Source organism: Photobacterium obscurum, assembly GCF_026191635.1.
Lineage (GTDB): Bacteria > Pseudomonadota > Gammaproteobacteria > Enterobacterales > Vibrionaceae > Photobacterium > Photobacterium obscurum.
Genome location: NZ_JAKRRW010000032.1, coordinates 1 through 50,438, shown reverse-complemented (window position 1 = coordinate 50,438; position 50,438 = coordinate 1). Strand labels below are relative to the sequence as shown.

Genomic DNA, 50,438 nt, shown 5'->3' with positions numbered 1-50,438 from the left:
GTTAAGTGCTCTTGATACACAGCTAAAACGGGTTCAAAAATACTTAGAAAGGCTTCAGACCTCTCAATATCATAACCTCCGCTAAGAAACTCACTTCGAACCGTACTTGAATCAAACTGCCCCTCTTTATATAAGCTTAAGAAACGTTGCAGTAAATCTATAAAGCCTTTCCATTGGCTTTCATTTTGTTCCTTAAGTTGCTGAAATAACACATCGATTGCAACAGGTTCAGCTAGTACTTTATACTCGTCTAATGCCGCTGCTAAAGATGACTGTAAGAGACCCTTTTGGAGTTGGTAAGTATATAGTTCAAGCATATGAGTGCCTTTCGACTCATGTAACTCGCGTTTCCAATCTAAGCTAGCAAGATACTCATCTTTATCTATATATGGCGCAGTATTGTTATTCTCGTCCAACCCAAGGTACTCAATGTAAAGCTCGACATCGGGTAAATAAAAATCAGGTTGGTATTGGCGGCGATCGACACTTCTAGTATTGAATTTGTAATCGGTTTCGTATTCATATTCAATTCCATTCAAAGCTAGATAGTTGGCAATCCTTAGTTCACCTACACTCTTAACCCATTCATTGTTTAACGTAATCAAGCGACAACTTGACAGAAATTCGTTGTATTCCTCTATGGATTCGAAATCTATGTCAGATTTTCCAGGAGTACTTAAACTAGAAAAATAATTGACCAAAGCAGATTTAAACAGTGGATCTTGTTCAGCTAAGTCACTAAGCGTGTCATCAATAAATTTTGTGAATTGATGAGGCTGTTCGGTAAAAGAAGTAATTGAACGCTTAAAACCATGATAGTTAGAAAGAATATCATTACCCAATGCATGGAATGTGCTTACCTTTAGCCGACCAGACATAAGAGGAATACGATCTTCAATTCGCTCATTCATTTCTGCCGCCGCTTTATTACCAAAAGCTAACATAAGTATGTTCTCAGCTTTAGCAATATTTGCTTCAACAAGATAACCAGCCTTCCCCACTAATGTTGCTGTTTTCCCTGTGCCTGCACCTGCAATAACTAGGGTGTGGTCATCATCAGTTACACATGCAATTCTTTGCTTATCTGTAAGCGGTTTTTTTTCAATAAAATCAAAGAACTGCTCATGCTTTCCAACAAGCTTGGGGGTAACTTGTCTATTGTGAAGATTACGACCTAACTCACTAACACTACCTTCAGAAAGATTGAGTGCTAGCTTAAAGACTCTTTTCTGAAGAGGTGTCGTTAGCTGAACTTCTGTAACGCCTAAGTGAGCAAGCTTTTGTATTAATTGAAATGCTGTGGCTATCGGCTGCCACTCATATGAAGACAAAAATTGGCTTTCTTGGTTTAGAGTATTTAATGCAGTTTCGTATGCCTGCCATCGATCGCTTGCCGCAATGAAGATTAATAACTGCTCGATAACTGCTTGAGAAAAACATTGAAGCTCTTTGGACCGGTATCCTTTGAGGACAAATCTTTGCCCACCGTCAACGAGTATCTCTAGATGTTCAGAAAATAGATGGGACTTAATGTTTAACTCAACTATCGTGTCGATTGGTAATTCTTTATTGACAGTACCAATTCCCAACCTTAGAGTTGTTGGAGTTAACTCTACTCTTTGTTGTCTATTGCGAAGACGATTGATCCAGGAATAAAAGGACGTTGTTTTTAACTTCATTATCACTTCTTATTAACACGAGGGCTACCCAAACAATAGTGCGACCTTACTTAAAAATTAGGGCTATACATCGATTTTTTCATTATCAAAAACTGGAAACGGTACTACTGCCACCATCAGCAACAAGAGCTTTGGCAGTACAAACAACTTCTCAACATGCTTGAAGTCTTTCGTATCCAGTTCTACCCCATTAATACTTTTTGCAACATAGCCAGATAGATGCATGAAAACCACACCGAATTAAAAGCCCCCGACAACCATAAGGCTGAGATGTTTACCCAAGCGACGCTATACCATTTTATGCTTCATCTTCATGCCGATGGTGCTGGCTAGGTACCGCCGATAACCCGCGCATAGGTATCAATCAGATCGCCGACGGTATTGATCTCCGACGACTCGGGCACCCCGTTGACTACCCTGCGGCCGGGGCTGTACTCAGACTCTACGCTCAATCCGGCCATGTCCAGCAGATCTTGGTAGAAGGTGTAAATTGATATCGAGATATCATCGATACCGCCCTCGCCTTCTTCGTTGCAAAACAGGCGGCCGATACGCTCGCCGCCGACATACTTTCTGTATGCCGAACTGAAAATCGCCGCTATGGTTTCGTCTTCACTGATGCCGTCACTGTCCAGGCAGCAATAATATGCCAGGCTAGCTCGAATAAACTGCGAGACGAATGCCCTGTTGTGGCTCTGGCTTGGATTGAGTGTGGGGCACTCAAACAGAATCTTGAGCGTTTCTGCCTCGCCGGGTTCATGATCCAGAAAGAGCGGAAGGCAGGGCGTCGGTGCAGAAAACTTGACGATCACGTTATCCATCATTTGTGGTGGCCCTTACCTTGTTGCAATGGTTGACTGGTGTCGTTCATAGCGTGTCCCACAGTGTGCGTTTATCTTCTGGCATCATGTTCCTTGTGAAAAATGCGCGATATCCGGTGACGGTTCCCTTGCCCGTGATCTCTGGAACAGTGAGAAACATCTCGCTGTGTTTTTCTGCCTTGTCCCAGCCAGCCGTGACACCGTAACGACGCGCTTCGCGCTGCCGGCGCCGGTCTTCAGCGCGGCGCCGGAGAAGATCAACAAAGGCAGAGACAGGCATAGCGTTTAACCTGGCGCAATATACCAGTCGGCTTATTCTGGCCTTATGCCTGCGGGTTAGTTCCCTTTTCATGTTTTTTACCTGGCAGTGGGTTCACGGACTTAAGTGAAAGTGTATGCAATAGTAAGCCCTAATGCATTTTAACCGTCACTGACCCCTATTTCCACTATGTATTGCTAAATCAGAAATATTAACCTTCACTTTGCTTTTTCTATCACCTCGCCTATGCTGCTGACTTCATGGCACATTACATTGGCTAAAAGCCATTATTGAATACGAACATAAAAATAAGACCAGCCGCAACTTAATATTTACAAACTAATATTGATTTAGACAAAAGACTTCCATAGAATTCACGCAGCCAGAATTTTTGCCACTGGCTATTGGGCGATATCATTCGCCATTTTTTTTGATCTTATAACGGACAACGCCCATTAAACGTAAGGTGTTAAGATGAAACCATCATTGCTCGCATTCTCGCTTGTTGCTGTATCACTCAATGTCTCGGCGGGGACACAGGTCAAAGACGCGATGTCCTACTTTAAAGCGTCCAATCCGGTTTGTGCGCGCGGTGTCATCAGCTATCAGGACCCGACCTACGTCCAATGTAAAATTGCCAGTACCAACGGCGGCACCTTCGCCCAAGCCAGCTATACCAAGTCGAGCAGTGGCTACGAAGAGATCACCGCGACGATCTATGCAGACAACCGCGCGACCTATGGACTCGGCCAGGTAAAAATGCTTAAGGCTGCACTGTCATCGGCCATTAACAGCTGGGGACAGGACGGTAACGCGGTGGAGAACCTGACAGGGATGCCGTTTGGCAAGGGCTACAACGGTGACAAAAGCAAGATAACTTACAACGGCGTGAAGTTCGACATCATCACCCGGGAAAAAGAGTCGATTTATAACAACTACATGGTCACGGCATACCGCAACTAAGCATACAGCGGCTCTGCCAGCGACCTGTAGCAGCATCCGGAAAAACCAAGATGAAAATAAACAAGTGGGTTCTGCTTCCTGCCGCCTGTGCAGTTGCCGGCGCCTCCGTCATCGGCTTAACAATGGCCTACTACGAGTATCAATCGGCGCAGATCAGAGAAAGCCTCGATGAGAAGATAGCAACGGTTGATTTCATAGGATTTTCGAAAGGCCTCAAAGCACTCGAAACTACCAGGCTATCGGTCGGGGGCAATGACAACAAAGAGAATGCAATGCTCAGCAAGAAGTTTGTCTCGACGGTCGTCACGTCGCTGGCATCCGGAGAGATAGACAGGGCGCAGGCTATCTCGGCCATCAGGCATGTGGGGGTTGATTATTTAACAGTCGACAAATCGGAGCTGGCCTTTGGGCTGCTCGGTGACGATTTGCTCCGCCTTATCTCGATTGAAGGCACCAGATACAGTTTCGAGCCGAACCAGCTTGAGACGTTTTTGGCGTATAACTCAGGAAATGCCAAGCACAGCATGATCAGGCTGATCAGCGAAAAAGCCAGCACCGAGCTCCCTGCCCCAGCGTTTGAGACCATCAGCGGCAAGATACTGGACAGGTTCAACACCGATCGGTACCGCTACGGCAATGCCGGCGCCATCGTGAACTACCAGGACGAGGAGGTCATTATTCTTTACTCCCACCTCGAAAACACCGACTTCCAGGCTGCCGGCCACAAGATTACGGTAAGTCCTGCGGAGCAGGTAAGAATAGCAGCCAACATGGCAAGTGCCTTCAGGGTGTCGCCACAGGCTAATAGTTACTTTTCCGCCCACGTGTTCAAGCTGGACGAAAAGGTTACCGCAAACGGCAGGGAATTCACGGCATACGGATACTGCAATGCGTTCAACCAGGAGAAGTGCGAGAAGTACAGTTTCAACGGAAAGCACTACTACGGCGACAGCTATTATGTCGGGATGGCAAGAGGCAAGGCCAGGGCGTATGCAGAGCTAGCCAGAAAACTAGACGTCATCACGTTTAAAAATCAGTAACAGGGAAACCAGTTCAGACAACAACAATAACCAAAGTTCTCAGACCCATAACGGACGGCGTTTGTTAAGAGCGGACATAAACAACAAGAGAAAGAAATGAAGAAACTAATCTTATCGGCAGTAATCGCAGCCGCTGCATCATCAGCGAATGCGGGAGAAGTCTCACTGGGGCTGACAAGCTCTTACTCGCCGGCAGTATACAAGGGCCTGGACTCCAATGTTGAGCCTTTCCCGTTTATCGGCTATCAGGGCGATCAGTTTTATATCGAGGGGGTTGAGCTCGGCTATCACCTGGTTCACCGTGATGCACCGCTTAACCTTATCTTTCGCGTCGCCTATGACCCACGCACCCTGAAGCCTGAAGATTCTGACGATGCCGATATCAAGCTGCTGGATGAGAGAAAGGCAGGAGCACTCGGCGGCGTAACGCTACAACACAAGGGCGCTGTCGGTACACTCCAGGCAACGGTGGGTACCTCTCTTAACAACACCGAAACGGGCTACTATGGCGAGCTTGTCTGGAAGCACCATATCAACCGCGGCTTCTACGGCCTGATCCCTGAAATCGGCTATGCGTACAACAGCGAAGAGCTTAACGATCACCTTTATGGCGTCTCTGCGGAAGAAGCCAGCAGAACCCGGTTTGATGAATTCCATGCTGGGAACAGCGGAAAAATGTTTGTCGGTCTTGGCTCCTACGCGTACCTGTCAAAGTCACTTCGCCTGACCCTTTCAGCCCGTTATACCAAACTTGACAGCGAGATTGCAGACAGTCCGATTGTTCGCCGTGACGATGCCCTGAGCGGCACATTCGGCGTCTCCTATATTTTCTAAGGCATTATCATGAAAAAATTAGTTACTTCAGCAGCGGTTGCGCTTTGCCTCTTTTCCGGCATGGCGCAGGCGAAGTCTCCCAATCAAATCGGCGTCATCTTCGGCAAGGCCGAGATGTGCAAAATTTCTGAGCGGATCGACAAGCCCACGTTTGGCCTTATCAAACTCGCGGTTGCCAGCAAATACGATCTGGGTAACAAGCCGAAGTGGTACACCAACAAAATCACCAAAAGCCAACTGAAGGAAATGGGCCGGATCGGTAAGAAAGAGCCGGAATGGGGCAAGGATATTATGTGCAAGGCACTGGTTGACAAGTGGCTGGGCTAGCTCCTCGCTAACCCTTCCTCTAGTTGCATCCTCTAGTGGCGGGCACCTGTCGTGCCCGCTGCCATTTACACCGTCAACCAACAACCAACAACCAACAACCAACAACCAACAAATAAGACGTTATTCATCCATCGCATTCAGCACCATAAAAAATAAACGCCCATCAGAAAATAAGTCCCCTGCCTAATGAGCTCCTTATTAACAACAGCGTAGTGGTTTGAGATACTAATCACAATTAATAGTCACTGCAATTTATTTTATGCTTAAGCGCCATATAATTGACGTTAATTCAATGCGGTAACTTAGGCTTATCTATGTACGAATTAAGTAGTAGAATAAAAAAGATACATAAAGAAATAATAAACACAAAATATGAAATAGATAGAACATCAATAGCCTTGCTTGATGACGATGGATACCTCAGAACATATGTTGACTCAACAAATAAATTTCAGCCATTAAAACATCACAGCCAGAAGCTATCGGAAGCCAGATCCCTAAATCAACTCGCAATAAGCAAAGAATGCAGAATAATTGACAATTATTCGACATTATTATCTCCGCCCCTTAATAAGGCAAACTCCTGGCTTCTGGAAAACAAACTCCTTTCATCCTACACCGTTCCCGTCTATTTTTCAGATCGCTTCCTGGGTTTCATTTTCTTTAATTCCAGGCAAGAAGCCTACTTCAGCGCGCAGACAATCAGTAAGCTCCAAACGGCGCTCGCACAGATCAAAGAAGAGATAATCAGCGAAAGGCTGATATTCGACAAGATCACCTCGCTCAACCAATTCGCCGAGAAAACTTCTGAGATCAGAGACATCGAAACATCAAAGCATTGCGTGCGACTGCGCAACCTGGCCCGAATCATATCGACGTATGTGGCCAAAGAGGTAGACATTAGCGACTACCATATTTTCCAGCTGATCAAGTTCGCCCCACTGCATGATATCGGCAAAATCTGCACGCCGGACCGTATTTTGCACAAGAAAGGCAGACTGACAGCCGAAGAGTATCAAGAGATCAAACAGCACGTTGAACATGGGCTGGCCATTTTCGATGCAGCTTGTGATGAGATGATGAGACAGCATACAGTGTACGGGCTTATTCAGGATATTATCGGCTGCCATCACGAAATGCTCGATGGCAGCGGATACCCTAAAGGGCTGTCCGGCAATCAAATCAACATGTTCAGCCGGATCGTAACAGTCGCGGATATTTTTGACGCCCTCACTAGCGAGCGTCCCTATAAAAAAGCCTGGTCATACCGTGATGCTCTCAATGAGCTATCGAGGATGGTCGATGACAATAAACTCGATCCAAGGTGTGTTTCCGCGCTTATCGAACATTTCGAAGGTAGTCTCGATATGAAAAGCGTCGCCTAATAACAATTATAAAAAGTATTGAATATTACCTAAGGTGCCAAGCAATTAAACAAAGCGTCTTTATGCTGTCAATATTAATAACATCATGATATTTGATCAGACCAGCTTAAGCAGATGGTTGTATGCTATCTGCCTAATCTGGGCTGTATTTCCTATTCGGTAACAAACGGCGTCAAAAATAACAGACATCATCATCTAAAAAGCAATACTTATTGTTTGTAAACATTGCACTTAAGATTAAAATCAAAAATTAAACCGGCAAAGAAAATGATCTTAATTATATTTGCTGTATGATGGCTATTAGTAATAAATGTAATTTCAGCAAGCGAGTTCGCCTATCAGCCCTGTTACTCAACGTTTCCGAATTGACTCATCCTACGGCACAGTGATCCATCGGAACTTCAAACCATTGTTTGCCGATGATAGCTATGCCCGTTTTTTCGGCTACGACTCCGGGCAGGCAATGCTTACGTTAAGCGATCTGCGCGAGCTGATTGCTCCCCATGAGCGCGAAGCGGCCCAGCAATCCTACGAGGCCATCATGGCCGGCAGGGAAAAACCCGGTATCCAGACCTACCGCAATATCGACAGTGCCGGCAACGAGTTTGTCGTCCTGACCGTCGACCATATTGTGGAATGGCAGGGTGAGCCGGCATTGCAGATCTCCGTCATGGACATAAGCAACCAATTCAATACACTGAGCCAGCTCCATGCCAGCGAACTTCGGTACCGCGAACTGGTCGACGGCTCGATACAGGGGCTGCTGGTTCACCGTAATTTCGAACCGCTGTTTTGCAACCAGGCCTACGCTCAAATGCTCGGCTTCGAGGATGAACAGTCGCTGCTGAACTCGGATTCGATTTTGCCGCTGATCGCCGAGATCTACCATCAACAGGCCCACGGTGACAATGAGGCTTTGCTGGCCGGCGAGAGAAAGAGCATCAAAACCGATGCAAAGTGCCAGCGTGTTGACGGCAAGACGATCTGGCTGAGCCTGATCTCGCGTCCAATCACCTGGAACGGCAAGCGTGCGATCCAGGTAACAGCCATCGATGTGACCGAACAGTACCAGCTTCGCGAAAAGCTGGAATACCGGGCAAACCACGACAGCCTGACCGGCCTGCTCAACCGGAGTGCCGCCACTGATATCGCCGAACAGCAAATCCCCCGCCACCTGGCCACTGGGCAGCCTCTGTGCTGTGTGCTGATAGATTTGGACAACTTCAAGTCGATCAACGACCGGTACGGCCATCATGTCGGTGATGAGGTTCTTCAGCACTTTGCCGCCACCTGCCGACGTGCCTTGCGCCAGAACGACTATATCTGCCGCTGGGGCGGCGAGGAGTTTATGCTGCTGCTGCCCGAGACAACGGTCGAACAGGCGCAGATGATCATCGAGCGTCTTCGCCGACACACACCAACCTTTTGTACAAAAGTCGAAAACGAGCCGCTCGGCTATACCGCAAGTATGGGAATAGCGGCACTCAGCCCGGCTGATACCGGGCTCGACAGCCTGCTCTTTCGCGCCGATGAGGCGTTATATACCGCCAAGCACAATGGCAAAGATCAGAGTCGGGTGGCGGGGCAGACAAGCGGACAATAGCAGTAAACTGCATTGTCACTAAACTCGATGCGTGCATTGACCTGACGATCAGTCGATAAATGCTTAGGCCCGTATTCCTCACAGTCCAATTCCCCTACCCTGAAACGTTGCGAGGAAGCGAATGGGTTTGGGAAAGCCATCGGTATGTTATTCCCCTTCCCCATCTACAGCTGCAAGAAATGGTGCTGTTTGGCAACTTCTTCGCCATTGGTACCCAGCCGCTGCTATGGTTGGCGCTGGCGCTTTGACTAAGCTATCGCCTTGATGATGATCGAACCGTTGGGAAATGAAAGTTCCCCCGGGCTACCCTCCCCCTCATCAAAATGGGTGTGAGTGATTTGGCCGAAGCCATGAGTTCGCATCGTATTCTCGATCTCTTCAACCAGGCGGATATGATAACCAAATTCATGGAAACAGAGACTCCTCAGCGTAGCAGCCGGCCTGATACCGAAAACACACCGTCCGCCGGGCCGAAACCATGGCCGGATCCGCGCCAGCAGTCGATCGAGGTCGTCAACAAAATACAGCACATTTACAGCCATCAGACCGTCGATGCTCGCAACATCCACAGCCACATCATGACAATCCCCGGCATGCAGTTGGATGAGTACCTGAACAAGTCCGCACGATAACACTCCATTGCCAGGCCCGAGTTCAATAATAGATTCACCGGTTTTAGGTGCCAACGCCTCAATCGTTCGCTCGGTAATAAATGCATTGGTATCATTCATCTTGTTGGAAACATCAGTGCCGAGCTTGCCACAGGGGCGGGCCAGCGCGCCCTCGGCCATTCTCGACCGGCATAGCCCTGAAACAGTGGCGATTTCAGGCTGAAATTATTTCAACATATTATTACTTATCAGCACGTTAACAGTGAAATCAGAACGGAAAGCCCATGCACCTTCACGCAAAATACCGAGCAGCCTGCCCGCGGTTACTGCTTGAGCCTTATCCCGCGTCGCCGGGCATAATCGCTGAGGGTGCTCGGCGCCGCATCGATCAGCTTTGCCGTCGCCCGTATCCCCAGCCCCATGCCGAGGTACTTTTCTATCTGCTCGCGCCGGCTGTCGAGTTTGAGGGTATTGGCTGGCCCTTTCGGTCGCCCCAGGATCACCCCGTCACGTTTGCGGGCAGCGAGGGCCTCCCTGGTGCGCATCGAGATAAACTCGCGCTCTATTTCGGCAGCCAGTCCCAATACCGTCGCGGTGATCCTGGCCTGCATCGATCCATCAAGCTGCATATTCTGCTTGGCGATATGGACATTGACGCCCTTTTCCATACACAACTCAAGCACTTCCAGCACCTGCAGCGTCGAACGGGCAATCCGACTCACCTCGGCAAACACCAAAGTATCACCGTCCTCCGTTCCGGCGAGCAGCTGCCCCAGCTTTCTCTCGTGCCATTTTTTTTGCCCGGTGACAACATCTTCGACAAACACCAGGCTCGACAAACCCACCCGGTTGGCATAGTCATAAATACCGTGCTTCTGATTGGCGACATCCTGGCTGTCGGTGGACACACGCAGATAGGCGTAATTGCTCATATTCCTCTCCCTGTATTCAATGTTGGTGCACTTTATCAATGGCAACCAGCCCGATAGGTTGACTGGATTAACACTGTTAACGATGTTCCATACTCGCCGCAGAGATCTACAAGCACGAAATGAAACTGCGAACTAGTACAAAAAGCCAGCGAAATGTTACTGCGACGGCTCACAACCTCATGTTAGAGATTAAGAGGGAACAGAGAGGCGTAAGTGCTGGCGGGTTTATACAGTTATCCACACGCTATATAACAATCTATAAAGCTCTATAAAAATATATAGAGTATATAAGATCTATAGGGCCGGAAAATAAGATTAATAACAGTACTTTACAAGCATTAAGGTCACAGATTTTTCCGCTTGTTGATCATATTTTTCCGGCTACTGATCGTTTATTTCCGCTAAGGGTAACAACATTTTCCGATCCATGATCGTCTTCTTCCGCTAACGGTCACACATTTTTCCGATGCGGAGGAAATGACTGTGGGTAGCCCGGGCACAACAGCAAGCTGAGAAATAACTGGATCAGATGATGAGAAAACACTCAAGCAAAAAAACGGTCAACAATCAGGTAATCGCGACTTCGGCGAGCAAACAGCTGCCATCAACCTTCTTCAAACAACCCCACAGTTTGCTGTTCAACCGCCTGAATCTGACTGCCCGTGAACACGACATCATGGCCTTGCTGCTAAGCCGGATACACAAAAAGCACTGGAGAGCATCCCCCGACACACAGGTTCTCCACGCCCCGGTGTACCAGTTTCACTCCGACGTGCTTTGTGAATGGTTCGGCGTCAAGAAGAGCGATCTATTTAATACCCTCGCCCGTCCCTGCGATTCCTTGAGCCTCAAGCGCGTAGGCATAACCAACCACGACAAACACGCCTTTACCTTCATTCCGCTTTTCAAGAGACTGAGTTACCACAATGCCACACTCACTATCATCCCTAATGACGAGCTTGCAGAGGAATATCTCGGCGCGCACCAAGGCCACGCCCAGGTCGACCACCATATCTTTCGCCAGCTAAGAAAAGAGCACGCCAAGCGTCTTTATCCGCTGCTATGCCGGTTTAAATACCCGCATACCCAGCTGCACCCGATGACAGTTCCCGATCTGCATTGCTTCTTTGGCCTGACCGATCATAAGGACGGGCTGGTCAAAAAAAGCTACCGCAACAACAAAGTCTTTCTTGAGCGCTGCATCCGCGCCCCGCTGGAAGAGATCAGGCAACACGATCCGAATATCGTTTTTCACCTCTGCGGCGACAACGGCAGCTGGGGCTACAAGGCCATCAAGACCGGACGAAAAATTGACAAGATTGAGTTCCTGTTCAGCTGGAAGACACCGGCCAATAAACAGGAAAAATCCCTGCGCCAGAAACTTGGCCAGATACCGTCACCGATTGACCATGCCATGATGATTTACCAGCTTGTTGATGCATTCAAAGCCGGCGAGCATGGAAACCCATCAGTCAACGAACTCAACACCGTAATGAAATATACCGCGCAACTGACCGAAAACGGCTGCCGATTCAATACCGCTTTCATGCAAAAATTCAGCTCCGCCATGCAAGAAGCCATGCTGAGAGACTAACCCCTCCGCACTCATTGCCACTGCGTACCGTCCCCTTACGCCTCATCTATCCGAAATAAACGGTCAATAGATACGGACACCTTCCGGCTTCGCTCCCTCAATTCTGTCACTGCAGACTATTTACCCCTTACTTTGCTGGAAAAACGATTTGCACTGTCCGCAACAAACAGCGGTCAACCGGACAGCAGTACGCAAGGGGAGCCAAAGAAGAAATCACAGTATCTGACAGCACAGTTACAACCTTTGTTGAATTGGACCGAATGACAAACACGCGCCCGGGCATCCGCCAACATCATCCATTATGCTGAACGGGACTGACACAGGAGCCATCATGCGATTTCTCAAACTCAGAACGGATCACAACCGCACCCGGCGTGACGGCACCCGCTATGTCACCCCGTTGATTGTCGATGCCCCGCGTCGTTTTGCGCCCAGTCGGCTTCGCAGGGAAACCAGCCTGCGCCGTACCAAATGCCAGCTGATCACCGGCGCCCATGACTCGGGAAAGAGCCGTTGGCTAAACAGACTGCGCGAGAACCGTCATACGATATGGGGACGCAAGCCACAGCCTGTATTGCTCGAAGGGCTTATGCCGTTATCGAGCTGGGTTGAGGTTAAGCACATCGACCGGTGGTATCTTACCTATACCAGCGAAAAAGACGCCCCAAGACCGTGGCATAAACTGAACCTACAGCAAAAAGCCGACTTGCTGGCTGACTACCTGCTTGATACCCAGACACTGCTGTTTATCGACGATGCCCACAAGCTGACCGGGCGCAAGGCACAAGTCGCGCGCCAATGCATGCTGTCGACCAAATTATGGCTGGTTGCCGTCAGCGAGGAGGGGAGGTTGCCGCCCTCTATCCGGCCTATTATCGAGCGGCGGGATCCGCAGCGGACCAACCTCGAAAGTGATGTCAGCTACGATACTACCCGGGCGCTGATCTGGTTTATGGTTGCCCTGTGTATCGTCTCGGGCGCCTGGGAGGCCGGGGCTGTTATCGGCGGGCTCCAGATGCTGGGAAGCGGGAGGCGCTCGACCCGTGCTGACTAGCCCGATCCCGTACATCAACCAGCTGGCAAGACGGCTTCTGACCATTGTCCTGTTGTGCCCCGGATCGTGGACGCAACAAGTGGTTGCTTCTCAGTCCAGCGAAACCGACAGTAAAACCGGGTGGGGGATCAGCCTGCCCTGGCAGCAACCCGACGACAGCCCGCCCGACATCAAGCCATTCGAACTACCGACACTCAAGGGCAGGGCACCCCATTTCAATACTCCGGTTGCCGCCCTGCAGCCCGCGCCACAGATAGATCCCGATGCCGTGTTTTATGTCATCAACAACTGCTATCCGGAGAAGAGCAAATTCAAAATCGACCTCAGCCTGGTTGCCGGAGTCCGCTCCAGCTTCGACCAGTACAACCGCAGCGACTGGCCGGAGATCACCGATCACTACATCGGCCTGGTCGGCGAGATGCCGCTGTATTCCACCACTGAGCAGGCACGGGAGCGCGAGTGGGAGCACAAGCGCCGGGTTAATACTGCCAAGAATGTCGCAGCCTTTGCCCAGTCGCTGGCCAACCGCAATCATGCCTATCGCGAGATCGGCCTGTATCTTGCCCTCGAGGCACGTGCACAGGCGAGGGTAAAGCAAGGCGTGGCCAATGCCACCGAGCAGGTGGGCTATCTGGAAAAGGTGGCAGCCGCGCAGCGTGATATCCTCAAGTTCGAAGCGCAGATTGTCGAAAACCGACTGGCACTGATTTCGATGTGCGATTCTGTCAGGGCGCCTGAAGTAAACCAATACCTGCAGAAGCTCGCCTACCTGCCGCGGTCGCTCCGACACAAGCAGCCGACGGGCAGGCCATGAAGTGGCTCAATCATACCCTGATTGCCGGTGCTGCCTGCGCCGTGATCTCGCCGCCGCATGTTGCGGCCTGTGTTGCCGGCGCAACCGCACCGGACTGGCTGGAATATCTGTTCAAGCTTTCCGGGCGACACATCAAGCACCGCGGGCCAACCCATATCCTGTCGCACTGGCTGATCGCCGCCACTGCCTTCACCTTTGTCTGGGACTATCACGGCCTGCTGGCCGCTTTTGCCTGGGGCGGAGTGAGCCATATTCTGACCGACGCACTAACCGTCTCCGGCGTGCCTTTCTCGCCGCTTAGCGATCGGCGGTTCCACCTGTTCGGCGGACGATTTCGCACCGGCGATCCGATTGAGTACGCCATTGCCGCCGCGGTCGTCATCGCGGTCATTGGCCTGAGCCATGTCACCGGCGGGGCTGGTTTCGCTCCCTTTTTCTTTGACTGGGGCGGGCTCTATCAGCAGGGTGTGATTGACGGGGCAGAGTGGAAGGCCAACCGGTTCCGGTTGATTTAGATTGCTGCTTTGGACCCAAAAGGGCAGGGCAAAAATAACAAAGAGAAACAACAGGGTGAAACATACCTGAAACAGTGGCGATTTCACCCTGAAATTATATTACCAAAACATCATTTATCAAGCACTTAAGAGTGAAATGACTATGGCTAGCCCCTGAAATTTCATCGCTAATTTCAGGGACCACTCCGCAACACTCCCTCACCGGCAGAGCGATATTACGCACCGGCCGCCATAGCGAGAGCAGGCTCAGTCGCCATCACCACCTTATTGCGGCCCTCACGCTTGGCTTGGTACAGCGCCTTGTCCGCGGCAGACAGCACATCCTTGACAGGCAGATCAAAATCAACAATCACTCCACCCATACTGATGCTGGCCGAAATCTCCTGACCGTCGATAATGAAAGGCGCCCTGTAGATTGATTGACGCAGCCTTTCCAACACATTGAACCCGGCTTCTGCCGGCAGGTTAGGTAGAATAAGCGCAAACTCCTCACCACCGAACCGGCACAGGGTGTCCGAGCCACGCAAGCAGGACTGCAGCCGATCGCAAATCCCAATCAGCAACTCGTCGCCGGCAGGATGGCCATAGGTATCATTGATATCCTTGAAGTTGTCGACATCGACAATCGCATGGGCCAGCGGCCATTCATAGCGCTTGCAACGGCCAATATCATAGTTCAGCTGCTCGAAGAAGTAGCGACGGTTATAGAGCCCTGTCATCGCATCGCGGTTGCTCGAATCCTCGAAGAGCAGCACCTGCTCGGTCGCCTCCTCGAGCAGCAGCTGTGCAACCGCCATCTCGGTGACATCATAAATTGACACACACACGCCCTGCACATCGCCCTTGCCATCACGCAGCGGCCACATCGAGCAGTTCTGGTACATATGCTTCACCTCGCCCACCGAATATTGCGAGGTCGGAAAATGCAGCAGGTAAGGGCGCTGAGTCCAGTTGGTATAAGACTGATTCCCCAACACCATCACCGAACGCGCCTTTTTGGCAAACCAGTCTTCCTTCAGTTCGGGAAAGAAGCGGAACAAGTTCTGATTAAGGACCTCTTCGGTTTTCAGTTTGCTGTGGACTTCCATGAACCGGTTCCAGAACACCACATTCATCCGCCGGTCAACCGCAAACACCCCGGTCGAAGACATCTCTGCCAAAACCGAGCCAAAATCAAAATCGCAGCCTAACATCATGCCATCAACTTCCGCAAAGACATGACCAGGTTCACCAGTCCCTCTTCCTTCATCGAGATGATGCTGTCACAGCGAACCCCTTTCTCGGCGATCTCCAGCTTGATATCAATCAGCAGTACCCGCTCATCGGAAAGGCTTGACGCAAGCTGAGATTCATCAAGCTGTTCACCTTGCGACTCAAACTCCAGAATGGCCGGTTGAGCCAGATGAATATCAAGGTCGAGTTCGTTGGATAGCCCAGAGAGGCTGGTACTGTTGATAACATTGGTCAGCTCATTGAGGATCTCACGCTGGATAGCCGTTGACTGGCTGTCTTCCTCGTCATAGCCGAGGTATTCCATCAGCGAGGTAAAAGTATTGCCGCCATACAGAACCGACGAGCGACCGGCCATCTCACCGATAAACTCCTGCTGAACAATGTTGACCGGGCAAGACTGGTGGCTAAAATCCCTGACCAGTCCCACAATGGCATCCTGGGACACGATATAGAGAGCTTTACCTTGCTCTCAAACAGCTCCGACAGTTTCGCCCCCGCCCGTCCCATCCCGATATTGCTCAACTCGCGCAGCGCATCGAACTCATCGGCACTCAGTGCTATCGTATCCATCAATACACTCCTTCCTGGCGCAAAAAGGTATCCAGCTCTTCGGCCGTCACCGGCTTGGGAATAAACGCGACGGCTCCCAGCTCCCGCGCCTCTTTCTGTACTTCCTGTTGAATATCCGCAGAGATGACATACACCTTAGCCGGGTAGCTCATCTCCTTCAGGTGTCTCAGTACCTCGATCCCATCCATATCCGGCATGGTCAGATCCAAAAACACATACCCAAAACTGGATACCTTGCACATCGCCAGCGCATTGCAGCCGCCGTCGGCCTCGGCAATATCGACATTCCATTGTTCAGGGATAGCACGATGTATCATTCTGCGAGAGAACGCTGAATCATCAACTATGAGTAACTTATCAGACATATATATAACCAAATTTTTAGTGAGCTAATAATTATATTAAAAAAGATAGCAAGTAAATAAATAACAACTATTTATAGCCATTAATGAGTGATAGCCACAAGCCCAATATAACACTCATTGCATGCTATTTTGCACTTGTGGCCATTAATCAATTTCACCCGAAGTAATACTTACCGAGCCAAAAAAGCATGAGAGGTGAGGAACTTGTCATCGTTCAGGCTAGCCAGATGGTGCTCTGGCGAGGCACTGGTCGGCATAAACGCCTTTACACCCATCTGATAACGCCGCTCGTTCACCGCATCGATGTAAGATTGCGCCATCGGATTGACACCACGCCTTCTCAGCCTGGCATCGGTGACGCTGTCACCGATAAAGTCGTATTCCTCGGGAAACAGATCGGCGTGACTATCAGACATGTTGTTACCCCGGTACCAACGACTGGCTAAACTTTTCGGCGGTACGGTTACTTATCGTCGAAGAGGCAATCTCATCTTTGGTGTGTTCAATCAGCGCCATCATGGCCTCGGCAATCACACTTGGCGCGGTATTCTCGTCAAACTTGATAAATGCACGGCCCCGGGCGCTACCTTCCCGGCGCTTGGCCACAGCGATAGTATGGCCACGCACAACCGTCCCCTCGAGCGTATCAAGGTAATCAGACACCGCCGCATAGCTGCTTGACTCGTTGTGAATTTCCACGCCAATTTCGCCGCTTTTAGTGTGGCGCAAAAACTCATAGTGGATTTTCTTGTTCCAGCCCTGCATTTGAACAGGGCGGTAGGTCACGGCGCTGCCGGTCGTCTTAAACGTCGCGGTTTCATTATAGGTACGGATCAGCGCCTCGAAGACCTCCGAGACACGATCGTCGCCATGGCGCAGCTTGCTCTTCTTGACCACCTTCTCCTGGCCATTGCCCGAGACAATAATATTAGGCACCAGGATCTCGCCACCGTTAAACTTGCTGATGGCAACCAGGCGAACATCCAGATCACTGTGGTCGTTAATGTAGCGCACCATACGGTTCAGGCTTTCGTTGGTCTCGTCGACGGCGACAATGATTTTCAGCTGACCGGCACGCAAATTGGTGCCGCAGCGTTTCCACAGGTTCTCTTCCAGCTCCAGCGCCGACAGGCACGCCTCAATCGAGCCCCCACAAATATCATCGAGCTCGTCAATTGTCAGCTCCGAGAGATCGGCAGCATAATCAAACGCCTGCGCCACCACCTTACGACGGCTCTCGGCATTTCGGCCCAGCTTAACCTCCACAGCGATAGGCGTACCTTCCTCGTCAATGCACAGCAAATCAAGGTAACCCGCATCAGGCAAGTTAACCTCGCGACGCGCATAAATGATAGGCGACTCATGGTGGTGAATCAGCAGGTTAGGGTTCTTCTCAATCAGAGACTGCAGCTCGGCCTCACTGTCAAACACTTCCGGCGCCAGTGAGCGGTTGTTGATGCTGATGTTCATGGTTTTGTTCGACTTCGCTTCTGTAAAACTTGCTCTGGCCCGCTTAGAGTGACTGTTATTAACTCTAATGCCGCTATGTTTTTAGGACATACTTACAACATCCGTTATTAACGATGCTACCGTGTCACTTTGAAAATTAAACCAATAAAAGAAAACAACACAAGATATTGATTTTAAATGGTGTTTTGTGACTAACATCAATCAATAGCGACATCAATGTTCTGTATCATCAGGAGCCATAATCAAAAAGAATGGCAAAAGATAACATACGTTGCATTCTATTTACAACTTTAGCCGTGTGTCTGTTATTGTTTGTAACCGATGAAAGCAATAGCCTGGGCTTAGTGATTGCATTACCCGCTCCTAAACCAAACGCATATTTCAAGAGGGTGTATGAATCATTGGAATGAAAAACTGTCGGTCCGGTGGGTGGAGACTCAAGATGCCAGTATGGCGTTGGCCATTGAACGCTTGCTAATTCTGATGTACGAACCACCATGGAACAGAAAGTAATACATAAAAAGTATTACAGCGTTTACCCCAATACTTTTCATTCTCAGTTCAAGGCGGTAACCCAAGCTATCGCTGCGCCTTTATGCTGGCGTGGCAGACCTGACATTTCATGGCGATTTCAGTCTGAAACATTCCACATAAAGCGGATAATTTCAAAAACTTATGTAAAATTTTCAGATGGATAATTATATAGCCGAAGTGCCTCCAACCATGACAGGGTAACCACTTACCCTCACCATCAAGCCGGTGACGCCCCTAATCTGATCCAGACCTATCCAGATTCACTTCTGTAGAGAATTTGACGGTCCGTAAAGAAATCGATGTGTGGAATTTTCTGATATTCAGATCCTTTCGCAATGAGCCTTCAATGAAATCCTCACACGCCTGGATATCGTGAACCCGCACGATAAGCAGGAAATCATAACTTCCCGATATCTGGTAGCACTGAGTAACTTCGGGGTACTTCATGATCGAGCTGCGAAAGCTGCGATAGACATTCGCCTTGATGAAGGAATCAAGGCAAAAACAGAAGTACCTTATTGGCACTTCTAGATAAGGTTCTTGGAAGTATATAGCAGCGTCAACAATTATTGGCGCACTCATTAATTGACCATGTGAATATAAAGCCAATAAAAGAACATTGGAAATTGAAAGATTATGCAATCTAATGGATTGCTATTATTCCTCTGCACCAAAGTTTATGAAATACTGGCATAATATAATGCAATTTATTCAGTTCATACTATTTAACTAATATAAAAAACTCAAGCAGTACGTCACACTCGGTGGTTTTGATTGAATTCACGGGTTATCTCGTTGTGGCAATCTTGTGCTGTGACGCTTTCAGAGTTCTCAGGTTCAATCAAACAAAAATAATGTTAAATTTCAAGTTATTAGTTCCATATAATAATAAGCACACACACATCTCAGAGCAATCCACTAGATCGTTCCCTAGTAAAGGTGTATATTCCCGCACGGAATATAATAATAGACGCTGCACTTTATGTGGCCAATATAATAGGAGAATGTTAAGTGAGCTTGAGTATTCGTCAAAAGATTATAGGCCTTGCCATCTTACCACTGGCAGCAGCCAGTGTTGCTAGTATCCTGCTTAGTAAATATGCCATTGAGAATATGGCTGAAGTAGTAATTAGCACTATCAACGAAGGCGAACTTGATGATGAAAAACAAAAGCTAGTTGAGAGCTATCAGATTTTTGAAAGCTCGTTTGAAACTGGCTCCTCAGAGCAGGAGATCATCGACACTGTAGCTAGAACGAAGTTTGGTGACAACGGTTACTTTATCTTTTTCAAACCAAACAAAACAATTTTATCTCACGGTGCAAATTCGTCGTTAAATGGCACGCCGATAGACAGAGGCCAACCTGAGACGGTAAAGCTGGCAGGCTGTAGAGATGTCAACGGCTGTATTGATGTGGTTAAGATCAGAGATTCTCGAGATAACTCTATTCACGAGAAAATGTATTACACTGTGTATCTAAAAAAATACGATGCGCTAATTACCACAGGCATTGTGCTATCCGACATCGAGAAAAGGCTTAACCTGATTGATGGCCTTATCGAAGATCTTAAAACCAAAGAGACCACGTTTATCCTGTCTACCCTGACCGTATTCTTTATCATAGCCGCATCAGTTGCATTCGTTTTTGTCAAAGCAATAGTAGGAAGACTTAGCAAACTGGTGGAAGAGGTTGACAATATCGCTAATGGTGATGGCGATTTAACGAAGCAACTCAAAATTGTCAGTGAAGATGAAATTGGCGCTCTCGGTATTGCAATCAACAAGTTCATATCTTCGTTAAGATTGATGGTTACTGACGTTAATCACGCGGCAAGAGAGATTGAAATCGCAACGGAAGATCTGGAAAAACAGTCTGAAGACATTTCAACCAGCATGGCCGTTCAAATGCAGGAGACTGAAATGGTCGCGACCGCGGTACACGAAATGAGCTCGACGGCTCAGAGCGTTGCCGACACTGCAACTCAAACCTCGGCAACGACAGACAGCACAAGCAACCAAGCTCTGCGTGCGATTGAGATTGTTGATGTTGCGAACAAGACCGTTAAGCAAATGGTTGTTGATTTTGAAACGACGGATCACAACATTCAAGAGCTTTGCAAGGAAGCTGAAAATATCGGCCAGGTAACAACGGTTATCGGTGAAATTGCAGACCAAACCAATCTATTAGCACTGAACGCGGCGATAGAGGCAGCTCGTGCCGGCGAACAGGGCCGGGGGTTTGCGGTTGTTGCGGATGAAGTTCGTGCCCTTGCGGCAAGAACGGCTGACAGCACCGAGGAAATTAACGCGATGCTTGGTCGACTAAATGAAATGGTTTCTGTGTCAGTTAAAGCTATTGCGGTAAGCAAGACTCAAAGTGAGGATACCGAGCGAGAGACAATTGAAATCAGCGAACGTCTAAGTGAGGTTGTGGAGTCAATTACTACCCTAAATGACATGAATATCTCCGTCGCCGGCGCAGCTGAAGAGCAAAGCTCTGTTTCAGAAGAGATCAATATGAACCTAATGAAACTTCAAGAGATCGCAACCAACCTGGCTGATGGCTGTGACAACGCATCCGCTACCGTTCACCAGGTACATCGCTCAAGCCGGAACATCGTTGAGCTCCTGGGTCGGTTCAAAGTGTAGCCATTGTTGACTCGGATCTTTCAGATTAAATCTGGGCTAGATTCTCTTCGGCCCAGATTGATTTCCCATCTTCTAACGCGTCCCTTAGCGTTGCGCACCAAATGGACAAGAGGGGGCGAGCCCCTGCCGACAGATCGAGGTCTGTGCCTGGTATCCTACATGAGGCATTGAAGAGCGATCCCCAACACTCATAGAGATACCTATAGCGTACAACACCCCTTATTTTGGACTAAAAAACGAATTCCTGATATTATCCCCAATTGATTTTAACAATAAGAATGAATAAGGATACTCAATGAGTAAACTCACATGGTCTATTGCCGATATCTCAACCCTGGGCCGAGTCTATCTTCGACATGTACTCGGAAAGATGCGAGATATTGAAGGCTCTACTGCTCAGTTCGGATTGTTGGGAAAGGGGCTCACCCCAAACTATCAAATTAGGTTTCCCAACGGCCTGGTTAGATGCTTCAGAGGCGTGAATCATCAAGCCGCGGATGTTGATGATTTCAAAGAAGGAAATATCTCTGAGCCTTTTACTCTGGTAGAGATCAAAGAAGCCTTCGACGCTTCAAAATTCTCATAGAAGAATCCTCCGAATTAAAGTACAAAGAATGAAGCAATTAACGTTAAGAGATTTGTTCAACAAGGTGTTGAACTTTAACTTGTATTCTCTGCAAAAGCACATACGGAGACTATCAGTTATTGCTGCCGTATTGTTCGTTCTGGCAGGTCTATTATGCGTAGGCTTATATATCAAAGATGAACATGACAAAAACGTTATTCGCCAAGCCGAAGTAGACGCGCTTGCACGAGCAAAGGAAAGCCATGCGCAAGCTTCACGCTGTTTTGAACGCCTTAAACAAAACAAGTACAGCAGAGATGACCTTGAGTTTTATCTCTTTTTTGATTCATGCATAAAAGGGCGAAATCTCACCCCTCATGAGATCAAGGTATTGAAATCAAATTGGTCTGACAGCTTTACAAGAGTCATCAACTTCTTAGATTCAGCATACTATAAGTTGGGCTCTCCCCCTCAAAAGTGTACATACAATGGATTCAAAATGATTGAGTGTAATAACGGGAACAGCTACCCAGTTGATCTATGATGGCAAAGGATAAAAATGAAGATCTTTGATATTGAACGAGACAAACTGGCGTTCAACTTTGAATACAACACTGAAGAAACCGACACTCTTCACCGTATGTTAAATGGCGCGAGCAACATTGGTGTTGATGATCTGCGCAGAGTCTCTCTTTGGAAATCGAACCGCATTCTATCTGTCGACGACAAAACACTGACTGCTCTGAATAACCTTGGGGCACAGGAGAATGTGGAGCTAGAGTCGCCATTCGTCAAAGAGGTGATAGAACGGTTGGTATTGAGCCAGGGAATAGGATTCCCCCTTGCAAGCACGATACTAAAGTTTATCAATCCCGACGTTTTCCCGATTATCGATGTTAGGGCATATCGCGCGCTAACAGGAAAGAAACCTTACTACTCCACCTACAGCTACGACAGTTACATTAAGTATGCGCAGGATTTGACAGAGATAGCCAAAACGCTTCATCTGCCACTCCGTGATATTGACGAACAACTGTACTGCTTCGACAAAGCCAACAATGGGAAAATCTAGCGGGGCAATCATTTTACCACTTGACGGCCTCATGGTTATTTCAGGCTGAAATAGCTATCTAACTACATATAAATTCAACACTTTAATACATGTATTCAGGCGGATGCCTCAATCAGTCATCTGAGCGTTTCATCGCTTTACGGTAGACATCGCTTCGTTCGCGTTTACCGACAGCCAAGACGGTGACAATGATAACATCATCTTCAACTTTGTAGACTAAACGGTAGCCGGACTGGCGCAGTTTAATTTTGTACATGTTATCTGCACCGGATAGTTTTGAAGCCGGAACATGTGGGTTATCCAGGCGTTCAATGAGTTTTTTCTTGAATTGCTGTTGCAACGTTGAACCCAGCTTTTTCCATTCTTTAAGCGCACTCGTTTTGAAGTCGAGTTTATAGGTCATCAAGGTTTACCGAAATGCTTTCTTCAGAGTCACGTTCTTTAGCAATGGCCAATAACTCAAGATCTTCAAGCCTGTCCATCATCATTTCGTACGCTTCAGCAGGCACGCAATAGAATGCTGGCTCATTTCGGTTAAGTACAGCAACAGGTTCACCATAAGCACTAGAAGCAACTTTCATTGGGTTTGCTTTCAATTCGGTAATGCTAGCCGCTACATCAGCTAAAATTCTAGTGGTCACTTAATAGGTCCTTTAACCGGTCTTTATAGTCATATTCTAGCTGCAACCAAGCAGTATAACAAGGTCACCAGACTGGCCACTGCCGCTCGGCATTACAAGTATTGATTGGGTTTGATCTGTAGCCAGTTTGCTGATACTTTCCAAGGATCTTATTTTGCTGAATTCCTGCAAAATGCATTTTTTGTCGTGATAAATACCATTCCCAAACCTGATTTCCCAGCGTTGCATTATGCGGGGTAGGCATAGAGCTCACCACCAAATACAACAGGATCTTGACGTGGCTATGCAACTCCACCTATCTCTGATTACAACAGTGGGCTAGACCAGTTGGACAATGATTTAGCCAAAGACTTCCCCTTCAAACTTCTCTGCCACGCATATCCATCACCATATAATAAATCAATATTATTATTTCAATAAAAATTGATAATTTATAGTTATATTTAAGGCACCATATACTGTCCCCATCGAAACAAGTGACAAATCAATCAACCGAATTGGGGTACGTTATGAAAATGAATCATGTGGGCATTATGGTCGGCGATATGGACAAAGCGGTTGAGTTTTATACCAATGCGCTTGGCCTTAAGGTCGTCATGGGCAACACCAAGGTTGAAGAAGAGCGTGAAACCGCAATCGGCAGAATGTGTGTGGCCGTTTTTGGCGGGGGCTTTAAAGGGTTCAACATTGCCCACCTTGTCACGACTGACGGTATTGGCGTTGAGTTGTTTGAAATGAAGGAGCGCCAGGAACGCCACGAGGTAGACTTCTCCCGCATCGGCATTTTCCATTTCAGCCTTCAGACAGATGACTTCCAGGGGGTTATCGAGCGCACGGAAAAATTTGGCGGAAAAGTACGCATGGATATCATGCGCTACCACCCGAAAGATGACAGCAAACCCGCGCAAATGGTTTACCTGGAAGACCCGTTTGGCAACCTCTTTGAGCTGTACTCGCACACATACGAAGAGACATACTCTTCTGACTATGAGTAATAGGAATACAGGGCAAAAAAAGGGCAGCTCAGGCTGCCCATCCAGTAAATGACGGCATATGCCAACCGACGTAACAGTTCCGTCGCCTTCAATCATTCTCACTCTTGCTGCTTACTTATATACCACGGTGTTCACAGTCCCATCATGGGTAAGAAATACACTCATTTAACGGTCACTGCACCCTATTTAACCAGCAGAGAAAACGGTATAATATTTGCGATAATGGAACGGTAATGATCGAACTATCTCGTTCTCACACCTTCCATCCTTTTCACATAGCTATGATGTTCCTTTTGATAACACCTAGCACATTGATTTAGATAATTAATTAATACAAGACAGCAAGAATGATAAACAACACAAAAAGAAGATGCATTCCTTTAACCGCAGCATTGTCTATTATGCTTGTGGGTTGCAATAGCGGCGGTAGTAGTAATAGTGGTGGGGGTCATAATGATGGTAACGATGGTAACAATAAAACCATTGCGCTAAGTCACATGACATCGATTACGCCAGGTTATCAGACCTTTCAGGCACGTGATGTTGAGACAAAGGCGTTTGCTAAGTCGAGCAACAATGACAGCGCATATGTTTACAAGAGTGCTGAAACTGGCGATCTGCAGCCGATCGACTTTAGTGGTGAAGACCCGCAGACAAACGATCTGGTTATCCTGCCTGCACCGAAGATAATCAAAGTCGTTGACATCAACCAGCGCTATGCTGCGATGAACATTGATAACGTCGCCGTAGAGGTAAATGGCAAGAAATACGTTGGCACCTATACCCTGATCCAAGAGAAAGAGACCGGTGCAATGTTCCCTCTCATTGAGGGCGATGTACCTATCTATAAGAGAATCGATGCTGATCATGAAGCATGGGTAACAGCCACGCACTTCTCTTATGCCGCTGACGACAGTCGGATATACCTTCGTCATGGCGATGGCAAGAGCTTGCATGTGGCTGAGAACAATGGCGACTACTTTGTGATCACAAAAATCTTTGATGATTACTTCCGCAATAACTGGATCCTAACCGATGGCACAGTTATCAGTCTTCCATGGTCTCGCAATGAACTGATCTGGGTTGATCGCATCAACGGAACAACAAACACTTACAATATTGATTTAACAAACACGACCAACCCCTTTGTCTTTCAAGGCAAGCTACACATTGTTAATACTTCCACCGACAAGATGCTTGAGCTAACGGTTGACTCTAACGCTCTCACTATGACGGATACTGGCTGGACAGCGCCGGGATACCGGACCGACGATAACAACAATTCTGTACGTCGCAGCGACTATGAGATGCTATCTGACTGCAGCGTGTATAAGTTTGATACGGACACCAAAACAGTACTAAAGATATCTGACCGGGAAGATAACAGTGGCTTTACGCCTGCGGCCGGTCAGCATGCTCTTTTCTGTGTACACAGTGTGGCAGAAGGTAATCAAGAACAACCGCTCTTCACGCAGTTTGATACCCGCACCGAGAGCACACAAACAACCCCAGCAACAACTGGCGCTAAAATTGACGCCACCGAGCGCCTGGTGGTGGTAAGCGACAAAGAGATCATGTTCTATCAAGACCCTTTCGGTGAGTTTACCGAGTACTATGTAGACTTCGACACGAATACGACAACAGAAAAACAGACTGACTCATTGAGTGTCATAAAGATGCAAACAGTGGCACAAGCCGCTGAATAAATAAGGTATACGGGGGAGTCTGAGACTCCCCCCCTTTATTACGCCATACATGTGTAACGTGGCGTTTAATATCATAAATTTAGTAAACAATAATATAATTCAATGCTTAAATAGATCCATTGCGCCCATCCAGATAACAAACTTCCCACACAAGAGAGTCGCCCCCTGTCGCATAGATGATAGACAGTTCATGTAATGAAATTGTTGTTAGGCTTTTCTTTATTTATTATTAACTTGGTTTGTAAGGCAGATTCAAAGCCCTTAATACATACTGACAGCAATTAGAAAATATGCACCTACAACCCCCAAAAAATAACATACAGCCATCGTTATTATTTGCTGCAGTTATGTTAGAATTCACCCTCAATATTATTGATAGCCTTTCCATCAAAATATGTATTGATTTTATCTAAGAGCTTTTTGAGGTGATCTAACGTGAAGTATCAAATTATCGGTGGTGCGGGGTTACACCGTAGCGAAACTAAGGCTGTGGCTCAAATGGTCGACACCTTACCCAATAGCTGGTTTGCTTATGCGGGCTTGGTTGTTACCGATAATCAAGGCTCTATGGAAATTGACACCCTAATCATTACCGCAGATCGTTTGCTACTCGTCGAGCTAAAAGAATGGAACGGCAGCATCACCTACGAGGGCGGAAAGTGGTTTCAAAATGGTCGTTCCCGCGGAAAAAGCCCATATCAGATTAAGCGAGATCATGCACTGCGACTTAGAAAGCTGCTGGAAGAGGAGTTATCACGCAAGCTGGGCTACTTCCTTCATGTTGAAGCACACGTAGTACTCTGTGGTAGCGCAACCGCCGAGAATCTACCTACGAGTGAGCACCGCTTTACCCATACACTTGATGAGTTCCTTACTATCGGCCCCAAAAAGCATTATGAGCAGTTAGTGCAGGAAACCCGTTTCGAGCACATATTTGAAAGTGGGAAGCCTCGCCCTAACTCCAACACGGCATTACCGATTATCCAGGCCTTTTTCGATGGTCCCAAGGTTAAAGCTAAAACATTAAAGGAAAAGGGATTTATAGCCAAGGATACCCCCTCTTTCAGCCATAAGAATAAGCTCTATAATGAGTTTCGTGTCGCTCATGAAGACAACCCTCAGCACAGAGGCTTGTTGCGACGTTGGGATTTCAATGAACTTGGTGTCATTAATGCTGAGCACTCCATTTGGGCTGAAATCGCACTACGGGAAACCCGTGTGGGACGTCAAGTCCGCAATGGTAGCGCAACCCTCAACGATTATATGTTGCGCTCAGTCAGCGATCTGTCAGAAGAAGATGTCACTGACGATACCCGCGAATTATACGAACTACGTCGCACCTTTAACCGATTCGATGAGGTGATCGATAAAGAAGCCGCTGACTGGTCTAAAAACACCCGTATAGATAGAGTACGAGCTCTATTGGCACCGTTTGCTGAATTGCACAGCCTTGGTGTTGGCCACCGTGATATCGACCCGCACAACCTGTGGTATGCAGAAGATCAAAAGAGTATTGTCGTTTCAGGTTTTGGTACAGCCTCACTGGAGGGACGTGACAATCTAGAGGCACTACGACAAACGCTACAAAGTGCCCCGTTTACTGCTCCGGAGGATGCGCTGGAGGAGTCGGTTGATCCATATCGGTTAGATGTATTTATGCTGGCAGTAGTGGCCTATCGACTCTGTTTTAGGGGTGAGCAACTTGTTGGTCAGGAGTTAACCCCTGAGTGGCGTGTACCACAAGATGATCCGTTTGATGGTGCACTTAACAACTGGTTTGAACAAGCTCTCAATTTAGACGCAGCTAAACGCTTCCCTCGCGCAGATATAATGCTTAGTGAGTTTAACGGTGCGACTAAAGAGGTTTCACAAGATCACGATGAGGCTAAGCAGATCTACGATGAGCTGGCCAATAGCGATTTCTCCCGCCACCAAATGAACGCCTTTAGTATCATCATGGGGCAATTTGCCCCAGCAAAAGAGCAAATGCCGCAAGTAATGGAAGATATGGCGCAGATCAGCAAGCTCGGTCAGATTCGTTACCGGTGTGGCGACGAGGAACCCCCCCTACAGCTAACACTATGGGATGGGGTCGCCCTGGATCTGCAGCAACCTGGGGTAAATCGCCGTATTTACGGGTTTAAGCAGCGCATTGAAAAGCTGGCAGGCCTGAACCTGCCGGCCCCGAAAGTTCACGACTATGGCCTATTGGGTCAGGGCGGCTTGTTTATGGTAAGCGAGCATGTTGATGGGCGGCACTGGGCCGCATTTATCGAGCAGATCGAGCTTAGCCACGAACAACGTATTGTTATGGCACAAACCCTAATCAACACCGTCCATACGTTTCATGAAAAGCACCTTTACCACGGCGATTTAAGCCCTGGTAAAGTACTGGTGTTGCAGCAAGCCGAGAGCATTGAGCTTGGTGGTATTGAGCTGATGCTGCTGGGTATGCTGGAATTTTCAGACCAGCCAACAGCCGATAAGCAATTCCAACCAGCCAACCCGGCCGCCACCGATGGGTTTGGCCGTGACTGTTTTGCGGTCTACCGCATGGTTGAAGCGCTGTTTGTGAATGATATGCCCTCAGCGCTTGCCAGTGAGCTTAGCAAGGTGAAGCAGTCGCCTGATGGTATACCAATTGCGCTGGACCCGCTGTTGAAGGCTCTGACAGAACCGCAGAAACAGTTGTCGGAGGCCACCCAAGAGCCCGACTCAAAGCAATTGCTAAGCCAAGCGCTACAGGTTTGCTGGGGCAGTGATCCCTTCCCGGAGGCGCTAACCTTGTTAGAGCCGATTGATGGTGCCTATTACTTTAGCTGCCGCTGGTCGCCTAACCCGAGGTTTACCAATCAGTTGCAGTGCTATATCACAGGTAATCAAGTCCAGCTCCAGATCGACCTAAACCCAGACAACCGTCAGATCACCCGGTTAATCTATCGTCCGGATATGCCAATGTATGATGTGATATTGACCGGCAAGCACTCTCTGATGAGCCTGCAGCAGCCGATCGCCATTCAGCGCGGTTCGCTCACTGAGCACAATGGCCTGATTGAATATCTGATGGGGCTGGAGCCGGTACTTGATGCGATTGTAGAGAAAATCAACCCAGACCAAGAATGGGATGATGATGACTGCGATAGTTCTGAGCTAAAACCTGCGCAGATCTGGCAGGCACTTGCTGATACCGAAGGTGAGCTACGTGAGCTAGTGACCATCGAATCAAGCGATTACCGTGAATCCCCAAGCGGAAGCCTACTGTATCCATACAGCACCGACAACGGTATCGATCTGAGTTTTGATGTTGACGATAAAATCATCGTCTATCTAAAAGATAAGCGGGATTCCAGCCAGCTGGGTGAACTCCGGTTTGATGAAACCACGCCAACGCTATTGGCCGTTAAGTTCAACTACGACAGTGCCCGCAAGCGGATCAGTGCTGGCAGCCAGCTACAGCTAGAGTCGGTCCGTAACAAATCCTCGCGGGAATTACGCCAACGGGCGCTTGAGCGCGTAATCGCCAATAAATCGGTGATCCCAGAGCTAGCAAGCTACTTCGATTACCACAACAAGCCGCACATGAGTTCGTTGCTTGAACAGCCGACCGAGCGGGTATTTCGTGAGCTATACGATGAACCGGGTCAAGAGGCAAACGACCAGCAAGTAGCCGCATTTAAGCAGCTGATCGAGCAGGGGCCTGTGGGGGTACTGCAAGGCCCTCCGGGAACAGGCAAAACCACCTTTGTATCGAAGTTCATTCATTACCTCTATCAGCGTGCAGGGGTGAATAGCATCCTGTTGGTAGGGCAGTCGCATACCGCGGTTGATAATGTCGCGATCAAGGCTCGAGAGCTTTGCCATAACAAGCACATGGAATTGGATACTGTTCGTATCGGTCAAGAACAAATGATCGATGAGGGAATGCTAACCGTCCATACCAAGGCGCTGCAACGGCAGATCCAGCATAAGTTCCACCGCGAATATGATATTCGCCTGAGTGCCCTTGGAAAACGTCTTGCGATGGCGCCCTCACTGGTCGAGCGGCTATGTCAACTGCACCGAACCCTTAATCCGCTGATGGTGTCGTTTGCCCAGTGCCGACGAGAGCGCAGCAAGCTAGAGCTGCACAAAGGCGGTGGACTGACCTACGAGCAACGGTTAGAAGAGCTGAGCAACAGGGAACGACAGCTCGCAACCCAGGCTCAAGGTATTGTGAATACGATGCTCGACTGCGACCGGTCTGAGCCGCTTATCTACGACGAAACCCTGCTAACACAATTGGCCGAACTGGTGGCTGCGCAGCAGGGCTATAACAACCCAGAAAATCTCGGGCGTTTCCTTGAACTACTTAAGATGAGCCAAGAATGGATGGATGTGCTTCGCAGCGGCGAGGCCGGATATGAACGCTTTATGTTAAAAACCAAGCAACTGGTGTGTGGCACCCTCGTGGGTGTTGGGCGCCGAAGCCTGGAGCTACACGACTCTACCTTTGATTGGGTGATTGTCGATGAAGCGGGCCGAGCTCAGGCCACTGAACTGATGGTAGCAATGCAGTCTGGCAAGCGAGTTCTATTAGTTGGGGATCACAAGCAGTTGCCGCCATTCTACCATCAGCAACATCTAAAACTGGCTGCGAAGCGGCTTGAGATGGGCAAGGGCGTATTTCACGAGTCGGATTTTGAGCGTGCTTTTAAGGCAACAGCTGGGGTAACTCTTGATACGCAATACCGCATGGTTGAGCCGATTGGTGACCTTGTCTCTGAGTGTTTCTATGCCGAAGATATTGGCAAGCTTCATACTGGCCGTGGCGTCTCGCCAAGCTGGTATAGCAAGTTGTCGTCGCCGTGGAACAAGGCCGTAAGCTGGATTGACAGCAGCAGCCCTGACAAGCAAGGCGGTGAGATAGATAAGGGTGACGGTCGCTATTACAACCCACATGAGATCCAGCTATTGATGAACTCGCTGCGGGCACTCGCAGATCCCGGTACGGTTGCCAACCTAGAGCAGTCAATTACCCGAGAGCAGCCATATCCGATCGGCATTATCACCATGTACCGCCAGCAGAAGGAAGAGATAGAAGGGGCGATCAGCCGGGCCGAATGGGCAGGGTCACTACGGGGACTGCTCAAGATAGATACCGTTGATTCCTACCAGGGACAAGAAAATAAGATCATCATCCTGAGCCTGGTACGAGATAACGATAACAAACTGCAAGGTTTCTTGCGTGACGGCCCACGCATCAACGTGGCCATCTCGCGCGCCCAAGAACGGTTATTAATCCTTGGCGCTGGTCGCATGTGGACCAAGAAAAACAATGACTCGGCATTAGGCATGGTCCATGAATTTATCAAGGCCAAGGCTGATGGTGCCAATGATAACTACCAGATGATCAGTGGTGATGTATTGCTAGGAGATAACGACTAATGACAGAACGACGACTTGGTAACCTAATGACGGTACTGATCCCAGCTCGCAGCTATAACATTAACTGTGCCTGGACAATGGAAAAGCTGATGCCGGGAATCGAGCTGTTTTCTTGTCGCATGTTGTTGATCTTTGATCAGCTATTTCCAAGCGAGCTGCAAAACTATTTTGGCCTGAATGATCGAGAGCGCGAGGTACTACTCGATAATTTGCTAGAGAGTCGCTTGATCACCATCACCCCTGATGGCTATATTGAGGCGAGCCCATTCCTGCGTAAGCATGCACAGCATAACGACGGTAAACCGACTCTGGTAAAGTACCAAGAACGCACCGAAGAGGTCGCGCTTGACCTGCTTACCCTGTCGGTTCGTAAACCCCAGTCGCTGCGCCGAGAAATGAACGGGCTCCCCGAGCTGCTGCCCAAGGGTAAGGTTGGCGTAAATACCGAGCAGGTTATCGAGGCCTTTAGCCAGCAATTTCGCCATTACCTTATGCTTAGTCGTAATAATGAACATGAGCGTCAACGTACCCAGCTCTATAAGGTGATGGGATGCCACTCAAACGCGATGGTACAGATCCCTGTTGATATCGAGTTCAACTACGCCCCGTTCGCCGGTGGCGAACCGCAGAAATTTACCCACTCGTTTGAGCGAGTTGGGGGACATCGGCTACCACTAAGCAATGAACTGGAATCACATATTGCTGATTATCTTGGGGGGCAGCAGATCGAACAAACAGGATTAAGCTGCGAAGAATACTGTGAACAGGTGCGCGATCCAGTATTAGCACACTTTGCCAACAATTATCAATTTGACTACTCGAGCTGGATGTTAGCCCGTGAGAAACGCCAAACAGGATATGGTACGACGCTAACTACCGGCATGTTAGGGCCAGTCTACCTACCAGACAACAGCCGCCGCTTCCTCAGCGAACTACGCACTGCGCTGCGCAGCATCGAAGAACTCCCTGCTCCTAAGGTAATCTGGTATAGCAGTGGCGTACCGCTGTGGGCTGCGAACGCAAGTCAGCTGACCCGCTTTAACAGTGATCTGACAGATATTCTGGCGGGGATGACGGAGAAACCGACAAAGCTAACCTTGCTGCATGCCAGTGATGACAAGGCACAAAGCCAAAAGACCAAGAGAAAATATCAAAACCGGTTTGCCAATGGCATCGGGCTTTCCAGCCATGCACGATTTGACAGAATGGAGCTATTGCTTATCCCAGGCGTGATTGGTCTGGTGCAATACCATGGCCAGCCCAATGCAGACAGCTCGGTTACGGTGCCGATTGGCTATATAACCACCGAGCCTGAACGATTACAGCTGCTAGAAAACTTGGTTGCTACCCGGGTGGAAAACGCCTTGGCTCGCACTAGCTGGGGTGATACAAGCCATCGGCTTGATGATCTGTTACCAGATGACATTCTAGCCGCACTGAATCCCGATAGCGATGCCGCTGTTATCGGGGCTCGCCGTCGCAAAATGACTGCGCAGCGCAGCGAGCATGCCCGGGCGATTCTGTCATTGCGCCGTAATAGCTAGCCGCAGCGGCTTATCCCAAAAGACAAGCCCTGCCAGTGCAGGGCTTATTGTATTAGCAGGCTCAACCGAACAGCCCCTCAAGTTCAAGGGTCTTAACCAATGAGCTTTTTACGTAATTCAGTCAGTGCCACCAACGAGTTGCCGCGTTTGTCAGTAAGTGCATCACGTTATTATATTCTTAAGTTAACCAGTAAATAAAAATGCCAGTACCAGAGTACGATACCTACTTTCCTCAACTTGACTTCGACGAATCCGAAAAAGACCAAGCAAAGTTCTATAAGAAATTTGTTAAAATCATCGAACAAGGCAACTACGTCGATATCGAAGGGAACATCTCTTATCTTCACCGCTACCGAACACTTAAGTTCAATGAATGTTGCTCGGACAAAAAAGGCCGTTCAGAACTTCGTAAGTACTTTAACTTCATTTTGGAACACTACCCACATAAAAAGGTAACGGATTACTTCGTAAACGATCTCAATGGATTGCTTCTAATTGAAAAAAAGTATGAAGAATGGGTTTCAGTTACCGAGCCAGAAACTATCCTGACATCTTCATCTCATCACTCAGCACTGCGAATGAATGTCATGAATTTCATTGGTGATAAGTTCTGCCCCAAAGAGATCATTAAAGCGTCTCATTTCAGAAAGAACAAAATCATCAAGGATAACGAGGTTGCGTTCACTGAAATTGCCGTTCGAAAAATCATTGAATACGGTGAGGCAAATGGTGGTTGGAAAAAAGTTCTTATTGAAGATTTCGGCGCGAAAGCATCTGCGTACCAGGGAGATACGTTACCTAATGAAAAGCCTGTCCCATGGGTAAATATGGACTTTGAGCACATTCTTTATCGCCACGAGGTGATCAATCAAATCGTTCGTGAAGCTGAAAACGAGGTACGTGACATACTTAAGATCCCGCGTATCGGAGAAGGATGGGTGAGCGAAACCCAATTGTACTACTCAATAAGAGAACGTATTAACACAGAATGTATTCAACATGGAACGCCATCATTCTTAGGTCGTCAACACTATGATGTGTGGCTACCTCGCTGGAATATCGCCGTTGAATTTCATGGGGAGCAGCACGATCGTCCCGTGGAGTTCTTCGGTGGGGAAGAAGCATTTATCAAAAACCAAGAACGTGATGCTCGCAAGAAACGCCTGTCTAAGCAAAACGGTATTACGTTAATTGAAGTCCGTAAAGGCTACGACATCGACGAATTAATGAAAAAGATCGACAGCTCTAAGAGGATCAACCAGTAACTAATTACTTCGGGTAGGGGAGTTTCGCCCAACAGCACCTGAGCAAGTACCAAACCAACTAGCAGCTATCCCAACCGCCGTGCACGTTTGAGCACACCATCAAAAATAGCGTCGCTGATAGGGTGGGGGAAATCGTCGGGCAGGGAGGCGCGCACTGACTCGACAGCCTGCGGAGCGCGGTCGCAAAATTCATCTAGGATCTGCTGCATGGCCGTTTCAGAGAACCCGACGGCCCGTGCCGTGGCCAGAAAATGGCGCGGAAACAGCGAGTACCATTTGTAGTGGCGACCGGATTCACCGTAGAGTCCCATCGCCATTTTGGCCTTGCGCTCCGACAGCCCCTTACCGCCCATCACCGGATACACCGACAGAATGTCGTACAGCGGCGTGAGCCTGAAGGCACCGCCCGGGAGCAGGAACACCGAAAAGTTCTTGGCATGGCCATCGGTGGCCGCCAGCAGCCAGAACAGCACCTGGGCGCGCATGAACTCATGGCGGTCGGTCTCCGGCTGCTCGGAGGCCAGCAGGTAATCCATGATCTCGGCAATCCCCGGTCCGCCGTCCGTCTCATACTTACGGCCGGGAGAGACATTGAGTACCTGACAGAAATCTTCCTGCGGCAGGCGCATGATCCATTGCCCGTCCGAGGACAGACGACGGTCGAAGCGGGTCACCGATAATGCCCGGATATCCGCGACATCCAGGATCTCTGCCTCGGCGACGGCCAGCCTGAATGCCTTGGCCAGACGCAGACATACCAGCTCGTTCTCGACACTCTCGGCCAAATCGATGGTATAGGAGTGGCTCTGGATCTCGCCGATTGGCAGCTTGATGATATGGGTCGTCGGCGTGCTCCCCTGTGGCAGGTGCCATTGATCGTTCTGGCACAATAACGCCGTCTTTTCCTGGGCTCCGGCCAGGGAGATACGGAAGTCGTCCTCTTCGGCAATCATGCCCAGCGGCGCCTCGCTCTGGTAGCCCTTGAGGATCCGAACCAGCGCCTGCTCATCCAGCCTTTTGCTATGGATCTGCCGCACACTGCCCGGCTCGGTCCCCAGCGGGTAGATCTGCAGGGCACCGACGCTGTCGAGACCGATCTTGGCCAGCAAATCAAACGGCTGGCTGGATCTGGCGTGATGACGGGCGACGATGCGCTGGCGGATCTGCATATTGTCCGGCAGCAGGTTGTCGAAAAAGTTATACACCGCCTCGCCCAGAAAAGGACGGCGACCCAGTGGCAGCGACAGGGAAATAGGGCGGGCGCCCGGGGTGGCGAGCCAGCTCTCGGCATACTGGAAACGATGGGCACCGGTCGGGGACTGGTGCAAGACACCCACCTCGTAACCGTTCATCGCGACAGTCAGATCAGCCATTTACCACTCCTCCTGCCATTGTTCACCGGCCGTATTGCCCCCCTCACCGCGCGGGCGCACTTCCAGCTCCAGATCCAGCGCAGCCAGCAGCTTGAACAAGGTATCAAGCCGGGTGCCTTCCGGCGCATTCTCGAATTTTGATACGGTATCCTGACGGATCCCGACTTTCTGTGCCGTGCTCGACTGCGACAGGCCCTGCAGCTTGCGGCTTTCCTGTAACAGGTGACTGAGCTGGGCGGCGGAGGTGACTTTCATCGCTAACCTTTTCTTACACGCTATAACCGTTAAAAACAATTTTACACGCTATAACCGTTAAATCCAGTTTTACACGCATTAACCGTTAACTAAACCATTGCACGCATGCAAAACCAAACAGGGCGACCCTTGCGAGTCGCCCTGACGTAAACACCGGCGGGTACCAACACTTACCCGGCGAGATGCTTTTTCAGCGTCTCGGCAATCACCGTATCGAGCTCGTCCTGCAGTGCTTTCGGCATGCGCTTGAACTCGTAGCTGAAATTACGCTCCTTGCTGCGCTTGCGGGCAAAGGCGTTGGCATCGTCGAACTGCCATAGCTTCTCGATTTTGGCCTTTTTCGCGGTCGGTTTGGCCAACAGGTGATCGGCAGCCAGGCGGTAGGCGCGGATCAGCGCCGCCTTGGTCTCGTCGCCGGCCAGCGCGGCATCGAGCTCGTCCCTGTCGACCATCACCTGGGCGATAACATCGGCCAGATCAATGCCTTTGGAAGTCAGGGTAGTGGCCAGTTCAAGCAGCAGCTTGTAGTCAGGATAGCTCAGCTCCGACTGGTCCGGGAACACCGTCAGCATATCGGCCGGTACCGATGCCGCCTGAATGGCACGTGTAACCTTGGCCGCCGACAGCTTCTGCGACTCGGCAATCTCCTTCTGGCTCAGGCCGCTGTCACGCAATACCAGCAGGCGCATCCCCACCTCGCGCAGATTGTGCTCGCGGGCAGTCTGGATATCCGCCGCCAGCTGGCGGGCGTCGTCGGCACTGAGTGCCTCGTGGGTAACCAGTACCTTCAGCCCGGTGTTGCTGAAAAGAGCCGCTGCACGGCGGCGTGAGCCATCGAGGATCTCTATACGATCCTCAACCTGCCGGCCAATCGCCGGGAAAAATTGCTGCAGCACAATAGTGCGGGCAATGTCGGCCACTGACTCCTGCGTCAGTGCCTGCTGATCACGGCCGTTGGTCGCCAGCTCGACATAGGTCTTGTCAGCCAGCTCGTCGGCTGTAATCTGCTGCAGGGTAAACGTCGCCTTGCTACCCGATGCCAGGGTAAAAGTCTGGCTGGCATCAGCTTTCAGTGTCTCGGAGGCCAGTGACGCACCGCTAAAAGTACGGCCAATAGTCTTTCTCTTACTCATCACTTACCTCAGTTTGTACGGATAAATTCAATACGGTCGAACACAGCCTTGGCGAAATCCTCCGCCGCCAGGCGGGCATTTTTCAGTGCCTCGCTACTGCCGACATAAGTCGACGGGTTGGCTGAAATAACGGTGTCGAACGATTCACCGCAGCGCTCAAAGCCATCAAGGCGCGGCAGGGCAACATCGAGCATGTCACCGCCAAAAATTTCCTTGGCCAGGCTATGGCACAGCTTGTGGTCGGCCTTGTTGGCCAGCTTCGACATAAAGCCGATATTGCCGATAACACGCAGCGGCGTACCGGACTGCTCAATCATTGCCAGCAACTCGGGCAGACGGTTGAGGTATTTCAGGGTCGAGTGGAAATCAACCTGAGCCGGCGGGATCGGAGTCATCAGCAAATCAGAGCTGGCCAGCGCATTGGTCAGGAACGGATCTAAGTGCGGGCCGCTATCGACAAAAATGAAGTCATAGTCATCGGTCAGTTTGTCGATCACATTCTCTCGCAGCACCGCATGGATTTTCTGGCCCGGCAGGTGTTCATGGCAGAGCTCGTCCCAGCCCGAGGCAATAAAGGCATCCTCGATTGAAGCCGGGATAACATCAACACCGGGTACGCCGGAGGAGACCACAAATTCATCAAGCAGCTCTTCGCGACTGACATTCTGCAGCATGGCCTGGGCCGCCGTCGCATCAACCGAGCCAATCGAATGGGCATGGTTCAGAAACATGGTGGCCGAAGACTGGGGATCAAGATCGACCACCAGGATCCGAAGATCTTCCTGCAACAGGTGCGGATGGGTACGCAGGCCATGGGCCAGCGATACCGTGCTGACCGTTTTAGACACCCCGCCCTTGAGATTACCGACAAACACAGTGAAAGCCTGATCATGCTTGTTACGGTACTTGGGAACGTCACGATGCTGATAAATATCGACAATGTTCTGGATCGACATGGCGTATTTTTCCGAGCTGCCGGCCTTGCGCTTTTCAAAGCCATAACCGGCGTCTTCCATCTCCCCGACAGTCTTGTCGACAATCGCCTTGGTCAGTTTCGGCAATTTGGCAACAGCAGCCTTGGAGTACACCTGATAGTAAGTATCAGAATCTAGCTCTTGCTTTTGCAGTTTGATCTGCTCGGTGAGCGAGCTAAGCATCCGCTCCGAGCGTTCGGCGACTCGGCTGATCAGGTGTTGTGGATCATACATACTGTGCGTTCCTTGAATGTGCAGGATTTTTGCCTTGACGCAATAATGCTGCATATAAGGATAAAAGTAAATCTAAATCTGTATGATCTGAATCTATTTTTTTATTAAATTATTTTGTCAAAACCGGCTGATTTACCACTCTCACGGGCTCTGTAGTACGCTGTAAGGACGGATCTTGGCTTGGCAGGGTAAATTTGCGGGGGCGAGCTGGTTCCTGTGAGAAACAAATACAGAGAGGAATTTGATTGATACTGTGGTTAAGTGTGTAAATCTTTGATTTTCCACTTATCCACAGAGACTATAAGATCTATTTTACTATTAATAACTATTAATACTATTGATCTATAAGATCTATAGAGGCTGTAAGTGATTGATATAAAAGAATAAAAAACCCCTTATTGATCACATTTATGGCGTATAGATAACCTTATTCTGGCTTTTGAGATCATATATATGGCTTATATGATCATATTTCTGGTGTCATTGATCTTATATCTGGCCGAAAAGCGATAGATTTATGGCTTATTGATAACACATTTATGGCGTACAGCATGATAGATACCAGAATTGTGTTACTTATTGGTCGGTAAGCCAGAATTAGGGTAGTTGAACACAAGGTTCTGGGAATAAATAACACAATTATGGCGTCAAAGTGGTCTGACGCCAGAAATGTGATCAATACTGCGGATTACCACCCAACTCTTTGAGGGTTTCAATCTTGGCCAGCATATCGTTGAACTCGTCTGTCGGAGAGGCCTGAACCTGGTTGTCCTCCTCTTCCTTCTGGCGCTCGGCGATGCTTTGTTCGATTTGCCCGGCGGTGTCGGCATGATCGATAGCCCGGTAGGCATCAGCCAGCAAACGCAGCTCGTCAATGGTAAGTTTTTCACCGGACTGCAGGCGCTTGAGCTCGAGCTTTCGAATGGTTTCCTTGGCTGCCTGAAGGTTTAGTTCCTGAACAGATCCAGATTCCAGCCAGCGGTAGAGAAACTCGATGCCGACAATTTTTCGCCCCTGTTTGTATAACCGGTATCCCTTTTCTCCCTTGTCACTGGTCAAAAACAGCAATTCCTTGCGCGTCTGCGGGTTGGCCGAAATCTCGTCGATACTGTCGCGGATACAGCGTTTCATAAATACACTGTTGTTTTTAAAGGAGCTTTTGTCTGCCTTAAGCTTGCCTTTTTCATCCAGGATACCAAACAAACCCTTCAGCTCATCGATATTCTGCGCCTTCATGGTCGTGCCTTCGGTCTTGAAGCGACTAAGCAGCTCATACAATCGCTTGGAATATTCCTTTTTGAGATTGAAGAAATTTCGCGTATTGATCAGGGCAAAGCCCTGGTTATATTCAATATATTCGGTGCGAAGCTCATCATTGGGCACCATCATCAGCTTGCCGTCTTTATAGGTCAGGCGCTTGAAGAAGGGGATATAGTCAAATTCCTCGTCACCTTTTTCGGATACGCCGCGGATCCCGACCTTGCGCTGCGACAGTCGCTCGGCCACCGGGCTGAGGATGGAGCCGACGTGGCGCGAATCAATGTCAAGCCATTCAGACAGCTGGCTGCAGGAAAACGAATACACCGGCGTATTGTTGAACCAGTCAGGTTCTTTCATGTGTGCCATCATCAGGGCAAACAAATCGGCTTCCCGGGCAGAGAGATCCTGGCGGCTGAAAACCAGCTGGTGACCTTTCTTGATATGTTTTGGCAGCGCCGGGCCGATCGCGGGATAGTGAGCGTCTTGATTCACGACAAGTTCCATGGATGACATCATTCTGGCATTAAATAACAGAATTATGGCTTATGCAAACACAAAGCGAAGAACTGTGGCAGGGGGCCGCAGGCTGAGAGCGACAATCAAGATATGTTCTGACAATCACTGTTTGGATAATGTGACGGGGTAACGAACTAGGTTCTTGGTCAGCTTTATCTTGTTATTTATCATTGTACTAATTTGTGGTTGGTTTTGTTTATTTGGTTTTAATCGCTAAAGTTATAGTGCGTTAGAATGTGTTGCACACGAGCTATCCGATTTGATCAGCCGCGAAGAGCTCCATCAGCTGTCAGTCAACGTCAGTCTGCTGAAGGACTTCGGTATTACCCTCAACGATGACTTCTACAGTCGCCTGACCAGCCTGGTGCTGCACAAGGACGGCCATATCAGCAACCGTTAGCCGACAGGCTGTCGCCCACCCAAAAGCAGCGGGCAAAAAACGAATTAATTATCAGCGCTTATCCATCAAAGAATAATGGCAGGCTAGTTTTATTTGAATAAAAAACACCATAGCGACTTTATCTCAGGTGATTATAACGTCAACCGACCGCTATAATCACCCGGTAACATTAGGGGTGTCGGCATAGCGATGGTGGATGACTTTAAATTCCGGTATTGATTTGGTAAACACCTTCACAAGCTCGGGATCAAAGTGCTTGCCAGACTCAGATACGATATGGGTCACCGCTTCCTCAATAGCCCAGGCCCTTTTGTAAGGGCGCTCGCTCGTTAACGCATCGAACACATCGGCAATGGCGACTAGCCTTGCTGCAAGCGGGATCGCCTCGCCACCTAACTGATTAGGATACCCCGAGCCGTCCCATTTCTCATGGTGGGCAATCGCAATATCCCGCGCCATTTTGAGCAAGTCGCTATTGTGGTGACCAAGAATATCGGCCCCGAACTCAGGATGCCTGCGCATGATTACCCATTCCTGCTCGGTAAGCTTACCTGGCTTTTGCAAAATCGCATCGGGCACCCCGATCTTGCCGACGTCGTGCATGGGTGAGGCGGTGAAAATGAGATCCTGCCATTCGCGGGTCACATCCAGCTTGCTGGCCAAAATCCGGGTATAGTGGCTCATTCGGGTAATGTGAAGGGCGGTCTCGTTGTCTTTAAACTCGGCGGCGTGCCCGAGCCGGCGAATAAGCTCGTGACGCGATCCCCTCAGGCTATCATTGGCCCTTTTCCCCATATGAAGAGTGAACAGCACAGACGGGATCGTAAAGGCGGCCATCAGCATAACAATCACTATCACCCCGCGCCTGAACTCGACATGACTCTGAAACGCTTCCACCTGGTCAATCTTGGCAATAAACCCGATGTTAAGATCCGCATTCCAGTGGACATCGGCAAAGACCGGCTGACGCCGGTAGTCAATCAGCTCGGTGACAGGCTCGTCGACTTTGCCATTACCAAACCAGGTTGAGTCAAAGAGGGGCTGACCGGCCTGAGCCAGATCATTAATAATATCCCACCGCTGCACTGGCAACTCAAAACGGTTGCCCGACAGCAACAGCCCCTCGCGGTTTAGAGCCAGTACCTCACCGGATGCACCGAACTGGTAGTTACCAAGCTCCTTGGCGATCACACTCCGGGGATCGACACCGAAGAACGAGACTGCCGTTACCTCCCCCTGCGGCCCCGCCACAGGCGCAACGAGGTAGAAACATTGACAGTCCTTGATGCTCAGCTGCTCATAACGCCGATGCGGTGACATCAGGGTATATTCACCGGCCAGGGCCCTGCTAAACGGACTCGACGGATGCTTGTCGAGCCGTGACGGTGAGAACGTCTCACCGAGAGAAAATATCATCTCACCGGTAGCCGATACGACAAGCAAAGATTCACGGTTACCGCGGTAGTCACTCTGATCCAACAGTGCCTCAAGCTGCCGGTTAACCGCAGTGATTTCACTTTGTCCCGCGCTTTGTTGTGCCAGCCTCAACTTGGCAAGCAGTTTCTGAAAGCGATTTTCGTCGGTAATACGGTGCTGAACCGCCGTGCGGAGCCGGCTGATCTCGAACAGGTTATTCTCAAGAACACTAATACTCTGGTGCAGTGAGTCACTGAGCCGGGTCTGGATCCGCTGGCTGTTTTGCTCCAGTACAAACCAGCTCACGGCAACACTGAGCGTCAGGATAATGGCAAAACTCGCCATCACCAGATATGCAAAACCGGCCGAACCAAAAGCCAGAAAGTGAATATCCGAAGCGCCATGACGCGACAAGGCCTTATAGATAACGAACAGGGTGAGCAGCAGTACGATAAACAACCCGCCAAGCAACAGTACTTGCCTGTTAAAGTCATCGCCGGTACCGGATGACGAAACGGCAGCGAGTGAACCGTCGTAATAAAGATCAAGCCGGCCGAGTAACATATCCCGATAGACGATATTGGCGGATCCGTGGGTATACTGCCGGCTGGATGCCGGGACAGCCTTGCCGAACCTCATCTTGCCGTCCTGGAGGAAATAGGTGAAAAAGAGCTCTTCGCTGACGGCATCAGTGATGGTCACGGCCTTGATCTTGTTATTGTTATCCAGAACCACCGCCAGTATGTGCTGCAGTTGCTGCTCGTCCAGGTTATAGACGAAGCTGGCACTGAGATCAGCCAGCTCGACAGCCAGTCGCTTGGCTTCCTCAGGGGCAACGTCCACCTGCTCACCAAAGGCCACTCCGTTGCCAGCCGAATAGCTGATCACCATCCCCAACAGCAATATGATCGGTAGGCTAATTTTCCGCACTTGACTTATTCCTTTGGTATTTCTCAAAAATCACACGAATTTGGTTGCTGCCTCTGAGCTCGTTAATCACCCGGTTGAAATCCGGTACAAGGTAGGCATACTGGCGGCTGAGCCGGATCCGCAAATCATAGCTGGCGACGGGCAGGGTAGCTGCCAGACGCTCATCGATACGGGCAAAGGAAAAGACATCTGTCGGGAAGAGGGCGTAGTCACAGCGGCCCTTGAGGAGCATCTCGAACAACTGCGCCTCGGTTAGCAGTTCGCGTTCAATCTCCAAACGATCATTACTCAACTCGAAATTATTGAATCCCAGCACCTTGCAGGGCCGAGCTCCGACGAACGTATCAATCTCGGGCTGCGGGGAGAAACGGCTGCGGTTATAGACAATCACCTCTTCCGAGCGAAACAAGGGCAGGGTATAAACACTTGCTTCACGCTCCCCCGGCTCGGTTCGCCACCCGCTATCGATACCCGGTTCCAGATCCAGACGCTGGTTTTTCATATAGTGTCGGATCCGGGCCTGGGGAAGGAACTGATACTCGAACTCGATATCCAGACGTTGGCCGATATATTCAAGAATGTCGATATATGCCCCTCTGGGCGGGTTGTCTGATGTGGGCAGCCAGAAATAGGGAGGCCGGTCATGATCGATCAACCCGACTTTCAGGGTAACCGCCTCGCAAGCCTGACTTGATATCAGGACACTTAATACTGCCAACAGGGTCACAGGCCTCATACGCTATCCTTCAGCTCAACCACGAAAGGCAATGCAACAGAGTCTTTATCACCGCCAAGGTGCCAGCACAGCAGCCTGCGAAAATATTTCCGACCAGCGGCTATCCAGAAAAATCCATTAAACAGGAGCGGTTCACCAATTTGCCGATTAATCACTTTTTCATTTTCATCTAATAAAGGGGTTTTAATCATTTAGCAGACTAAACCTTAATGCAATAAGAGGAGCCTCTCACCATTTATGGAGACAGAAAACCTCTTTCAATCATTCTAACGGACGCTTATTAACAAAGTTATACTTTAACACTCTAGCCTGAGCACAGCAAAAATAATGGGCGATAACTATTATAATAAGTACAACGCTACAGTCATCGACACAACCGGTTTCAGGCTTGGCTAAAAGGGGGCGAAAAGCGGGTCAACAAGATAGTCGATTGGGCTCCAAGAGCGGGGGAAATACTGGTATCATCAGCTGATTAATCAGTGTCTCATGACGTATAATAGACAGAGACCATTTTAGGGAACGAGTAATGCCAAGAGTGAGCCAGGCGGTTGCAGCAGAAACCAGACGAAAAATCATCAACGTCTCATTTGACATCGCGATGAATGAGGGCTTTGACCAGTTAACCTTCGGCACCATAGCCAAACGAGCCGGGATCACTCGCTCCGGGATCAACGCCCACTTCAAGCTCAAGTCAGATCTGATTGACGTGCTGACTCCAATGTTTGCTGAAGTTATCGAGAAGCCACTGATCTTCTCCTCCCCCGATGCCTTCTTTACATCCTGGGTCTATGCTATCCATCACGAGCCTGAGTTCGTCAAAGCAATCAGCCATTCTGGTCCCATCATTTCACCGCGCAGGGGACTCAAAGGCCTGTTCGAGAAAATTTCCGGCGAGCCTGCAGACATCGAACGCTGTATTTATATGAGTATCGGTTACGCGGTTGTCAATCTTTCGGACCAACAAGATCAAGATGCAATCTCAGGCGCAGAGCAAACAGAAGAAGAGGCAACAGCCGAATAAACCTTGCCGCGAACTTAACGCAGTGATCAATCCGCGTGAGCCGTTACTGTTATATGATAAGTGGCCATGCAACGTGGCCTTATTAGTCAACGGGCGGCTTTGCCATGTGGCTATAGGCCCCTTTCCTTTACGCCACCCGGTCCCGAACCCTCATGATAGTCATCCGAGAAACCTTGAACTCCTTGGCGACAGAATAAACAGACTGGCCGGCCGCGAGTTTCTCGATAACCTCAAGTTCCTGCTCCGGTGACAACTTTCGCCTTCGCCCACCCAGGCGGCCTGTCCGGTATCTGCCGGTTTGCAGACGGTCAACGATAATCGAGTGTTCGAGCTCGGCAAACATCCCCATGAGCTGCATCATCGCCTTGCCCATCGGAGAGTTATTCGACGTGTCGATTTGACCGTCAAGGGTTTTCACCGTTGCACCCTTTTTATGGATGCGATCGACCGTCTCTATAACCTGGCCTAGTGATCGGCCCAGGCGATCGAATTTGGTGATCAGGACAACATCACCCTCACGAACGAAACCAATCAGATCGTTCAGCTTTTTGATGTTTTCCTCACTTTTACCTGACTGCTTACCATAAAACACTTTTTCGCATCCTGCGCGTTTCAGTGCTTCCAGTTGTGCCTCTAACGACTGATCTAAAGTTGATACCCTGGCATACCCGACATGCATTTCGTTTTACGTTCTTATCTGTACAGTAAAGAACATCTATTATGAAACGTCACAAATCTAAAAGAAAGGATATTTTGAACACGTTCATAATGTTTACCGTAGTTTTGAACACGCTAGGCACAAAGCCATCCCTCATCAGAAACAAAACAAGACGGCGCTACGTAAATGGCAATGCAGGTAGGGTCGAAAACTCACTCAGATTTAAAGCAGCAAGCGAAGTACCCGAGTTAACGAGTCAGGTATTGGCCTTCAGGGGCAAACAGGCTCTATTTTCTGATTTTCATAACAAAGCAACATTCAGAGCATTGATAAATCGCCTTATACAACAGTCGATGCCAATAGCGGCCATAACAGAAAACTCTGCCTTTAAATAACTTGAAGGAGAAAACAAACTTAACCATATCAATCCATTAGTAACAGGCAAACCAACCATAACGGACGCTGACAATTATTTTCACTCAGATACCTTTACTTTTCAATTTCTGAACATAAAATAACCGCTCTGAAATTACTGCTTGATTATTCTCCTTATCTGAATGCAACTAGTATCAGCAGATGGAATTAATTCGCACCATGGATCTGATGAACCAGCCACAAGTCATTAGTGCATCAAGAGTGTAAGCAATACAGGTCATGACGATGAACAAACAACTGCGATACAAGTGCAAGCTCAGAACACAATATATTATGAAGCTTTCTTCCTATCACCACCTATGCAGGACCATGGACACGACTCCCAGAAGTTTCCCTGACCAACCCGGTGATATCAGCGATCTGGAGACCAGTACCCAGAAGCTCGTCCGTGAGACACAGCTCCTGAAACAAACAGCCGGGCAGGGGCCGAAGGTGCCTACCGAGCAATGGCGGTATAGTTGAAAAATTAATTCGCAAACCTGTAAGAAAACAGAACGTGGAAAAAGTCCTGAAAATATTTATACCTACCTCTTTATAAGGTTAGTTTTAAATTAAATGACATATGGTTCTTGCTTAAAAAACTATAGCCTTGGAAAAAAGCTTAGGCGTTTTCTGCTGACTAGCCGAATCAAGAGTACCTGTAATACCACGTCTACATACACCATATTAGACAATGGTCAAATTAATTTATAGCTACTTGGGTATATTTGGAGCCCTCGTTTGAGCCATTCACATCACTAAGGCAGATTCCTTATAGTCTCTAGCCTTCATGCTAGCTCTGAACCGATGGCGCTACCAACCCTTATCCTCGCAACCTCAAATAACATACATCGACCTTTATTAATGATGTGTAATTGGTTAATATACACGCCCGTTGCGCATAATGTCGCTCAATCGTCTCGGCCCCTCTGCCGGACACTACTAACGAAGAAATAGACACCAATGAAAAAGACTCTAGTTGCACTTATGGCTATCGCAGTTTCTGCTTCTGCTGTTGCAGGCGATGTGACTTGTAACGAACTTAAAGATACCGATAACGGCGTAACTGTCGTCACCAAGGCTATCGGCGACATGGGCATGATGGATTCCGCACGTTTTGCCAAGAAGTTCTCTGATCTGGACAACAGCAGCAAGGCTGAAGTTGTTGCCAAAGCCGGCTCGCTGTGCCTGGTCAAAGGCGGGCAAGCCCCGCTGCATACAGTCCTCAAGGTTGCTATCAAGTAAGTGTGAATAAGCGAATATTGGCTGCTACCTTATCAGGCCTGTTGTTTCTGGCCTTTGAAGCTTATAGCGACTATGAAAGTACGGCCATTAAACAAGCACTTGTGCCAGATACGTTACAGCCAGTAAGTGCACCATAAGCTACCTCTATGCCTCGCAGTCGCGGGGCTTTTTGCGTAAAAATAACAAGCAACAACCACTAGATAGCGCCCCTTAACGGCACTGTAAATACACTGTCAACATAATAAGAAAACGAAATGAAACAAATACTGTTAGCAACACTTATTTCTTCTGCACTTATCGGCTGCGGCGGTGGCGGTTCTTCCGACTCACCGGTCGAGACAAAGCGTGCCCCTGTAAAATTGATGACGGTTCCTGTCGACGGGTATCAGACATTCACCAAGGACATCGACTCGGTGACAAAAAGCGTTACGGCCTCATCCGGTGAGACTGACTATGTATACCGCAATGATGAAAACGGTGACGAGCTGATGATTGATATCGGCTTTGGCTGCGAAGACTGTGAACACCAGTCTGTGGTTCCTACCATCGATCGCATCGCTGATATTAATGATCGGTATGCCTTCCAAAACATGACCAACTCCACCGTGGATTGGAAAGGCCTGACATACTTCGGCAAATTCCCGATGATACTTGATAAGCACACTGGCGCACTGCTTCCTATTGTCATGGGCAATAAACCGATTAAGTTCGATTGCAACGTAGAAATCGATGAACCATTTTTCTCTACATCGCTCCGTTCGACGGTCGCCGACGGCAGCCTGTACGCTTCAGTCATGGTTGACGGTAGCTGGAAGACAGATATTCCCTATGAAGAATACCTTCGCTCTGGCCTTGGCCTGTTCAAGGCGGAAATCACACAGGGCGCCTTCGTGGTTGAGCGCCTAGTACCTGAGTATTTCCATATGACTGACAGTAGTATCATGGTCAATCAGGACAGCATCATAATCGCAGAGTTTACAGATACTTCTCAAGATAGCAGCGACGATCTACCTGCCGTCTGGTACCTCATCGACAATGGTAAAATGACAGACGTCAGTGACTGGCTCAACAATGGCGAATATTCCAATTGGCGCATTGAGAATGGTGAGTTTTCTGCTTTCCATGAAGTCACGGACTCTTCCAGCAAAAGATCGCAAATGGTTTTCACAATGACGTGGGACGGCATCCGGTTTGTGCCTGAAGCTACCGGTATTAAAGTGTCTGATGATGCAGACAACACAGAGGTTGTTTCACTGAGTCCTATGCGCAACAACTGCCGTATGACAAAAAACGCCCAGGTTGACTGCCTTGAAGACAAGCAGTGGAAAAAAGTCGCCAAGTCATCATTCATCGATGGACTGGGCGGGGCATCCGAGCAAACATTTGCGACGCAAGATACCCTGTTCTGGGTTGATCTCAATAACTGGGAAGGTGCTGGGTACCCGGTCCGCGTTTTTTCCTACAACACGGCCACCAAAGAGACACATGAGCTGGAGACCGGGATCTATATCGACCAGTACAAAGAGGACAGTGAGGTTGTCCTCTCGGGCGCAAGTGCTATCAGTGATTCGAAGGTACGTGTTTACACCAAGCACTGGCCTTCAGATGGCAGCAAAGCCTATTTCAAAGAATACAATATCAATGTTGTAACGGGCCAGATTGAACAGAGGCAAACCGATAAGCTAACACCGGTTGGCTTTATGACTATCGAGCTGTAGCCACTTCCAAGCCTCGCAGTCGCGGGGCTTTTTTCATCCGCCTATTTTCACTCTCCACTATTCACAAACGCAACCAGATGAAACCGAAAGGCAAAATATCATAGGCGCAAAAAGAAACCAAAATAACAGCCACTGCACTTTATTTTGATTTGTTTTGACTATATTATAGGCGCTCAGTGTTTAAGAGAATGTACCAACCTGAGCGTTAAGAAATTGAAAAAGCTAATCTTTATCATCGCCATCGCACTTTCCGCATCTGCGGCAGTTCAGGCTATTGAGGTTGACCTGCATAACCCCAAACTCTCGCAAGTAGCAGCAAACTACAAAGGCTTCAATTATATAAACATCGTGGGCTTCAATGATAGTCCAACGGGATACTTTGCCCTTTACAATGAAAAGGGAACCTCCAACCCTATTCGACTGTGGTCGCTTAACATTGGCTCTAGTACTGAGGGCGGTCAACATCTTTACCTTCATGACTATGGCAGCAGATGTGCCGGCCGAGCTAACAACCTGGATAACGTCATTCTGAAGGTAGAGGGTCGCAATGTTATGTTTTACACCTACTGTAGTGAAGATAAGTACCGATACTACACCCCAAAAACAGACCGTGGCGGAAAATATGTTGTTAATGCTTTCAGCCAAGGCCGTTTTGTCACGATAGAAAACCTTGATTATAAGTTGATGTTCAGTACTGATGGCTTCGCAAAAGCCTGGAATGATTTTGGCGGTGATGCTATTTGATATGCATCATAATGCATTAAACCACCTTGTTATTGTTATGTAGTAACAACATGTATTGTACAGCGTTTACGTTATTCGACTAGTCCTCAACCAGCATCAAACAAATAAGAAAACACGATATGAACCCGCTTCAATTAGGCGGGATTTGTACAGCTATGAAAATTTAAAATAGAGTAAGAAAATGACATTAGTTAATTGCAGAGTTTGCAACAAAGAGAAAGCAGAAAGTGCTGTTGTTTGCCCACATTGCGGGGATGCTGTTCGTAAGGTCTCAGGACTGTTAATCCTCGGAGTCTTACTCTTCCCGCTGCTTTTTGGCTGGTTAGTCTTCATCCGAAAAGGGTATAGCAAGAGAGCGAAAATATGGACGGGGATAATTATGGCATTATCTGCCTTATATCTGATGTCACCGGCAGGGCAAGAGGCCATATACGCAGAGAGTGAGCCAGCAGATACTGCACCGCAATATGTTGCACAGGAGCAAAGTACAGCGCCGGTACAGAATGTAGCAGTAATAAGCGCTGAGGCCGGGACAATGGTTGATGAATATGAAGCCAATGAAGTCGCGGCAGATACAAAATACACAAATAAACGCGTTCGTATTACAGGCATCGTCGAAAGTGTCGGTAAAGACCTAATGGACGACGTCTATGTCTCTTTGGGGGATGGCAACCAGTATGAGATCTTCCATGTGCAGGCATTCTTTGACGATTCATATACACAAAAACTAGGCCGCTTACGTCCGGGCAGCAAGGTAAGCGTGATATGTGATGTTCAAGGCGTATTCGGCAGCGTAATCGCCAAGAACTGCCATATCTAATTGTAACTCAATGTTTGAAGTGAAAGTAGACAGACCCGGAATCGAGTTGTCAATCTACGCCACGACAGGCAGAGCTATATTCAATGTACTCAAGTGGTTTTCCCTAAATTGGTTCTGCCCCTTATCT

At 48.8% G+C, this 50,438-nt stretch carries 48 protein-coding genes and 1 pseudogene; 26 read left to right on the top strand and 23 right to left on the bottom strand.

Going from position 1 to position 50,438, the window contains the following annotated elements; genetic code table 11:
* The 4 genes from MD588_RS24270 to MD588_RS24255 all read right to left on the bottom strand — a co-directional run.
* Positions 1-1,679, bottom strand: a 1,679-nt coding sequence (locus MD588_RS24270) for a UvrD-helicase domain-containing protein (RefSeq protein ID WP_265700459.1), incomplete at its 3' end; no start/stop codon positions are given.
* Between the two features lie 63 nt (positions 1,680-1,742).
* Complete coding sequence (locus tag MD588_RS24265) at positions 1,743-1,904, bottom strand: hypothetical protein (RefSeq protein WP_265700458.1); 162 nt, start codon at positions 1,902-1,904, stop codon at positions 1,743-1,745.
* 104 nt (positions 1,905-2,008) lie between these two features.
* Positions 2,009-2,503, bottom strand: a complete 495-nt coding sequence (locus MD588_RS24260; RefSeq protein WP_265700457.1) for a hypothetical protein — start codon at positions 2,501-2,503, stop codon at positions 2,009-2,011.
* Positions 2,504-2,546: 43 nt separating this feature from the next.
* The gene (locus MD588_RS24255) at positions 2,547-2,780 is read right to left on the bottom strand and encodes a hypothetical protein (RefSeq protein ID WP_265700456.1); all 234 of its coding nucleotides are present in this window, start codon (positions 2,778-2,780) and stop codon (positions 2,547-2,549) included.
* Between the two features lie 453 nt (positions 2,781-3,233).
* Here MD588_RS24255 and MD588_RS24250 point away from each other — a divergent pair, with 453 nt between their 5' ends.
* The 7 genes from MD588_RS24250 (at position 3,234) to MD588_RS24220 (ending at position 9,159) form a co-directional block, all read left to right on the top strand.
* Positions 3,234-3,722 (top strand): hypothetical protein, encoded by a 489-nt coding sequence (locus tag MD588_RS24250; RefSeq protein WP_265700455.1) that lies wholly within the window; start codon positions 3,234-3,236, stop codon positions 3,720-3,722.
* 50 nt (positions 3,723-3,772) lie between these two features.
* The gene (locus tag MD588_RS24245) at positions 3,773-4,762 is read left to right on the top strand and encodes a hypothetical protein (protein WP_265700454.1); all 990 of its coding nucleotides are present in this window, start codon (positions 3,773-3,775) and stop codon (positions 4,760-4,762) included.
* 96 nt (positions 4,763-4,858) lie between these two features.
* Positions 4,859-5,596 (top strand): MipA/OmpV family protein, encoded by a 738-nt coding sequence (locus MD588_RS24240; RefSeq protein ID WP_265700453.1) that lies wholly within the window; start codon positions 4,859-4,861, stop codon positions 5,594-5,596.
* Between the two features lie 9 nt (positions 5,597-5,605).
* A complete protein-coding gene (locus MD588_RS24235) occupies positions 5,606-5,923 on the top strand; it encodes a hypothetical protein (protein ID WP_265700452.1) in 318 nt (105 codons plus the stop codon).
* Positions 5,924-6,237: 314 nt separating this feature from the next.
* Positions 6,238-7,308: an HD-GYP domain-containing protein gene (locus tag MD588_RS24230; protein WP_265700451.1), complete on the top strand. Its 1,071-nt coding sequence runs from the start codon at positions 6,238-6,240 to the stop codon at positions 7,306-7,308.
* Positions 7,309-7,693: 385 nt separating this feature from the next.
* A complete protein-coding gene (locus tag MD588_RS24225) occupies positions 7,694-8,911 on the top strand; it encodes a sensor domain-containing diguanylate cyclase (RefSeq protein WP_265700450.1) in 1,218 nt (405 codons plus the stop codon).
* A gap of 59 nt (positions 8,912-8,970) precedes the next feature.
* A complete protein-coding gene (locus MD588_RS24220; RefSeq protein WP_265700449.1) occupies positions 8,971-9,159 on the top strand; it encodes a hypothetical protein in 189 nt (62 codons plus the stop codon).
* On the opposite strand, the gene MD588_RS24215 is transcribed toward MD588_RS24220, so the two are convergent.
* Together MD588_RS24215 and MD588_RS24210 are read right to left on the bottom strand one after the other, a co-directional pair.
* The gene (locus MD588_RS24215) at positions 9,160-9,702 is read right to left on the bottom strand and encodes a class I SAM-dependent methyltransferase (protein ID WP_265700448.1); all 543 of its coding nucleotides are present in this window, start codon (positions 9,700-9,702) and stop codon (positions 9,160-9,162) included.
* 143 nt (positions 9,703-9,845) lie between these two features.
* On the bottom strand, positions 9,846-10,454 hold the full coding sequence (locus MD588_RS24210; RefSeq protein ID WP_265700447.1) for a recombinase family protein: 609 nt from the start codon (positions 10,452-10,454) through the stop codon (positions 9,846-9,848).
* Between the two features lie 532 nt (positions 10,455-10,986).
* Here MD588_RS24210 and MD588_RS24205 point away from each other — a divergent pair.
* The 4 genes from MD588_RS24205 (at position 10,987) to MD588_RS24190 (ending at position 14,431) form a co-directional block, all read left to right on the top strand.
* Positions 10,987-12,048, top strand: a complete 1,062-nt coding sequence (locus MD588_RS24205; protein WP_265700445.1) for a replication initiation protein — start codon at positions 10,987-10,989, stop codon at positions 12,046-12,048.
* A 331-nt stretch (positions 12,049-12,379) separates the two neighbouring features.
* The gene (locus MD588_RS24200; RefSeq protein WP_265700443.1) at positions 12,380-13,102 is read left to right on the top strand and encodes a hypothetical protein; all 723 of its coding nucleotides are present in this window, start codon (positions 12,380-12,382) and stop codon (positions 13,100-13,102) included.
* A 79-nt stretch (positions 13,103-13,181) separates the two neighbouring features.
* Positions 13,182-13,916 (top strand): hypothetical protein, encoded by a 735-nt coding sequence (locus MD588_RS24195; RefSeq protein WP_265700460.1) that lies wholly within the window; start codon positions 13,182-13,184, stop codon positions 13,914-13,916.
* Positions 13,913-14,431, top strand: a complete 519-nt coding sequence (locus MD588_RS24190; RefSeq protein WP_265700442.1) for a metal-dependent hydrolase — start codon at positions 13,913-13,915, stop codon at positions 14,429-14,431. The genes MD588_RS24195 and MD588_RS24190 overlap by 4 nt, the downstream gene beginning before the upstream one ends.
* A gap of 215 nt (positions 14,432-14,646) precedes the next feature.
* On the opposite strand, the gene MD588_RS24185 is transcribed toward MD588_RS24190, so the two are convergent.
* The 6 genes and pseudogenes from MD588_RS24185 to MD588_RS24160 form a co-directional block, all read right to left on the bottom strand.
* Positions 14,647-15,627, bottom strand: a complete 981-nt coding sequence (locus MD588_RS24185) for a sensor domain-containing diguanylate cyclase (protein WP_265700441.1) — start codon at positions 15,625-15,627, stop codon at positions 14,647-14,649.
* Complete coding sequence (locus tag MD588_RS24180; protein ID WP_265700440.1) at positions 15,624-16,091, bottom strand: hypothetical protein; 468 nt, start codon at positions 16,089-16,091, stop codon at positions 15,624-15,626. Before MD588_RS24180 ends, MD588_RS24185 begins: the two co-directional genes overlap by 4 nt.
* 142 nt (positions 16,092-16,233) lie before the next feature.
* A complete protein-coding gene (locus MD588_RS24175) occupies positions 16,234-16,599 on the bottom strand; it encodes a response regulator (RefSeq protein ID WP_265700439.1) in 366 nt (121 codons plus the stop codon).
* Between the two features lie 170 nt (positions 16,600-16,769).
* A complete protein-coding gene (locus MD588_RS24170; protein ID WP_265700437.1) occupies positions 16,770-17,015 on the bottom strand; it encodes a hypothetical protein in 246 nt (81 codons plus the stop codon).
* Between the two features lie 4 nt (positions 17,016-17,019).
* Complete coding sequence (locus MD588_RS24165; RefSeq protein ID WP_265700436.1) at positions 17,020-18,069, bottom strand: PDDEXK family nuclease; 1,050 nt, start codon at positions 18,067-18,069, stop codon at positions 17,020-17,022.
* Between the two features lie 768 nt (positions 18,070-18,837).
* Positions 18,838-19,074: pseudogene (locus MD588_RS24160) on the bottom strand (Lrp/AsnC ligand binding domain-containing protein); the annotation flags it as partial.
* 540 nt (positions 19,075-19,614) lie between these two features.
* Here MD588_RS24160 and MD588_RS24155 point away from each other — a divergent pair.
* The 4 genes from MD588_RS24155 (at position 19,615) to MD588_RS24140 (ending at position 22,889) form a co-directional block, all read left to right on the top strand.
* Positions 19,615-21,252 carry a methyl-accepting chemotaxis protein gene (locus MD588_RS24155; protein WP_265700435.1) on the top strand — a complete coding sequence of 546 codons (1,638 nt, stop codon included), beginning with the start codon at positions 19,615-19,617 and terminating at the stop codon, positions 21,250-21,252.
* Between the two features lie 295 nt (positions 21,253-21,547).
* On the top strand, positions 21,548-21,838 hold the full coding sequence (locus MD588_RS24150) for a hypothetical protein (protein WP_265700434.1): 291 nt from the start codon (positions 21,548-21,550) through the stop codon (positions 21,836-21,838).
* Between the two features lie 28 nt (positions 21,839-21,866).
* Positions 21,867-22,361, top strand: a complete 495-nt coding sequence (locus MD588_RS24145) for a hypothetical protein (protein ID WP_265700433.1) — start codon at positions 21,867-21,869, stop codon at positions 22,359-22,361.
* Between the two features lie 15 nt (positions 22,362-22,376).
* Complete coding sequence (locus tag MD588_RS24140) at positions 22,377-22,889, top strand: hypothetical protein (RefSeq protein WP_265700432.1); 513 nt, start codon at positions 22,377-22,379, stop codon at positions 22,887-22,889.
* 112 nt (positions 22,890-23,001) lie between these two features.
* Here the strand turns inward: MD588_RS24140 and MD588_RS24135 are convergent, their stop codons facing one another.
* The gene (locus tag MD588_RS24135; protein WP_265700430.1) at positions 23,002-23,292 is read right to left on the bottom strand and encodes a type II toxin-antitoxin system RelE family toxin; all 291 of its coding nucleotides are present in this window, start codon (positions 23,290-23,292) and stop codon (positions 23,002-23,004) included.
* The gene (locus MD588_RS24130; protein ID WP_265700428.1) at positions 23,282-23,530 is read right to left on the bottom strand and encodes a type II toxin-antitoxin system Phd/YefM family antitoxin; all 249 of its coding nucleotides are present in this window, start codon (positions 23,528-23,530) and stop codon (positions 23,282-23,284) included. Before MD588_RS24130 ends, MD588_RS24135 begins: the two co-directional genes overlap by 11 nt.
* Positions 23,531-24,039: 509 nt before the next feature.
* Between MD588_RS24130 and MD588_RS24125 the strand changes: the two genes are divergently transcribed.
* The 5 genes from MD588_RS24125 (at position 24,040) to MD588_RS24105 (ending at position 34,464) form a co-directional block, all read left to right on the top strand.
* On the top strand, positions 24,040-24,525 hold the full coding sequence (locus MD588_RS24125; protein ID WP_265700426.1) for a VOC family protein: 486 nt from the start codon (positions 24,040-24,042) through the stop codon (positions 24,523-24,525).
* A 497-nt stretch (positions 24,526-25,022) separates the two neighbouring features.
* Positions 25,023-26,231: a hypothetical protein gene (locus MD588_RS24120; protein ID WP_265700424.1), complete on the top strand. Its 1,209-nt coding sequence runs from the start codon at positions 25,023-25,025 to the stop codon at positions 26,229-26,231.
* A 435-nt stretch (positions 26,232-26,666) separates the two neighbouring features.
* Positions 26,667-31,655, top strand: a complete 4,989-nt coding sequence (locus MD588_RS24115; protein WP_265700423.1) for an AAA domain-containing protein — start codon at positions 26,667-26,669, stop codon at positions 31,653-31,655.
* Entirely contained in the window at positions 31,655-33,199 is a 1,545-nt protein-coding gene (locus MD588_RS24110) for a hypothetical protein (RefSeq protein WP_265700422.1), read from the top strand. Before MD588_RS24115 ends, MD588_RS24110 begins: the two co-directional genes overlap by 1 nt.
* Before the next feature lie 200 nt (positions 33,200-33,399).
* Positions 33,400-34,464 (top strand): hypothetical protein, encoded by a 1,065-nt coding sequence (locus MD588_RS24105; protein ID WP_265700421.1) that lies wholly within the window; start codon positions 33,400-33,402, stop codon positions 34,462-34,464.
* Positions 34,465-34,529: 65 nt separating this feature from the next.
* On the opposite strand, the gene MD588_RS24100 is transcribed toward MD588_RS24105, so the two are convergent.
* The 8 genes from MD588_RS24100 to MD588_RS24065 form a co-directional block, all read right to left on the bottom strand.
* Entirely contained in the window at positions 34,530-35,837 is a 1,308-nt protein-coding gene (locus tag MD588_RS24100; protein ID WP_265700419.1) for a type II toxin-antitoxin system HipA family toxin, read from the bottom strand.
* On the bottom strand, positions 35,838-36,092 hold the full coding sequence (locus MD588_RS24095; protein ID WP_265700417.1) for a helix-turn-helix domain-containing protein: 255 nt from the start codon (positions 36,090-36,092) through the stop codon (positions 35,838-35,840).
* Positions 36,093-36,262: 170 nt separating this feature from the next.
* Positions 36,263-37,225, bottom strand: coding sequence for a ParB family protein (locus MD588_RS24090; protein ID WP_265700415.1), 963 nt, complete (start codon positions 37,223-37,225; stop codon positions 36,263-36,265).
* 8 nt (positions 37,226-37,233) lie between these two features.
* On the bottom strand, positions 37,234-38,433 hold the full coding sequence (locus tag MD588_RS24085) for an AAA family ATPase (protein ID WP_265700414.1): 1,200 nt from the start codon (positions 38,431-38,433) through the stop codon (positions 37,234-37,236).
* Between the two features lie 675 nt (positions 38,434-39,108).
* Complete coding sequence (locus MD588_RS24080) at positions 39,109-40,197, bottom strand: replication initiation protein (RefSeq protein ID WP_407676615.1); 1,089 nt, start codon at positions 40,195-40,197, stop codon at positions 39,109-39,111.
* 568 nt (positions 40,198-40,765) lie between these two features.
* On the bottom strand, positions 40,766-42,955 hold the full coding sequence (locus MD588_RS26180; protein ID WP_407676614.1) for an HD domain-containing phosphohydrolase: 2,190 nt from the start codon (positions 42,953-42,955) through the stop codon (positions 40,766-40,768).
* A complete protein-coding gene (locus MD588_RS24070; protein WP_265700412.1) occupies positions 42,942-43,691 on the bottom strand; it encodes a substrate-binding periplasmic protein in 750 nt (249 codons plus the stop codon). The genes MD588_RS26180 and MD588_RS24070 overlap by 14 nt, the downstream gene beginning before the upstream one ends.
* Entirely contained in the window at positions 43,688-43,882 is a 195-nt protein-coding gene (locus tag MD588_RS24065; protein ID WP_265700411.1) for a hypothetical protein, read from the bottom strand. Before MD588_RS24065 ends, MD588_RS24070 begins: the two co-directional genes overlap by 4 nt.
* Positions 43,883-44,217: 335 nt before the next feature.
* Here MD588_RS24065 and MD588_RS24060 point away from each other — a divergent pair, with 335 nt between their 5' ends.
* Positions 44,218-44,712 (top strand): TetR/AcrR family transcriptional regulator, encoded by a 495-nt coding sequence (locus MD588_RS24060; protein WP_265700409.1) that lies wholly within the window; start codon positions 44,218-44,220, stop codon positions 44,710-44,712.
* Between the two features lie 127 nt (positions 44,713-44,839).
* Here the strand turns inward: MD588_RS24060 and MD588_RS24055 are convergent, their stop codons facing one another.
* On the bottom strand, positions 44,840-45,391 hold the full coding sequence (locus MD588_RS24055) for a recombinase family protein (RefSeq protein ID WP_265700408.1): 552 nt from the start codon (positions 45,389-45,391) through the stop codon (positions 44,840-44,842).
* 723 nt (positions 45,392-46,114) lie between these two features.
* On the opposite strand from MD588_RS24055, the gene MD588_RS24050 reads away from it, so the two are divergent.
* The 5 genes from MD588_RS24050 (at position 46,115) to MD588_RS24030 (ending at position 50,311) form a co-directional block, all read left to right on the top strand.
* Complete coding sequence (locus tag MD588_RS24050; RefSeq protein WP_265700407.1) at positions 46,115-46,267, top strand: hypothetical protein; 153 nt, start codon at positions 46,115-46,117, stop codon at positions 46,265-46,267.
* A 480-nt stretch (positions 46,268-46,747) separates the two neighbouring features.
* Positions 46,748-47,029, top strand: a complete 282-nt coding sequence (locus MD588_RS24045; protein ID WP_265700406.1) for a hypothetical protein — start codon at positions 46,748-46,750, stop codon at positions 47,027-47,029.
* Positions 47,030-47,283: 254 nt separating this feature from the next.
* On the top strand, positions 47,284-48,747 hold the full coding sequence (locus MD588_RS24040; RefSeq protein ID WP_265700405.1) for a hypothetical protein: 1,464 nt from the start codon (positions 47,284-47,286) through the stop codon (positions 48,745-48,747).
* A gap of 213 nt (positions 48,748-48,960) precedes the next feature.
* Positions 48,961-49,491, top strand: a complete 531-nt coding sequence (locus MD588_RS24035) for a hypothetical protein (protein ID WP_265700404.1) — start codon at positions 48,961-48,963, stop codon at positions 49,489-49,491.
* Positions 49,492-49,672: 181 nt separating this feature from the next.
* Complete coding sequence (locus tag MD588_RS24030; RefSeq protein ID WP_265700403.1) at positions 49,673-50,311, top strand: OB-fold protein; 639 nt, start codon at positions 49,673-49,675, stop codon at positions 50,309-50,311.
* The last annotated feature ends 127 nt before the right edge of the window (positions 50,312-50,438 follow it).

Coding starts and splice junctions, on each gene's coding strand:
- MD588_RS24265 (WP_265700458.1), bottom strand. CDS start 1,904: ATGCATCTATCTGGCTATGTTGCAAAAAGTATTAATGGGGTAGAACTG.
- MD588_RS24260 (WP_265700457.1), bottom strand. CDS start 2,503: ATGATGGATAACGTGATCGTCAAGTTTTCTGCACCGACGCCCTGCCTT.
- MD588_RS24255 (WP_265700456.1), bottom strand. CDS start 2,780: ATGCCTGTCTCTGCCTTTGTTGATCTTCTCCGGCGCCGCGCTGAAGAC.
- MD588_RS24250 (WP_265700455.1), top strand. CDS start 3,234: ATGAAACCATCATTGCTCGCATTCTCGCTTGTTGCTGTATCACTCAAT.
- MD588_RS24245 (WP_265700454.1), top strand. CDS start 3,773: ATGAAAATAAACAAGTGGGTTCTGCTTCCTGCCGCCTGTGCAGTTGCC.
- MD588_RS24240 (WP_265700453.1), top strand. CDS start 4,859: ATGAAGAAACTAATCTTATCGGCAGTAATCGCAGCCGCTGCATCATCA.
- MD588_RS24235 (WP_265700452.1), top strand. CDS start 5,606: ATGAAAAAATTAGTTACTTCAGCAGCGGTTGCGCTTTGCCTCTTTTCC.
- MD588_RS24230 (WP_265700451.1), top strand. CDS start 6,238: ATGTACGAATTAAGTAGTAGAATAAAAAAGATACATAAAGAAATAATA.
- MD588_RS24220 (WP_265700449.1), top strand. CDS start 8,971: ATGCTTAGGCCCGTATTCCTCACAGTCCAATTCCCCTACCCTGAAACG.
- MD588_RS24215 (WP_265700448.1), bottom strand. CDS start 9,702: ATGGCCGAGGGCGCGCTGGCCCGCCCCTGTGGCAAGCTCGGCACTGAT.
- MD588_RS24210 (WP_265700447.1), bottom strand. CDS start 10,454: ATGAGCAATTACGCCTATCTGCGTGTGTCCACCGACAGCCAGGATGTC.
- MD588_RS24205 (WP_265700445.1), top strand. CDS start 10,987: ATGAGAAAACACTCAAGCAAAAAAACGGTCAACAATCAGGTAATCGCG.
- MD588_RS24200 (WP_265700443.1), top strand. CDS start 12,380: ATGCGATTTCTCAAACTCAGAACGGATCACAACCGCACCCGGCGTGAC.
- MD588_RS24190 (WP_265700442.1), top strand. CDS start 13,913: ATGAAGTGGCTCAATCATACCCTGATTGCCGGTGCTGCCTGCGCCGTG.
- MD588_RS24185 (WP_265700441.1), bottom strand. CDS start 15,627: ATGATGTTAGGCTGCGATTTTGATTTTGGCTCGGTTTTGGCAGAGATG.
- MD588_RS24175 (WP_265700439.1), bottom strand. CDS start 16,599: ATGTCTGATAAGTTACTCATAGTTGATGATTCAGCGTTCTCTCGCAGA.
- MD588_RS24170 (WP_265700437.1), bottom strand. CDS start 17,015: ATGTCTGATAGTCACGCCGATCTGTTTCCCGAGGAATACGACTTTATC.
- MD588_RS24165 (WP_265700436.1), bottom strand. CDS start 18,069: ATGAACATCAGCATCAACAACCGCTCACTGGCGCCGGAAGTGTTTGAC.
- MD588_RS24150 (WP_265700434.1), top strand. CDS start 21,548: ATGAGTAAACTCACATGGTCTATTGCCGATATCTCAACCCTGGGCCGA.
- MD588_RS24145 (WP_265700433.1), top strand. CDS start 21,867: ATGAAGCAATTAACGTTAAGAGATTTGTTCAACAAGGTGTTGAACTTT.
- MD588_RS24140 (WP_265700432.1), top strand. CDS start 22,377: ATGAAGATCTTTGATATTGAACGAGACAAACTGGCGTTCAACTTTGAA.
- MD588_RS24135 (WP_265700430.1), bottom strand. CDS start 23,292: ATGACCTATAAACTCGACTTCAAAACGAGTGCGCTTAAAGAATGGAAA.
- MD588_RS24125 (WP_265700426.1), top strand. CDS start 24,040: ATGAAAATGAATCATGTGGGCATTATGGTCGGCGATATGGACAAAGCG.
- MD588_RS24120 (WP_265700424.1), top strand. CDS start 25,023: ATGACATCGATTACGCCAGGTTATCAGACCTTTCAGGCACGTGATGTT.
- MD588_RS24110 (WP_265700422.1), top strand. CDS start 31,655: ATGACAGAACGACGACTTGGTAACCTAATGACGGTACTGATCCCAGCT.
- MD588_RS24105 (WP_265700421.1), top strand. CDS start 33,400: ATGCCAGTACCAGAGTACGATACCTACTTTCCTCAACTTGACTTCGAC.
- MD588_RS24100 (WP_265700419.1), bottom strand. CDS start 35,837: ATGGCTGATCTGACTGTCGCGATGAACGGTTACGAGGTGGGTGTCTTG.
- MD588_RS24095 (WP_265700417.1), bottom strand. CDS start 36,092: ATGAAAGTCACCTCCGCCGCCCAGCTCAGTCACCTGTTACAGGAAAGC.
- MD588_RS24090 (WP_265700415.1), bottom strand. CDS start 37,225: ATGAGTAAGAGAAAGACTATTGGCCGTACTTTTAGCGGTGCGTCACTG.
- MD588_RS24085 (WP_265700414.1), bottom strand. CDS start 38,433: ATGTATGATCCACAACACCTGATCAGCCGAGTCGCCGAACGCTCGGAG.
- MD588_RS24080 (WP_407676615.1), bottom strand. CDS start 40,197: ATGGAACTTGTCGTGAATCAAGACGCTCACTATCCCGCGATCGGCCCG.
- MD588_RS24070 (WP_265700412.1), bottom strand. CDS start 43,691: ATGAGGCCTGTGACCCTGTTGGCAGTATTAAGTGTCCTGATATCAAGT.
- MD588_RS24065 (WP_265700411.1), bottom strand. CDS start 43,882: ATGATTAAAACCCCTTTATTAGATGAAAATGAAAAAGTGATTAATCGG.
- MD588_RS24060 (WP_265700409.1), top strand. CDS start 44,218: ATGCCAAGAGTGAGCCAGGCGGTTGCAGCAGAAACCAGACGAAAAATC.
- MD588_RS24055 (WP_265700408.1), bottom strand. CDS start 45,391: ATGCATGTCGGGTATGCCAGGGTATCAACTTTAGATCAGTCGTTAGAG.
- MD588_RS24050 (WP_265700407.1), top strand. CDS start 46,115: ATGGACACGACTCCCAGAAGTTTCCCTGACCAACCCGGTGATATCAGC.
- MD588_RS24045 (WP_265700406.1), top strand. CDS start 46,748: ATGAAAAAGACTCTAGTTGCACTTATGGCTATCGCAGTTTCTGCTTCT.
- MD588_RS24040 (WP_265700405.1), top strand. CDS start 47,284: ATGAAACAAATACTGTTAGCAACACTTATTTCTTCTGCACTTATCGGC.
- MD588_RS24030 (WP_265700403.1), top strand. CDS start 49,673: ATGACATTAGTTAATTGCAGAGTTTGCAACAAAGAGAAAGCAGAAAGT.